This is a genomic window from Candidatus Persebacteraceae bacterium Df01, from assembly GCA_030386295.1.
Classification (GTDB): Bacteria; Pseudomonadota; Gammaproteobacteria; order Tethybacterales; family Persebacteraceae; genus Doriopsillibacter; species Doriopsillibacter californiensis.
Genome location: JANQAO010000001.1, coordinates 173,015 through 230,685, shown reverse-complemented (window position 1 = coordinate 230,685; position 57,671 = coordinate 173,015). Strand labels below are relative to the sequence as shown.

Genomic DNA, 57,671 nt, shown 5'->3' with positions numbered 1-57,671 from the left:
CAAGTGTGAGTGAATGTCGCTTTCTTTATTTTTCCATAGCCCATTTTACCGTTATGGATAGTTCTAATATTTATTACAAAAAAATTAATTTTTGTCGCTTTCTACTAAGTTAATTCCATCGTTCACCAGTATCTACCAACAGCAAATTCCCACCGATTTCCACAAAATCTTGTCATGCACATAGAAGTTAACAATACAATAAAGTGTCACCCTGATCTTTTCACTAAATATGCGCGCAATACATAGCGACTGATAAAACGATAGAATCACAACATGAACAAGAGTTTCACTGTAGGCGCCATCAGTATGGCCGTGGTGCTGACGGTTTCCAACTATTTGGTGCTTTTTCCGTTGGGTGATTGGCTTACTTATGCCGCATTCACATATCCTTTGACTTTTCTCATTACCGACTGTGTTAATCGCGTCGCTGGCGCAGCGTGCGCGCGACGAGTGGTAATGACGGGTTTCTGCATTGGTATGCCGCTATCCTTTATAACAAGCGCTGGCGCTGGTGAGGCATGGACAACGGCATTACGCGTTGCCGCTGCTTCGGGTGGCGCTTTCATCTTAGCGCAATTACTGGACGTAGTTGTATTTGACCGCCTGCGCCGCGCTGTCTGGTGGATGCCGCCACTTATCTCATCGGCACCAGCCGCATTCACCGACACAGTTTTATTTTTTTCATTGGCCTTTGCCGGCACCGGATTGCCGTGGGAAACATGGGCAGCAGGTGATTTCGCTGTCAAAATCATGATGGTAATCTTCTTGCTATTGCCCTATCGTCTAGTTACTATACGCTTGCAGAGGGCACCATGAACGCCAACGATAAACTATGCAAACGTCTAGCGCAATTGCTTACTGACACACCAGTTGCAGAATGGCAAAAAAATAGTCGAGCCGTTGCTGCCAACCTGCTTTCTCGTTTGGATGTGGTAGGACGAGAAGAATTTGATGCCCATTGTGAAATGCTGTCACAAGCGGTCACACAGGTGGCAAAACTAGAAGAAAAAATTCGCCAACTAGAAAAGATGAACGAAGATAAAATCAAGCATTAATCTTAGACCAACTTCAAATCAGGCACAAAAAATCCGCTTTTACAAGCGGATTTTTTGTGAGAATAAAGATACTAATTTTTCATTTTTTCCATGTTGACATTAATGGTGTCCGGCAAATGTAGATGGGAGCTAGATACCAAATCTACGAAAATTCCAAGACCACCTGTAGCGACATTACCAAAAATGTCATTACTTTTGGTTGCTTCCACAACAACACTAGAAACTTCGTAACCATCTTTGTAGCACACTACTTCTAACGAATCCACGCTACGAGGAATGTACACTGCTCCTGGTGTAGCGACTGACTTGAGATAGCCTTCGGAACCACGATACAGCTTGCAAAGTGCTTTTTCAGGAGTAGTAACAATTTCTACTTTTTCGTGCGTACCACGTAACACCGAGGAACAACCGGAAATAGCGACAACCACTCCGACCAGACCAACGCCCAATAATCGTTTGCTCCCTTGTTTCATGTTTGTTCTCTTTCTTTTTATGACACTCAAAAAACGATAGCGATTATAACACGAACTATTTTTATCATTGCCTTTTGTCAGTGCACCTGACCTGATAACAGATAAGAAAAATTCCGATTTTGACTTGTTTTTGTCTTTTTATAAAAGAATCTACGTAAGGTGGCAAAAAAATACCGTAATTGCCCATATGTCACTTTTGCAAATTAGGTGATAATGCTTATAATTGAAAATATAAATAGTTAAACTAACTCAAAGGACTTTGATATATGATGTATTCTATTCCCGCAACTTCTATGCCGGCCGCCAAGGCCAATCGAGTGTTACGCAATTCCTACATGTTGCTGGCCATCACATTGTTGCCAAGCATTGCTGGCGCCTATTTGGGGGCATTGTTTCCACTTATGGCACAACTCGGCGGAATCATGACCGTTGTGGTCTTTTTGGGTGCCATGTTTGGTATTCAATCAATGGTGATTAAAAACCGCCATAGCGTCGCTGGCATCGGGTGGCTTCTGCTTTTTACTTTTGTAATGGGCTATTTTACCGGTCCGTTGGTAGGTTTTGCTTTGGGCTCATTTTCTAACGGAGCAGAATTAGTTGCCATGGCTATTGGTGGCACGGCGGCACTTTTCTTCATTTTGGCAGGCTACGCCACAGTAACCAAACGCAACCTTGCCAGCCCATCCATTGGAAAAATGTTGATGATTGGAATGGTCATGCTTTTCGCTATCTCACTAATGAATATCTTTATTCAAGCACCGGCAGTCATGTTGGCGGTCTCCACGCTATTTATATTGATTGCCTCTGGCTTTATCGTGTTCACTATTAACAATGTAGTGCGCGGCGGTCAAGACAATTACATCATGGTGACAATGACGCTTTATATTATGTTGCTTAATTTGTTTCAAAGCTTATTGCATCTGTTGATGATGTTTTCTGGTAACCGCGAATAAAAGTCCTACTAATTACCTACCCCTGCAGGGCGACCAATAGGTCGCCCTGCTTTTTAATATGTGGGTAATTTTAGCTGAAGCTTTTCTTGTGCTCCTTCTTGTTAGCGTATTTGTATGGTGGGTAATGCGCCCGCCACGCAAATAAAAAATAAGGCGCAACCAAACGATTGCGCCTTTTCCCGTAAGTAGAGTGTCGCGGAGAGGAGAGAGGGATATGCGACACCCCTGAGAATTGTGATTACTTCTTGCGATTAGTCGCAACCGTTGCAGACTGTTTTTTCAAACCCGCTTGTGCAGCTTCGCAAGAGGCATTAATGCTCCTTTTGACCACCGAATTAGCAGCCTTAAAATTTTCGGCCATTTGCGGAGCAAAGTCAGCGGCTTCCTTAGGCAAAATAGCCTTTCCATTTTCAGCTGCTTTTGTAACTGCCCGCTCCATAATGTCGCGGCTTTTTTCAGTCACCTGAGCAAAATCACCGACCACGTCACTAGCCAATTCGCAGTATTCTTTCATTGATTTTTCAAAGTGGGCAGTGGCATTAACGTTAGGCAACTTGAAAAGGGCATCAGCTGAAAAATTTTTGCCCTGAAACAATGGGTTTTGGTTAGATAGCTTGCGTGCAAATTCCAACTGACGAGAAAACATTTTGTTAGAATATTCCATTGTGGCTTTAGTTGCCTCATTGAACAATTCAACAGCTTCCGTGTTTTGAAAATAAGTATTTGGGAAAGTCCAAGTTTGCATTTTTACTCCTTTTTGTGGTGCAACATTAGGTTATAGTTGATATTATATAGCGATGCCTCTAATTTTCAATATATTTTATTGCATTGCACAAAAATATATTGAAAATTTCTATATTTTCTTCCATTCATTCCAAATAAAAATTTTAAGTTATTGTTTATGCTGAAAATATTTATAATCTTGCGCAAGCACAAAAAAAACCACAAATCGTGAAAAATATTTCGTAATATCATCAATTAACATCATTTCTGACAAATTTTTATCACTGCGGTTGGACATTTTGACACAATGGAAACGTCTTTCATTTTTGCCATCAATCTCGTAAACACAGCTAAATTTACTATCACCACATTTATTTCACCGTTTATAATTATCTGTGCCAAAATTATTACTAGCAATAATTATCACACTTTTTTTGACGCCGGTGGTCCATGCCGGCGAGCAGCAGTATGAAGAATTGTCCGACAGCACCCGCGCCTCGTTGCAGGGGTTGTTTAGCGACAGGGCACCAACACGGCTGTTTTTTGACACCCCTGCGGAAGGCGAACGCTGGCTGGCAGAAATGAGCCGACGGCTGGCGAAAATTTTGCCTCGCCGTTCCATTTTACAGAATGAGCAAGCCCGCCGCGACTTTTTGGTTTCACTTCATTATGAAGCCACGCGCGCCGGCTTGCCACCACAATTAGTACTGTCGCTGGTGCATGTAGAGTCCGCCTTTCGCAAATATGCTATTTCTTCGGCGGGTGCTCGCGGTTACATGCAAGTCATGCCGTTTTGGACGGGATTAATCAGCGGAGAACAACCACACAATTTATTTAATCTGCGTACTAATCTACGCTATGGAACGATTATCTTGCGCCACTATCTTGACATTGAAAAAGGCAATCTTTTTCGTGCTTTAGGGCGCTACAACGGTTCTTTGGGACGAGCTCACTATCCTAACGCAGTGCAAGCCAAATGGAAAAAACACTGGGTTTGGCCTTAAGTTGCCACAACGTGTTTTACCCATTTTGAATTACAACTTAATCAATCAGCGCATAAGCCCCAGTAGTCAAAAAATCTGCCATATCAGGTGAGTTCACCAGCGAATCCAACATGTCGGCAGCGGCACTCAAATATGTTAATTCTCCATCGGCGTTAATAGCGTTGACTGCCGACTGCAAACGGTTGGCAAACAAAGCAGCATCAATTTCAACACCATCACTAAGCGTCGTCGCATATTGCATCCATTGCCACAATTGCGCGCGCGAGATTTCTGCTGTGGCAGCATCCTCCATCATATTAAATATTGGAACCGCTCCTGTACCGCCTAACCAAGCAGCGGTATAACGCAGTGCCACTTGAATGTTGCTATCAAAATCAGCAAGATTAATACCACCTTCGGGCAATTCTAGAAGTGCTGACGCGGAATGTGCAATACCAGATAATTTGTCTTTTTGATGCGCTTTCGGCATGTATTCGGAAAAAGCGTCCACAGCTAGGTCAATCAATCCCGGATGTGCTACCCAAGTGCCGTCATGACCGTTAGCGGCTTCTCGCTTTTTATCTTCACGAACTTTTTCCAGCGCCAGCGCATTAGCCTCTTCATCACCACGAATAGGTATAAATGCCGACATCCCACCCATAGCATGAGCACCACGGCGATGGCAAGTTTCCACCAACTCTTCGGAATAAGATTTAAGAAAAGCTTTGTCCATAGTAACCAACGCCCGCGCCGGCAAAATGCGTTGTTGGTGGCGTGCTAATGTTTTAATATAGGAAAAAATATAATCCCAACGACCACAATTAAGCCCTACCAAACGGGCACGCATGGCGTGCAAAATCTCATGCATTTGAAATACTGCTGGCAGCGTTTCAATCAGCAACGTCGCCTTAGTAGAATTAGCCGGCAATTCCAGTTCTTTTTCGGCAAAATCCATAATGTCATTCCACAATGCCGCTTCGCGCCAATGCTCAGTTTTGGGCAAATAGAAATAAGGGCCACGTTCATTTGTCGCCAACAATTTAGCGTTGTGAAAGAAAAAAAGCCCGAAATCGACAAAAGCACCAGCAACCGCTTTACCTTGCCGAAGCACATTTTTTTCAGGCAGATGCCAGCCTCGCGGACGCACGATAAGAACGCACTCGTGGTCAGGCTTGAGAGCATAATGCTTGCCTGTCACCGAATTAACAGTATCACAGGTGCCACGTACTGCATCATAAAGGGCTTGCTGACCAGTAGCGATATTTTTCCACGTTGGTGCTAATGAATCTTCAAAATCAGCCATGTACGCCTTAGCTGATGAGTTAAGTGCTTGAATAACTTTTTGCCGTTCGGCAGGAGCTGTGATTTCCACCCGGCGGTTTTGCAACGCCAGCGGCGCGTCAGCGACTTGCCAATTTTCCATCCGCAAGTCTTTGGTATCCGGCAAAAATCCAGGCAACTGCCCGCCGTCAAAACGTTCTTTGGCAGCACGCCGCGCATCCAGTAATGCATCGCGGCGAGCTGAAAACTTGTCGGCAATTTTTTCTACAAAAGCGAGTGCTTCGGGAGTGAAAATATTGGGGCTCCACGAATCCAACGATGTTTTGTTTTTTATCTCAAGCATGTTTTATCCATATTTTTATTAAACAGGGGCGGATTTTACGCTTTTACCTACCGCAGACAAACCGCACCTTACGCAGCGCACAATAAAAACTCAAATAACTTTTCTCATCTCCGCATTTCTCTTCAAAGGAAAAATTGCTTTTGAGAAAACAATGTCTACCAGCAATCGGTTTTTTTAACGATGTTTTTGTACTATTTCACTGTTTCCCCCAGTTGCTCCAAAATAGCCGGATTTTCCAGTGTGGATGTATCTTGTGTTATTTTTTCGCCTTTAGCGATAATACGCAACAGGCGACGCATAATTTTTCCGCTACGGGTTTTAGGCAAGTTATCACCAAACCGAATCTCCGCCGGCTTAGCAATAGCGCCAATTTCCTTGCCCACCCAGTTGCGCAATTCCACTACTAACGCACGAGCTTCTTCGCCGGCAGGACGCTCCCCCTGCAGCACCACAAATGCAACAACCGCTTCACCAGTAAGCGCATCGGGGCGACTAACCACGGCGGCTTCGGAAACTTTAGGATTAGCCACTAGGGCAGATTCTATTTCCATCGTCCCCAGCCGATGCCCAGAAACGTTCAACACATCATCAGTGCGCCCCATAATCCAAAAATAGCCATCATCATCACGATTAGCCGAATCACCAGCAACATAATACTTCCCATCAGCAATTTCTTTCGGGTAATAAGTGCTGCAATATCTGTCATGATCTCCCCAGATAGTGCGCAACTGTGATGGCCATGATTTCTTCACTACCAAAAAACCACCCTCATGAGCACCAGTTTCATTGCCCGCTTCATCCACTACGGCCGCAAAAACACCGGGTAACGGCAGTGTGCAAGAACCGGGTTTGGTAGTAATCGCACCGGGCAGCGGAGCTATCATGTTGCATCCAGTTTCAGTTTGCCACCAAGTATCTACTATCGGGCAACGACTACCTCCTACCACTTCACGATACCATATCCATGCTTCCGGATTAATCGGCTCTCCCACCGTGCCCAAAATACGCAATGATGACAAATCGTAATCTTTGGGCAATTCCATGCCCGCCTTAATAAGCGAACGAATCGCCGTTGGCGCAGTGTAAAAAGTTGTGACTTTATGATTTTGCACGATTTCCCAAAATCGCCCCGAATGCGGGAATGTCGGCACTCCTTCAAATATTAACTGTGTGCCGCCCACCGCCAGTGGTCCATAGGCTACGTAAGTATGTCCAGTAATCCAGCCAACATCCGCTGTACACCAGTAAATATCACCTGGCTGATAATCGAACACCCATTTCATGGACAAAATTGCGCCCAGCAAATAGCCGCCAGTGGTGTGAACAATACCCTTGGGTTTTCCGGTAGAACCCGAGGTGTACAAGATAAACAGTGGATCTTCGGCGTTCATCACTGCCGGCGGGCAGTCATCAGACACATCGGCTACGGCATCGTGCCACCACACATCGCGTCCACCTTGCATGTGAACACCGACTCCCGTTCGACGAAATACGATGACGGTTCCCACCGCATGATCACCACCAGCTAGTGCTTCATCTACGGTTTTTTTGAGTGGAATATTTTTACCTCCGCGCATGCTTTCGTCAGCGGTAATCACTACTTTGGCCGCCGCGTCTTTGATGCGATCTTCCAATGATTTGGCGGAAAATCCACCAAATACTACCGAGTGTACGGCACCGATACGCGCACAAGCCTGCATACAAACAATCGCTTCGGGACGCATGGGCATGTACACAATGACGCGATCTCCGCGTTTTACGCCCGCATTTTTGAGTGCGTTGGCAAAACGACAAACTTCACTATGCAGTTGCCGGTAAGTGCGCACATCGTTATTTTTGCCCTCATCGCTTTCAAAAATAACAGCCGGTTGTTCACCGCGCGCAGCCAAATGACGATCCAAACAATTAGCGGAAATGTTGAGATTTCCGTCGGCGAACCATTTGTGGGCGTGAGCATCACCGCACTCATACACGGTAGAAAACGGTTTGATCCAGTCAATTTCTGCTTCTGCATGGTGCCGCCAGAAACCTTCCCAGTCATCGGTAGCGTTTTTGATCATTGCATCATAAACAGCTCGACCGGCTACGGTGGCATTGGCAAAAGACGCTGGTGGTTCAAAGCGGCGCGTTTCGGTCAAAACAGATTCAATATTGGACATCTTTTTTCTCCTTATCAAAGATGTAAATAACGATTTTATTATGGCACAAAAAACGTTCGCTAAATAGAATTTAACCAGCTGGAAAAATTAAAAACGGCAACGAACTCGGCTGCTAACTTCGCAATCTGTCATAATTCATCGTTTCTCCCAACGGACACACGCAATGATTGACTTATATTATTGGACGACACCAAACGGTCATAAAATCACCATTTTTTTAGAAGAAACTAACCTTCCTTATAGTTTGCACAGTGTGCATATTGGGCGCGGAGAACAATTTGAACCTGCTTCCGGATTAATCGGCTCTCCCACCGTGCCCAAAATACGCAATGATGACAAATCGTAATCTTTGGGCAATTCCATGCCCGCCTTAATAAGCGAACGAATCGCCGTTGGCGCAGTGTAAAAAGTTGTGACTTTATGATTTTGCACGATTTCCCAAAATCGCCCCGAATGCGGGAATGTCGGCACTCCTTCAAATATTAACTGTGTGCCGCCCACCGCCAGTGGTCCATAGGCTACGTAAGTATGTCCAGTAATCCAGCCAACATCCGCTGTACACCAGTAAATATCACCTGGCTGATAATCGAACACCCATTTCATGGACAAAATTGCGCCCAGCAAATAGCCGCCAGTGGTGTGAACAATACCCTTGGGTTTTCCGGTAGAACCCGAGGTGTACAAGATAAACAGTGGATCTTCGGCGTTCATCACTGCCGGCGGGCAGTCATCAGACACATCGGCTACGGCATCGTGCCACCACACATCGCGTCCACCTTGCATGTGAACACCGACTCCCGTTCGACGAAATACGATGACGGTTCCCACCGCATGATCACCACCAGCTAGTGCTTCATCTACGGTTTTTTTGAGTGGAATATTTTTACCTCCGCGCATGCTTTCGTCAGCGGTAATCACTACTTTGGCCGCCGCGTCTTTGATGCGATCTTCCAATGATTTGGCGGAAAATCCACCAAATACTACCGAGTGTACGGCACCGATACGCGCACAAGCCTGCATACAAACAATCGCTTCGGGACGCATGGGCATGTACACAATGACGCGATCTCCGCGTTTTACGCCCGCATTTTTGAGTGCGTTGGCAAAACGACAAACTTCACTATGCAGTTGCCGGTAAGTGCGCACATCGTTATTTTTGCCCTCATCGCTTTCAAAAATAACAGCCGGTTGTTCACCGCGCGCAGCCAAATGACGATCCAAACAATTAGCGGAAATGTTGAGATTTCCGTCGGCGAACCATTTGTGGGCGTGAGCATCACCGCACTCATACACGGTAGAAAACGGTTTGATCCAGTCAATTTCTGCTTCTGCATGGTGCCGCCAGAAACCTTCCCAGTCATCGGTAGCGTTTTTGATCATTGCATCATAAACAGCTCGACCGGCTACGGTGGCATTGGCAAAAGACGCTGGTGGTTCAAAGCGGCGCGTTTCGGTCAAAACAGATTCAATATTGGACATCTTTTTTCTCCTTATCAAAGATGTAAATAACGATTTTATTATGGCACAAAAAACGTTCGCTAAATAGAATTTAACCAGCTGGAAAAATTAAAAACGGCAACGAACTCGGCTGCTAACTTCGCAATCTGTCATAATTCATCGTTTCTCCCAACGGACACACGCAATGATTGACTTATATTATTGGACGACACCAAACGGTCATAAAATCACCATTTTTTTAGAAGAAACTAACCTTCCTTATAGTTTGCACAGTGTGCATATTGGGCGCGGAGAACAATTTGAACCTGCTTTTCTAAAAATCGCACCCAATAATCGTATTCCTGCCATTGTGGACAACGAACCTACTGACGGCGGTGAGCCAGTACCGATTTTTGAATCCGGCGCCATTTTGCTTTATCTGGCCGAAAAAACCGGGCGATTTTTATCTCCCAATTTGCGAAAGCGCACCGACGTATTACAGTGGCTGATGTGGCAAATGGGCGGATTAGGGCCAATGTTGGGACAAAATCATCATTTTCGCGCCTATGCTCCCGAAAAAATACCATACGCCATTGAGCGCTATACCAAAGAAGCGCAACGGTTATATTCAGTGCTCAATCGCCAGTTAGAAAAATTTAACTTTATTTGCGGTGATTATTCCATTGCCGATATGGCTTGCTATCCGTGGACAACGTCACACGAACGACAAGGTATTGATTTGGCAGACTATCCGCATGTTCAGCGTTGGCACGAAAATATTAAAACGCGTCCCGCCGTGGCACGAGCCTATAAAAAAGCCGCCGATCTTAACACCGCTCCCACAGTAGATGAAAAAGCTAAAAAAATATTATTTGGGCAAACGACGACCAAAGCGTCGTCTTGATGGAACGTTAATTACGTAAAAAATAAGGGAAAAAGTAGTTTAGCTGCCGTTAATCGTCGCTAAATAACTGTTTAGCTTTTTCTAGCCACGATTTTTCTTTCGGTGCATGGCGACTTCGTTTATTTTTTAAGCTGTCGTCAAAATCACGTAACAATTGCTTTTGTGTTTCGCTCAAACTAACTGGCGTTTCAACCACAATGTGGCAGAGCATGTCACCGGCGACAGCATTGCGAGGGCTGGGAGCTCCGCGCCCACGCAAGCGCAAAATAGCACCAGTTTGTGTTTCGGGAGGCACCGCAATTTTAACTTTGCCACCGGTAGCGGTAGGCGTTTCTACCTGTCCTCCCAAAGCCGCAACAACAATGGACACCGGAATGGAAATATGCAAATTATCACCATCGCGCTCAAATAGTGGGTGCGGTGCAACTTGCGTGCGTAAATAATATTGGGCGTTTTGGGTGCCGTTAATATTTAAACGAATAGTTTCACCGTCTTGAATTCCTGCCGGAATTTTGACGGTCACCGTGCGTGAAGACTTTTGGTTACCACGTCCATTACAGCGCTTACAGGGAGATGTAATAATTTTGCCAGCGCCACCACAGTCATTACACGTTTGTTGTAAGGTGAAAAAGCCTCTATTAACGCGCATTTGTCCAGCACCGCGACAAGTGGGACATTCCTGTGGCTTACTTCCCGGCTCTATGCCATTACCACCGCAACCGTCACATGGCACCGGTTCATTAATTTTTAACTCTTTTTGGCAGCCTGTGATGGACTCGGAAAAACTTAACTGAATTGCCAAAACACGTTGTCGTGCCTGACTTTGTCCACGTGATCCAGCAGCACCGCCAAAAAAATCACTAAACAAATCATTAAACACGTTGGAAAAATCGGCACCACCACCCGCCGCCCCAGCTCCAGCTCCATCAAAAGCATTGTGGCCAAACCGATCGTAAGCTTCGCGTTTCTCTGAGTCAGACAGCATGTCATATGCTTCCTGAACTTGTTTGAACTTTTCTTCCGAAGTCTTATCGCCGGCATTACGGTCGGGATGATATTTCATCGCCAACCGCCGATAAGAACGCTTAATTGTGTTTTTATCCGCGCCGCGCTCCACGCCTAACGTCTGGTAATAGTCAGGTTTGCTCATACCAGGTCAGACACCACAACGCAAACTACTTTTTATCATCATCCACTTCTTGAAATTCCGCATCCACAACATCTTCTTCTTGAACGCTATCAGCGTCATCAGTCGAGTCGGCTTCGTTGGCGCCAGCCTGCTGCATTTTTTGCGCCAATGGTGCGGCAACAACAGCCAAGGCTTGACCTTTTTCTCGAATTTCCGACAAATCAGTCCCAGCTTTAGCTTCTTCCGCTTCCTTAAGCGCGGCTTCTATTTTTTCTTTTTCTGCCGCATCCAACCCGGCGCCATGCTCATCTAACCCACGACGCACCGAGTGGATAGCCATGTCACATTCGTTGCGCGCCTGCGCCAGTTCAGTGGCTTGGCGATCTTCTTCCGCATGCTCTTCGGCATCTTGCACCATACGCTGAATCTCATCCTCCGACAACCCGGAAGAGGATTTGATGGTGATATTATTTTCGCGACCAGTTTTTTTGTCGCGTGCCGACACATGCAAAATACCGTTGGCGTCAATATCAAAAGTTACTTCAATTTGCGGCGTGCCGCGCGGTGCCGGCGGAATATCTTCCAAATTAAATTGCCCCAGCGATTTGTTGCCAGCGGAAACTGTGCGCTCACCTTGCAATACATGAATAGTAACCGCTGGCTGGTTATTGCTGGCGGTGGAAAACACTTTGGACGTCTTCGTGGGGATAGTGGTGTTTTTTTCAATTAGACTGGTCATCACGCCACCTTCAGTCTCAATACCTAAAGATAAAGGCGTTACATCCAATAGCAACATATCTTTGACGTCGCCTTGTAGCACCGCACCTTGCACTGCTGCACCCATAGCCACTGCTTCATCGGGATTGACGTTACGCTTGGGCTCCACGCCAAATATTTTTCCTACTTTTTCATACACTGCGGGCATGCGCGTCATGCCGCCGACGAGAATTACTTCATCCACTTTGCCTTTTTCCAAACTGGCATCTTTGAGGGCAACCTTACACGGCTTCGCGGTACGCTCAATCAAGTCTGCCACTAACGCTTCCATTTTTGCGCGAGTAAGAGACAAGACCAAATGCTTGGGACCAGTCGCATCGGCGGTGATGTAGGGAAGATTAATTTCCGTTTGACTTGCCGAAGACAATTCTATTTTGGCTTTTTCTGCAGCTTCTTTAAGCCGTTGTAGCGCAAGAATATCTTTTTTCAGGTCGAACCCTTCTTTCTTTTTAAATTCCTCCACCAAATGGTGAATCAACGCTTGGTCAAAATCCTCGCCGCCCAAAAAAGTATCACCGTTGGTAGAAAGCACTTCAAATTGTTTTTCGCCGTCTACTTCGGCGATTTCAATAATGGAAATATCAAAAGTCCCGCCACCTAAGTCAAAAACCGCAATGGTTTTATTTTTGACCGATTTGTCCAAACCAAAAGCCAGCGCTGCCGCCGTAGGTTCGTTAATAATCCGCTTGATTTCCAGTCCAGCAATGCGCCCAGCATCTTTGGTGGCTTGTCGCTGCGAGTCGTTGAAGTAAGCCGGCACGGTTACCACTGCTTCGGTAACTGTCTCGCCAAGATATTCTTCGGCGGTTTTTTTCATTTTTTGTAATATTTTGGCGGAAATTTCCTGCGGCGAATATTTATTTCCCTTAGCTTCTACCCAAGCATCTCCATTTTTTGCTTTGATGATAGAAAAGGGGGCCAGTGAGCGCTCTTTTTTGACTTCGGCATCAGCATAACGCCGACCAATAAGACGCTTAATCGCATACAAGGTGTTTTTGGGATTAGTGACTGCCTGCCGCTTAGCAGCCGCGCCAACCAGCGTTTGACCATCATCACTAAATGCCACCATGGAAGGCGTAGTACGTGCGCCTTCTGAATTTTCAATTACATGCGGCTTGTTGTTTTCTAGTACGCAGACGCAAGAGTTTGTCGTACCCAAGTCAATGCCAATAGTTTTACCCATAATATATCTCCAAGTGTGTAAATTTATGATTTGTCGCCAGTATCTTCCGGCGGTTTATTTAACAAAATCGTAGCGGCGCGAACGACTCGCCCGTTGAGTGTGTAGCCAGTTTGCACTACGGTAGCCACCGTCTGCGGAGGCAAGTCACTGTTTTGAGAAAAACCAACAGATTGGTGCAAATTAGGGTCAAATGACGCACCTTCGTCAGGACGAATAGGACGAATACCGTTAGTGTCCATCGCCGCTGTCAGTTTACGCAAAGTCAGTTCAAGCCCTTCACGCATGCCATCTTCTTTAGCGGTTGATGCAGACTCTAGACAATCACAAACATCGCAAATGCTTGTCGCAAAAACGCTAATTGCGAATTTTCTGGCGTTAGCTATTTTTTCTTCAGCGCGTCGGCGTTGGTTTTCTGTTTCAGCAACAGAGCGCAAATAAAGATCGCGCAGTTCAGCTAATTCTTCAGCATCGCTTTTGGGCTTGTCCGGCTCACTGTTAGTTGCTGTCTGTCCGTCTTCAAGCGAAGCCGTATCGGCAGTATCAACATCTTCCGCCGGCACCGCGTCTTCTGCCGCTTCTAGGTTATCTTTTGTTTTATCCTTATTTTTAGGCATGCAAACTCCGTTAATTTCTTCTTACCATTCCTATATAGGATCACTTATTTTTTTTTCAATGCCTAAAATTTTTTATATCAAAAACACAACCTACTCGAGAATAATTAACCGCGTAATTATTCTGTTGAAGAAACATCCGTCTCCAATTTTGTAACGATACAAAGACGCATAAAACGACGTTTGCCTGCTTGCACCACTTTTTGCCCTGGCAACATGGCATAGTTTGGATCGGTCACCGCACAACCGTTAATTTTAACCCCGCCTTGCAAAATCAACCGTTTGGCAGCAGAAGAAGAGTCAATCAGTTGTGCCGCTTTGAGCACGTAAAACAACGGTGCGCCACTGGATGAAACTTCAAGAGTTGCTTCCGGCATGTCATCAGGCGCTTCGCTACGAACAAATTGCTGCTGAAATTGTGCCGCCGCCGCATCCGCCGCATTCGCACCTTGATAGCGTCCGGCTATCTCAAGCGCCAGCGCCTTCTTATAAACAACGGGGTTTTCACCGGCGGCTACCTTGTTACGCATTTGCAAAATATCTTCAGCGGTAGCAGCGGACAACAATTCATAATAGCGCCACATCAGCACGTCCGATATGGACATGACCTTGCCATAAATCTCACTCACCGGCTCATTAACGCCAATGTGGTTACCGTAACTTTTTGACATTTTACGTACGCCGTCCACGCCTTCCAGCAACGGCATAGTTAGTATGCATTGGCCTTCTTGTTTTTGCTGCCGCTGTAGATCGCGCCCCACTAATAGGTTAAATTTCTGGTCCGTTCCACCCAATTCCATATCGGCGTTGAGAGCAACCGAGTCGTATCCTTGCACCAGCGGATACAAAAATTCATGAATAGCGATGGACTGACGTTGGCGATACCGTTCAGAAAAATCATCACGCTCCATCATACGCGCCACCGTATGACAGGAAGCCAAACGAATCAAGTCAGCCGCATCCATAGGCGAAAACCATTCGGAATTGCGGCGAATTTCAGTTTTATCACGATCCAATATCTTAAAAGCCTGTTCGGTGTAGGTAGTAGCGTTTTTTTCAATTTCCTGGCGCGATAGCGATGGACGAGTAGTATTGCGCCCACTGGGATCTCCAATCATGGCGGTAAAATCGCCAATAAGAAAAATTACCGTATGGCCTAGTTCTTGAAAATGACGCATTTTTTGCATCAGCACGGTATGCCCCAAATGCAAATCGGGGCTGGTAGGATCAAATCCGACTTTTACGCGTAGTGAGCGTCCAGAAGCAAGCTTTTTTTGTAATTCTCCTTGAGGCAAGCACTCTTCAGCACCACGCAACAATTGTGCCAGCGCGCCAGATGATGAAGCGTCTGCCGTTGTCATTCCATGTTTCCGTGTAAAAAAGCGACAGGCAACGCCCTAACGCTCCAAATATTTAAGTTTGCCGTCAGTCTCTTTCCAATCGTCGGCGTCTACCGGCGGATCTTTGCGCTCTACAATTTCAGGCCACTGTGCGGCTAATTCTCGATTAAGCTCCAGCATATTTTCTTGTCCCGCTGGCACGTCATCTTCGGCAACAATCGCATTGACTGGGCACTCGGGCACACACAAAGAGCAATCAATACATTCTTCTGGGTCAATAGCCAACATATTTGGCCCTTCATGGAAGCAGTCTACCGGACAAACTTCCACACAATCAGTATATTTGCATTTGATGCATTTTTCCAACACAATGTAAGTCATAATAATATTCCTTGAAAAGCCGATTTTATCAGCCCTTTTCATCTTTATCAGATTGCGACTCTATCCATTGATTAACTTTCATATTAATATCGGTCACCGATAAATCCGCCGTGCTAAAAGCTGTCCCAATACGCACGGTAATAAGGCCAGAACGCTTGAAAAAAGAATGCTTGGGCCAACAGTAACCGCTGTTCACCGCCACTGGTACTACTTGGGTTCCTGTTTTTTTTGCTAACCACGCACCACCGGATTGATATTCACGCTGTGCACCAGGAGCCATGCGAGTACCTTCAGGAAAAATCACCACATAAAATCCCGCAGCTAATCGCTCTCGCCCCTGTTCTTCCACTTGCCGCAAAGCACGACGTCCACTCCCACGGTCAATAGCGATAGGACTCATACGAGCTAATCCCCAACCAAAAAATGGAATACGCAACAATTCTTTTTTTAATACCATCACCTGTGGCGGAAAAATAGCTTGGTAAGCAATAGTTTCCCATGTAGATTCGTGTCGTGACAATAACACACAAGGTTGCGGCGGTAGATTTTGCAACCCGATAACACGATAGCGGATGCCACAACACAACCGTGCCGCCTTTATTACCAAATATGACCATTGAGAAATAAGCGCATAACGGCGATGTGCTGGTAGAAAAGTAATAATGATCGCCAGCAAAGAAAAAAAAGGCGTAATCAGCGCAAGCCATAATGCAAGCAATATGGAACCTATGGGACGCATCAAACAGGAAATTGCGGCGGCCGAGCAAGCAATTTATTCATCGCCTCTGACGGTGACAAAACTCCCTGCAACAAATCATCAACAGCGTTAATAATCGGTGATTCTACACCGCAACGGCGAGCACAACGGCGGGCGGCTGCAGCGGCATTAACTCCTTCACAAGTGTTAGCGGGCAATTCTTTCTCAGCTCCCAGCGCTAATCCAAAACGGCGATTACGCGACAAATCAGAAGTGCAGGTGAGCAACAAATCTCCCACACCGGCAATACCGTGCAACGTATCACTATTTCCGCCTAATGCGGTGCCCAGCATCACCATTTCATGTAGCCCGCGGGTAATTAACGCGGCGCGGGCACTCGCTCCCAAACTCATTCCATCACAGACACCAGCGGCAATGGCGATAACGTTTTTTAATGCACCACCGGCACAAACTCCCGCTAAATCAGCAGTAGGATACAAGCGTAATTTTTTGCGGTGTAACATTTTTTGTACTGGCTCCAACATATTCGTTTTGTTTACGGCCAAAGCCAATGCGGCGGGGCGCCCTTTGGCAACATCCGCGGCAAAAGAAGGGCCGCTAATAGCTCCGAAACATGCACCAGCATTCAGTTGTTCGGCGGCAGCATCATGTAGCAGGCGGTCACCATTGGGCAGAAACCCTTTGGTTAGCCACATAACCGGACACGAAGAGGGAGCGTGGCAATTGATTTGTGTAAGTATGTTGCCAAAGCCCGCTGTGCTAACGGCAATAATAATGAGATCTGCATTTTTGAGTGCATCCGCAATATCGGATGTGTATTGCGCCTCAAACCGCTCTGCTGCCTTGTTGGCAGCGGCATCGCTACGGGCCCAAAAGCAAATGACGTTGTCTTGCCGAATGGCGTACCCCAACGCACTTCCCCATGCACCAGCCCCTAAAATGGCAATTCGGCAAGACACTCCGCCGGACAATAATTTTAAGAGGAGCTGTCCTCGTCAATCGACATAGACAGCACTTGCTTGGCATTACGTAAAGAAATATCAATCCAATCATCCGCTTCGCTGAGATAATTTTGCTGAATTTCTGATTGCATATTAAAGTCGTACACCTTTCCTACATGTTTTTTTGCTTCGGGGGAAATATCTTTATCGCGCGGAAAATAACGGCGGACTACCGTTCCTTTCTCTATCTCGCTCAACCGTCGATCTTGTATACGAAATTGGTCCGACGTAATGTCTTTTTCTTGCCGCCGATGGCGAAGAATAACAGATTCTAGAATTCTCTTGGTAATTTCATGAAGGCTTTCTTCGCTCAAAATTTCTTTATGCTCCAACAAGTCAGGGCGAAACATCTGCATTATGCGCTGGCATTCTTCTTGTCCAAGATGGCTTTGTGACAAGGAAACCAGCGTGTTAATGTCAAGCAAATCTTCAAAATTGCCATATGTTTTAATGTCATCAGAGAGTCCTTCTGATTGATTGGGCATGGAAGAATCGTCATTGGCAAAATTTTCTTCCTCCGTGTTATCAGCTACTACGTCACTATTAGGAGCTGAAACCGTTTCGGCTCCCTGTGCTGATGAAGGCAATTTAATCCGAGTGTCTTTCTTTGACAATTCAGAAAGAATTGATTTTTTCTCACGATTAGCAATATTGGAAAGAAGAACACTGATAAAAATAAGTACCCCGCCAATACCACCAAACAATGGTAACAACCCATATTGCGAAAATAAAAACGAGTCTTTTGTCGCGGCAGGCAGGTTTCTGGCTATATTGACCAGTGGCTGTGACATTGGCACGGCAAACTCACGGTGACTAGCTTCTTCCGCCCGATAGGAATAACCGATAACACTCAGCCAAGCACCTACCACAATCAATATTGTGGCAATAAACTTAATAAAAAATTTCATTGTTATTGTCCTGTTTTTTCATAACCCTATCATTAGAATTATCTCACTTTTATCAACTTTTTGAGGCTAAGTGAATCCGCGCTTCTATCACGCTATCTGGATTGAGCGAAATGGCGGAAATACCTTCTTCCATCAACCACTTAGCAAAATCGGGATAATCGGACGGCGCTTGGCCACAAATACCCACATATTTATTTTGTTCCCGACAAGCTTGAATAGCACGAGAAATCATCATTTTAACCGCTAAATTTCGTTCATCAAAAATACCAGATACCAGTTCAGAATCTCGATCCAACGCCAATGTAAGCTGAGTCAGGTCGTTAGAACCAATGGAAAACCCATCAAAATGATCTAAAAATTGTTCGGCCAATAATGCATTGGCAGGCACTTCACACATCATAATGATTTTCCAATCATCACGGCTAATACCCAAAGTCCGCATTTTTTGTACCACCGCTTCGGCTTCGTTGACGGTGCGCACAAAAGGCACCATCAACCATATGTTGTCAATACCCATATCTTCGCGCACTCGTTGCATGGCCTCACATTCCAACGCAAAACAATCGGCAAAAGAAGCATCCACATAACGGGCGGCGCCACGGAAACCGATCATAGGGTTTTCCTCTATTGGCTCAAATCGTCGTCCACCAACCAACCCAGCATATTCGTTAGATTTAAAATCGGATAACCGCACTACTACCGGACGCGGATGAAATGCGGCAGCAATCGTGGCAACACCTTCGGCAATTTTACCTACATAGCAATCGCGTGGACTATCATAACCGACAGCCAGCTTTCGCACTTCCTGACGCAAATCAGCGGGAAGCTCGGTATATTCCAATGCGCAACGGGGATGAAAACCAATAGTACGGGCGATGATAAATTCCAATCGCGCCAACCCCACGCCGTCGGTAGGCAAGCGTGAAAATTCAAAAGCCAAGTCAGGGTTAGCAACATTAATTTGTAATTTAATGGGCAACTGCGCGCCACTGTCAGAAGCAAATTCATCAATCACAAACTTCGTTTCACCCTCGTATACGTGACCAGTGTCACCTTCGGCACAAGACACGCTCACAGCACCTCCGTCGGCAATGCCGGCGAGTGTGTCACCGCAACCGACAATCGCTGGAACTCCTAACTCACGGGCAATAATAGCCGCATGACAGGTGCGCCCTCCACGCCGCGTGACAATCCCCGCCGCACGTTTCATGACCGGCTCCCAGTCCGGGTCGGTCATGTCAGCTATCAACACGTCTCCTGCTTCAACGCGATGCATGTCAGCAGTACCGGCAACAATGCGCGCGGTACCAACACCAATTTTTTGACCAATCGCCCGACCCTCGGCAAGCGCCGCGCCTTTGGTGAGAATGCGGTAACGACTAATTGTTGTTACTGTTGCCCGCGATTTCACGGTTTCAGGGCGTGCTTGGACAATAAAAATGTCGCCGCTGACGCCGTCCTTGGCCCACTCAATATCCATATGACGACCATAATGCGCTTCAATGGCCATAGCATAACGCGCCAAGGTGTTCACATCATCATCGGTGATACAAAAACGACGACGGGCAGCTTCTTCCACACGCACGTTTTTTACTGACCCACCAACACAAGTACTATCACCAAACAACAGTTTGTCGGCTTTGTCACCCAACTGACGGCGAATAATGGCATTTTTTCCAGTACGCAAAGAAGGCTTGTACACATAAAACTCATCTGGATTAACGCTCCCTTGCACTACGTTTTCTCCTAACCCATAAGCACCGGTAATAAACACTACCTCTTCAAAACCGGACTCAGTATCCAACGTAAACATTACCCCGCTGGCAGCCAAGTCACTACGTACCATACGCTGCACGGCAACCGACAAAGCGACATCCTGTTTGTCATACCCTTGGTGATGGCGATAAGAAACAGCGCGGTCGGTGAATAGCGAAGCAAACACCAGACGAACGGCGTCAATCACTGCGTCTTCACCACAAATATTTAAAAAAGTTTCCTGCTGACCAGCAAAAGAAGCGTCCGGCATGTCTTCCGCCGTAGCCGATGAGCGCACGGCAACGGCAGCGGTACCGTTTTCCATTTGCCGGTAAGCAGCGCGGATATCGCTTTCCAAATCCGATGGCAGAGGGGCTTGCGCAACCCACTCACGGATTTCTCCGGCGGTTTGCGACAACGCCCGAGTATCATTCACGTCCAGTGCCGTAATAGCGTTTTGTATTTTTTCATCCAGCCCCCCCTGACGCAAAAAACGCCGATAGGCAGAGGAGGTTGTGGCAAAACCGTCCGGCACTCGCACACCCGCAGAAGACAGCGCGCCAATCAATTCGCCCAGTGAAGCATTTTTTCCACCCACATGCGGCACGTCTTTCATGCTAAGCGCAGACAGAGGCACGGTGTTGTCGTTTGTGAAAGTCATTATTAAAATTTCTAATTCTATCCTATGCGGAGCCTTTATATTGCTGTCGTTTGGCACAAAAACTCTTTTGGATTAGAATTTTCGCAATGCAACACAATGCTTTTTCTAAATTTCTCAAATTAAAAAGCGCCGGCGAAAAAATAGCCGTGCTGACGGCATACGATGCCACATTTGCCCACCTGCTGACGGAAGCCGGTGCAGATGCTTTGTTGGTAGGTGATTCGTTAGGCATGGTATTGCAGGGCGCGCCAGATACGCTGGCAGTACGGCTTTCCGACGTGGCTTATCACGTACGTTGTGTACGCTCCGGTGCGCCAGATGCAGTCATTATCGGTGACATGCCGTTTGGCACTTTTCAAATTTCACCAGAACGTGCTTTTGCCAATGCTGTTAAATTAATGGCAGCAGGCGCATCCATTATCAAGATAGAAGGCGGCTTAACAATGGCACCCACAGTGCGTTTTTTGACCGAACGAGGTATTCCAGTGTGCGCCCATGTGGGATTGCTGCCGCAGTGGGTACGAGCCCAAGGAGGCTACAAAGTTCAGGGACGCGGCGACACGGCAACGGCAGTGCGAGAAGATGCGCTCAGTATGGAACAAGCCGGCGCGGTAACGATGGTGTTGGAAATGATTCCTGCAGTACTAGCGGCAGAATTGAGCACACATTTGCAACCACCCACTATCGGCATAGGCAGCGGCCGCGATTGTGACGGACAAGTACTGGTATTACACGATATGCTGGGATTATCTGCCGGCGCCCGCAAACGGTTTGTTAAAAATTTTATGGCGGATGCAGAGAGCGTGCAAGATGCGCTCATCGCATATGTGCAGGCAGTCAAAAACGGTGATTTCCCCGCCGCCGAAAACGCTTTTTAACTGTCTTTAACTGTTATGTTGCCCGTTATCGTGCACAGTGTAAACGAATTACGCGCGATGCTGCCAGAAAACAAACACGTGGCACTTACACCCACCATGGGCGCGTTGCATGAAGGGCATTTGTCGTTGGTGCGCCACGGCCGTCAACTAGCCGATATCAATGTAGTCAGTGTTTATGTTAATCCGCTGCAATTTGGTCCACACGAAGATTTTTCCACTTATCCGCGTGAGTTAGAAGCCGACTGCGCACGACTAGAAAACATTGCCGATATTGTGTTCGCGCCCAATGACGCTGAATTGTATCCGCTACCGCAAACAGTCACAATAACCCTGCCGCCGCTAGCAGATGAATTATGCGGTCGCTCACGCCCCGGTTTTTTTCAGGGAGTAGCAACGGTGGTTTGTAAATTGTTGAATTGTGTGCGCCCACAAACAGCCATTTTTGGCAAAAAAGATTTTCAACAATTATTCCTTGTTCAATTGATGGTGGCGCAATTAAATTTTCCTACAAAAATTGCTGCCATGCCCATCTTGCGCGAAGCCGATGGGCTAGCGATGAGTTCGCGCAATGCCTATCTCACCTCCGACGAACGACAACGAGCAGTTTTGCTGCCGAATGCACTACGCACGGCGGCTGCCGCTATTACCGCTGGCGAAAAACCGACAACAGCGGCAGCTACGGTACGGCAACAGTTACAAGCAGACGGCTTTGTTGTAGATTATGTGGAATGTCGCAATGCGACAACACTGACATCGACGGCAAGTGGGGATATAGTGTTGCTAGTGGCAGCAACATTGGGGCAAACACGATTAATTGATAATATTGAGATACGCTGTCCCAATGCGGCGAAAAGGGAGCTTGCATGATTTATGATAACAGCAACGTGTTTGCCAAAATCTTGCGCAACGAACTACCGTGCAACAAAATATATGAAAGTGAATATTCATTGGCTTTTTATGACATCAGTCCACAAGCTACCATCCATGCGCTAGTAATTACCAAATGCGCTTATGTGTCTTTTGCCGATTTCAGTGCCCGCGCTTCCGAAGCTGAGATTGTTGGCTATATACGCGACATCGGTGAAGTAGCGCGCCTGCTCGGAGTAGAAGCGGACGGCTACCGACTCATCGCCAATCACGGCGCCAACGCAAACCAAGAAGTACCGCACTTGCATGTACACATTTTCGCTGGACAAAAATTAGGCTCTCTGCTATCGCCCAGCCAATGAGTGCTCGCCGCCCGCTTGTTGCTGTTGGTTTTCGCATCGGCATTTTTCTAGGAGACGCAGTGCTCCTCACACAACTAATTGGTATTTGTGCCCTAACGATATGGTGGTTGGATGCGCAGAAAGATTGGGCGGGATTTGGAGTCATTGGAGGCGCAGCAGCCGGATTGGCAGCCTATTTTTTGTTCGTCTTATTTGGCCTGCTCTCTTTGTGGCGGCAACCGTTTGTTTTTTGGCAAACGCTGCATCCGCTTAATTTAACCTTGGCAATGCTGGCAACTACACTCAACAGCACCTTCTTTAAAAAACAACCATCCGTTATCGCGTTATTTGCGTTATTTATAGCTGGCTGGTTTATCGGCACACTATTGAAGCAACGACTGCCACATCACCCGCGTTTGTGGATTATCCTCTGTTTTATATTACTGGCGTCGCGTAAGGCAATACCATGGGAATATGCGGAAATTTGGTCGAGTGGCCTTGCCGGCTTCATTTTTTATATATGGTGGTGGCGGTTTTTTCGCGGTTCGCGATGGAATTTTTTCACAAAAACCGTTAGGCAGGCGCAGAGTTAAGGTCGCCGTTTTAAATTCAGATAGAATCGCCTTTTTACGGGGTATAGCGCAGCCTGGTAGCGTGCCTGCTTCGGGAGCAGGAGGTCGTGAGTTCGAATCTCGCTACCCCGACCACTTTTTCAATATTGGCTATTGACCAAATGGAAGCATTGTTGCCTTATTGCACCTTATTGCAAACGTTGGAAACAGGCGACCAACCCTGTCTTTCGGACGTTTTAGATTAACTGACTACCGATCAAATTCTAACGCCATGCCACGCACGCGTTCTTGAATCTCCTCTTCGTTCCACACTAAATGACCATTCACATAGGTACTATGCACAGAATGACGAAACCGATAGTCCGCAAATGGAGTCCATCCGCATTTACTGAGTACCGCTTTGCGAGCTGGCGTACCCGCTGGCGTTTTTTCCACTAATACAAGATCAGCGTAATATCCCTCGCGAATATAACCACGCTCGCGAATCGAAAAAATATCCGCCACTGCACCAGCAGCTTTGGTCGCCACTTGCGCATATGTCAGCACACCATCTGCCACTAGCTCCAAATACGCCGGCAGGGCGTATTCCACCAACGGCATGCCGGCTGCAGCTTGGATGTAAGGTTGGTCTTTTTCTGCCGGTAAGTGCGGCGCGTGATCGGTCGCCAGCACGTCAATACGTCCTTCGGCTAACGCTAAGTGCAACGCCTCACGGTCGGCGCGGCTTTTAACCGCTGGATTGGTTTTAAGACGCATCCCTAACGCTACATAATCACTCTCATCAAACAGCAAATGATGCGCACACGCTTCGGCAGTGATGTGCTTATTATCCAGTGGCCCAGGAGCAAATAGTTCCATTTCCTGCGCAGTTGTTAAATGCAAAATGTGCAGCCGCGCACCTGTTTCCCGCGCCAACGATACCGCCAAAGACGAAGAGTCATAGCAGACAGCAGCATTTCGAATGATAGGATGCATTGCCGCCGGAATATTGGCTCCGTACAAATTTTGTGCTTTTTGCAAATTATTACGAATACGCGGCGAGGATTCGCAATGCGTGGCAATGAGCGTTGGCGCTACTTCAAAGATTCGCCGCAAAACAACTTCATCATCCACCAGCATATCACCAGTTGACGCGCCCATAAATATTTTAATTCCAGCGATGCGACGCGGGTCGGCGGCAGCGATAGCGGCTAAATTGTCATTGGACGCTCCCAAATAAAAAGCGTAATTAACACATGAATGAACGGCGGCGATGGCGCGTTTTTCTTCCAGTCGTTGCATATCCAAAGTCGGCGGCTGAACATTTGGCATTTCCATAAACGAAGTAACACCGCCAGCGGCAGCGGCACGACTTTCGGAAGCAATGTCGGCTTTGTGTGTAAGTCCGGGCTCGCGAAAATGCACTTGGTCATCAATTGCCCCAGGAAACAGCAATCGTCCACCGCCTTCCACCACTCGTTCGCCAGCGGCAGCGTTCAAACTGCTTCCGATTTGCGCAATGCGTCCGTCTCGTACCCGCACATCGGAAGCGGTAACACCGCCATCGCCGACAATTTCACACTCGCGCAATAAAAAATTCATGCTGATATTGTACGCCGCTTCTAAACGCAGCGTGCGCCAAAATTAATTGCTCGTTGACAAACCGTGAACCTTGTCACCCACCCGAACCTCATTTGCCTCCAACCAGCCGGCGTTGACTTCCAACGCATACAAAACCGGCTGCGGGGCACAGTGCAGCGTATCGGTATGTGGCATCATGTGTACAGTGCCGACAATCACGCCGTCCGCATCAACAAATGCCGCGTCTAATGCGAACCGCACTTCCGGCATCCACAGACAAACCTTACGAGAAGTCTCAAAAACCAGCAACATACCGGCATTGGCAGCTAATGCGTCACGGTACGACAATCCTTCCTCCCGCGCCGCTTTGCTTGCCGCCACTTCAGCGTGTATGACAGTATTATTAATTTTAAGCCACACGTTATTTATATTGTCCGCCAATACAGCAAAGGCAATTGAAATGGCTGATGATATAAAAAAAAGCAAACGCATGGCACAATCCGATTAGCGATACCCAAAGAGGCATTGTAACGAAAAGAAAGGACTGTCATGGCAGATTTACCTCAACACGCTCGTGTCGTCATCATTGGTGGTGGCGTAGTTGGTTGTAGTATTTTGTACCACTTGGCAAAAAAAGGCTGGCGCGACATTATCTTGTTGGAACGGCGCGAATTGTCATGCGGCTCCTCTTGGCACGCGGCAGGACAATTTCATATTATTAATTCAAATGCTAATTTGTCTGCGCTACAACTACATACGCTCAAATTTTACCCACAATTAGAAGAAGAATCCGGTCAATCTATCGGACTGCATCGCACTGGTGGTATTTATCTAGCTTCCACCGAAGAACGACTCAATTATCTTATTCAAGAGCAGGCAAAAAATCGTGAGCACAATCCAGACATGCGGTTTATCAGTCTTGAAGAGGCTCACGAGAAGCACCCGCTAATTGACAAAAGTCATTTTTTGGGGGCACTGTACGACCCGCTGGACGGCCACGTTGATCCTGCCAGCGTCGTCCAAGCTTATGCCAAAGCTGCGCAACAAGCAGGGGCTACCGTGTTACAACACACCCGCGTGACCGCTTTGCAAGCTCGCAACGACAGCGGTTGGAATGTCACAACTGAAACTGGAACCGTACAAGCCGAAATTGTCGTAAACGCTGGCGGCTTGTGGGCACGCGAAGTTGGGCGTATGGCGGGCATAGAGTTGCCGCTACAAGCGATGGAGCACCATTATCTGATTACCGAACCGCTAGCAGAAATTGAAGCCCTCAGACGTGAGCTGCCAGCGATGGTAGACTTTGACGGCAACGCTTATGGTCGGCAGGAAGGCATGGGCATGTTGCTCGGCACCTACGAAGAAGGCGGCAAACCATGGGCAGTAGACGGCACGTCGTGGGACTTTGGTCACGAGCTACTGCCCGACAATTTACCGCGCATTGCAACACGGCTAGAAACGGCATTTGCGCATTTTCCGGCACTAGAAACGGCGGGCATTAAAAAAGTAGTGAACGGACCTTTTACCTTTGCCCCCGATGGCAACGCTTTGGTAGGACCAGTTCCGGGGCTACGCAATTACTGGTCAGCATGTGCCGTAATGGCCGGTTATTGCCAAGGAGCAGGCCTCGGCAAAGTGTTTGCTGACTGGATGACAGAAGGCGAGCCGGGCATGGATGTGTTTGCCATGGATGTTGCGAGATATGGTGATTTTGCCACCCGTCATTACACAGTTAACAAAGTAATTGAAAATTTTGGTCGCCGTTTTATGGTGGCTTATCCTAATGAAGAACTCCCCGTCATGCGACCTTGGCACACTACTGCATTGTATGAGCGATTCAAAGCAACGGGCGCAGTATTTGGCGCGAGTTTTGGCTTGGAACACGTTTTGTGGTTTGCACCGACCACTAAATCAGCGGTGGAAACACCAACGTTTCGCCGTTCTAATGCGTTTGCCCATGTTGCCGATGAAGTGTGTCATGTCAGGGAACACTCGGGATTAATCGAAATCGCCAATTTCTCCAAATACGAAATTACCGGCACCGGTGCAGCGGCGTATTTGGATTCACTATTCGCCGGCCATTTGCCGCCACCAGGACGATTACGACTGTCGCCACTACTCACACCACGGGGGCGGCTGCTGGGGGATTTATCAATAGCACGACTGGATGAAGAAACGTTTTATGTATTTGGTTCCGGCGCGGCGCAAATGGCACACATGCGCGTATTTTTATCGCACTTGCCAGATACGGGGGTAACAGTGTGTAACCGCTCATCACAATGGCACGGCATCGCCATCGCCGGACCACAAGCACGTGAAGTTTTAGCACGCCTTACGCGTGAAGACGTTACAAACGCCGCTTTTCCTTTCATGTCGGTACGGCGGATGGAAGCCGGCGGAGTACCATCCATTGTGGCACGGGTATCGTTCACCGGCGAGCTGGGGTACGAAATATATTGCGCAGCGGAATACCAATTAGCCTTGTACGAAGCGCTTATGACCGCTGGCACTAACGCAAAAATACGCCCTTTTGGTTCTCGGGCGCTCATGTCCATGCGGCTGGAAAAAAATTATGGCGCTTGGGCGATGGATTTTCGTGAAGATTTCACGCCAACAGAAGCAGGGTTGGACGTTTTCGTTGCTCACGACAAAACCGCCGATTTTGTCGGCAAAGCGGCAGTTCAATCCGAGAGAATACACGGTTCAACGCGACGGCGAGTTAACTTAGTGATAGACGCCGATGATGCCGATGCCAATGGCGATGAACCTATTTATAAAGACGACAAATATGCAGGCTTTGTTACTTCCGGCGGTTATGGCCACTTTGTCAAAAAAAGTTTTGCCGTAGGCTATTTGGATACCGCACTAGCACAAGAGCAAAGCGAATTTACGGTTGAAATACTGGGCAGCCGGCGCACGGCGGTTATTCAACATCAACCGGCACACGACCCCGACAACATTAGAATGCGAAGTTAATTTTATGGATACACAACTGGAACAAAAAGTAGCAGCGGCACGCGAAGCATTACGTTTTATTAATAAAGAAACGAGGCTGGGCATAGGTTCCGGTTCTACGGTAGACTGTTTTATTAATTTGTTAGCCGAATCTGCTGGCAGCCGTGGAACAGTTACAGCTGCCAGCGAGCGTACCGCCCGGCAACTAGAAACTGCCGGCTTTAAATGTTTGGAAACCGCGCAAGAATTAGACGTGTACGTAGACGGTGCCGATGAAATTGACGACAACCGGCAAATGCTCAAAGGAGGTGGTGGCGCTCACACACGCGAAAAAGTGCTAGCCTGTTGCGCTCGACATTTTGTCTGCATTGTAGACGATAAAAAATCGGTGCGGCGCTTGGGGCGCTTTCCACTAGCGGTGGAAGTATTGCCCGTGGCACGTTCTTATGCGGCACGTAAACTCACGGCGTTGGGTGGCAACCCGCGCTGGCGGGAGGGTTTCGTGACTGACAATGGAAATTGGATTTTAGATGTATCTGGTTTAGACCTTACCGATGCGACAACAATGGAAAAAAACATTAACACCATCGCCGGTGTGGTGGAAAATGGCATTTTTTCCCTTCGCCGCGCCGATGTGGTTATTGTTGCCGGTAGCGGCGGCTTGCAGGTAATAGATAAACGATGAACGATTTTACTCATCCTAAAATTAAAATTCGGCCGGTCTGCCGCATTTTACAAAAGAAATTATGTGATGAAGGTCTACCGCCTATAACAGCAAGATTACTGGCAGGACGAGGGATTGATGGACGAAAAGAAATCATTCCCTCGTTGCAAACTTTGCCCACACCCGATTTTTTGCCCAACATTGAACGTTTTTGTGACTTGATGAGTACCGCAGTGAAAAATAAGCAGCCAATCTGCGTAGTAGGCGATTATGACGCCGACGGTATGAGTGCTACAGCACTAGCAGTAAAGTGTTTGCAGCGCATGAATGCGACGGTGTCGTGGACAATCCCCGAACGCCAAACACACGGCTACGGACTGCATCCAGCCATTGTGGAATCGGAAGCCGCCAACGGCTCACAAATATTGTTGACGGTGGACAATGGCATTAACGCTAATCGGGCAATTGCGAGGGCAAAAGAACTTGGTTTGACGGTATGTGTCACCGACCACCATCTGCCGGGAGACGAACTACCACCGGCGGATTGTCTGGTTAATCCGCGACTCGGCGAAAATCATGCCGGACAAAACTTGGCAGGTGTGGGTGTGGCTTTTTATGCCATGGCCGCACTACGGCGGCATTTGGGTTTTGATTTTGATATGAGCTCTTATCTGGATTTAGTGGCGTTGGGCACCGTCGCCGATTGCGTAAAGTTAGACGCCATCAATCGCGCTTTGGTCGGCGGTGGTCTGGCACGGTTGCGTACTGGTCAAGTCAGTCCACCGCTGGCGGCGTTGTCTGTTTATACACGTAGTCCGCGACACGACATTAACTGCCGCGACATTAGCTTTCGTCTGGCACCACGACTTAATGCTGCCGGACGCTTTGATAAAGCCGCACTGGGCGTGCGTTTTTTACTCGCAAACGATATGACACAAGCCCGCCGACTGGCGGCACAGCTGGATACGCTGAACAACCGCCGCATAGCTCTTATGAGCAACACGATGGCCGAAGCCAGCGCTTTGCTGGATGAACACCTACCGGCAGGCATTGTCGTCGCCCGAGATAATTGGTTGCCCGGCGTTCTCGGTTTGATAGCGGGACAACTGTGTGAAAAACATCACCGACCAGCACTAGCGTTTTCACCACACGAAGGCTACTGGCGCGGCTCAGGGCGGGCGCCTAAAGGTTGGCAGTTACACAACCTTATTAAAAAAATTGCCACTGAAGGCGGAGTGATCCCAGGACGTTTTGGTGGTCACGCCGAAGCGGTTGGTGTAACGGTAGAGAACATTGAAAAATTCGCCGACGTTTTTACTCGTGCCTGCGAAGAGGAAGAGATGAATAGCCGAGCATCAGCGTGGGATGTGGACGCTGTGCCACCACCAGAGGAAGTAACAATGCAGGCAGTCAGCGATCTGCAAAAATTAGTTTGGGGCGAAGGATTCCCGCCACCACGGTTTGCCGGTGAATTTGATATTTCCCAACAACGGCCACTCAAAGGAGGGCATTTGCAACTGCAGCTACAACAAGGCAACTGGCGATTACCCGCAATTTGCTTCAATCGTACACAATTGGTGGGCAACAAAATAGCAATGGTTTTTTCTCTGGTTAATGATCGTTATACGAGCCAAGTATCTGGAATCATTGAGATTATTTTGTAGGCGCGTATAATTTTATTTAATGGCTGGCAATACATTTGGAAAACTATTTTGCGTATCCTCTTTTGGTGAAAGCCACGGCCCGGCGATTGGCTGCATTGTAGACGGTTGTCCGCCCGGCATTCCGCTAAGCGAAGAGAATATTCAGCACGATTTGGCACGCCGTCGTCCCGGCTCCTCACGCCACGTCACTCAGCGACGCGAACCAGATACGGTGGAAATTTTATCTGGCGTTTTTGACGGGCACACCACCGGTGTTCCCATCGGTTTGCTGATTCGCAATGTAGACGCCAAGTCACATGACTATGATGATTTACGCGATTTATTCCGTCCCGGCCATGCTGATTACACATATTTTAAAAAATATGGTCGGCGCGATCATCGAGGCAGTGGCCGCGCTTCGGCTCGCGAAACCGCAACGCGGGTGGCGGCAGGCGCAATAGCACGGCTAGTGCTAAAAAATTTTGGCGTTACCGTGCACGGCAGGTTGATGCGATTGGGAAATATTGAGGTGCCATTTGAGTCATGGGAAAAAACAGCGCACAATCCGTTTTTTGCTGCTAACGACAGCGCAGTACCAGCGATGGAAGAGAAAATCACACAGTTACGACGCGACGGCGACTCTTGCGGTGCCGTAGTAGAAGTAGTATCAACTGGCATGGCGGCAGGCTGGGGAGAACCTGTGTTTGATCGATTGGATGCTGATATTGCCAAAGCGTTAATGAGCATTAACGCCGTTAAAGGCGTAGAAATTGGTGACGGCTTTGCCGCCGCCGCACAAACCGGCAGCGTTCACGGCGACGAAATGACAGCAGCCGGCTTTGCTTCCAATCACGCCGGCGGCGTGTTGGGTGGCATTTCTACCGGACAGGATATTGTTGCGCGATTGGCAATCAAACCAACCTCCAGCATTCGCCTGCCACGCCGCACGTTAAACAAAAAAGATGAAGAAACCACAGTCTCCACATTAGGTCGTCACGACCCTTGTGTCGGTATCCGCGCCGTACCAGTAGCTGAAGCAATGCTGGCTCTGACATTAGTCGACCACGCTTTGCGTCACCGCGGTCAATGCGGAAATTTATTAATCACCTCGAGGTACAACTCATGAAATTACTTATGACCCCCACCAGCCCTTATGCCCGCAAAGCACACGTTATTATTTTGGAAAAAGGCATTAATTGCGAAATAACGCCCGCTTCACCGTGGGAAAATGACGAGCAATTGCTCGCCACTAATCCATTGCGCAAAGTACCGGTACTCATTGCCGACGATGGCGAAATCATTATAGATTCACGCACGATTTGTGAATATTTAGACAGCTTAAATAGCACGCCACCTTTTTTGCCCACGGAACCAAAAGCACGAGCCGCGGTAAAAAACCGAACCGCACTGGTAGAAGGCGCTCTGGATTCAATGTTGAGTATTATTATGGCCAAACGTGTAGCGCCAGAAATGGACTCGGCTGCGTGGCGTGACTGGCTTATGTCTAAGGTTGGCAGTGTTTTAGCGTATTTAAATAAAGACATAGCCACACGCAACGATAGTTTTGATCTGAGCGATGTCGGTTGTTTTTGCCTACTGGACATGCTCTCTTTTCGAATACCAGACTATGACTGGCGCACCACTAATCCTGCATTGACGGCATGGTTTGAAAATATCGCTCCACGAAGTTCATTAACACAAACTGATCCAAGGCGATAAACCAATCTTCTAGCTTCTAGTAAAAAAATCACCAACCGATTTTTGTGCGCAACAATATTCTTTGAGAATAAAAAAATGTTGACTCGCAATATTATTTGCGATTTTTTGTGGCGTATACCCGGCGCATACCGTCAACACGCTTCCACCATATGTCATCAAACTTCCCTCAGATGGACTAATGCTTGTAGCGCCAAAATATAACTTTTGATACCAAAACCACCGATGACACCAACGCAAGCGGAAGCGATAACAGACTGGTGGCGGCATTCTTCACTGGCATGAACATTGGAAACAAAAACCTCAACACAGGGCACAGCCAACGCCTCAATGGCGTTACGAAGTGCATAACCATTGCGCGCCAAAATACCTGCGTTAATAATAATTCCCCTAAACGCATCAGTGGCTTTTTGTAAACAGTCTATTGTTTCTTTTTCTTGATCAAATTGAACGCAAACGACTTCAACATTAAATTCACTACCAATCGAATTTAATGTGCTATGAATTTCTTTTAAAAAAATTTGCTCATCAATGGAAGTTTCATCCGCTCCCAAAAAGCTTATATTAGGTCCTGATATGACTAGGATTTTTTTCAATTTTTCACTGTTTTTCATATCAATTAAATATCAAATTTTTCAGCCAACACTTTAAGCGCCAAGATATATCCTTGCGAACCAAAACCACAAATTTGCCCGGCGCACACAGGCGCAATCACTGACACATGGCGAAAACTTTCCCGCTTGTAAACGTTGGATATATGCACTTCAATAACTGGAATCTGCGCCGCCGAAATGGCATCGCGCAAAGCGATTGAATAATGCGTGTACGCTCCAGCGTTGAGCACGGCGCCTTTAGCTCTTTCTCGGCATTGCTGCATGTGCGTTACCAACTCACCTTCTGAATTGGATTGAAAAAAATCAACTGCAACGTCAATCCGATCCGCTTCGCGATTAATTTCAGCATTAATATCGTCCATCGTTTCCTTCCCATAAATGCCGATTTCTCTCTTGCCAAGCATGTTTAGATTGGGTCCGTGAATGATTGAAAATAAATTAGACATAAGATACCGCCACGCCACGCCGCAATTTCTTCGTGGTTAGAATCTTCATCCGTTTTTGCGGAAAAAGTTGTACCATAAATTGAGTCATTATTCGTTTTTTACAATTTAGCAATAATATCAAAAATCTTATTATTCATGACTCACCACACAATACCCAAATTCTTTCCAACGGCGTACGCCGAGCAACCTAATCGGCATTACTGGTTTTTCCCCACCCGCCACCGCCCGGCGTTTTCATGACAAAAACATCCCCCGCCTCCATTTGGCATTCATCATTACCACGCAAGTAAACCATCGTACCGTCCGCTTTGCACACACTATTTTCTCCTGTCATACCATTACCGCCACCAACCATACCCAAGGGCGGCGTACGGCGGTGTGATGTCAATACGGTTACTGTCATTGGTCGCAAAAAACGCAACCGCCGCACTGTGCCGCAACCACCTTTATATTTTCCACACCCGCCAGAACCGGTGCGAATAGACATTTCTTCCAATCGCACCGGAAAACGCCTTTCCAATACTTCTGGGTCAGTCATGCGAGTATTAGTCATATGTGATTGCACCGCACTGGCACCGTCAAAGTCCGGGCCAGCACCAGTGCCACCACCGATGGTTTCGTAATTTTGCAATGTTTCATCTCCCCACGCAAAATTATTCATTGTTCCCTGCGAATTAGCTTGTGCTCCCACCGCCGCCAACAGACAGTTGGCAATCGCCTGACTAACTTCGGTATTGCCGGCGATAACCGCCGCTGGATAGTCTGGATTAAGCATACTACCTGCCGGCGTGATGATGCTAACAGGATTAAGACAGCCTTCGTTGAGCGGGATGTCGGCACCAGCAAGTGTACGCAATACATACAATACTGCCGCACGGCACACCGCCGACGGCACGTTGTAGTTACCGGAATTCTGCAATGAAGTACCAGAAAAATCTATGCACGCCGTGCGTGCTGCACGGTCTATGTCAACACGTACCAAAATTTTCGCGCCACTATCCAGCGGATAAACATAAGTTCCTCCATTTAGGTTTTTGATAACACGGCGCACGGATTCTTCAGCGTTGTCCTGCACATGTGTCATGTATGCGCGCACTACCTCCCACCCAAATTGTGCAAGCATTTTTTGAGTTTCGCGGATGCCAGTTTCGTTGGCCGCCAGTTGCGCCTGCAAGTCAGCAATATTTTGTGCAATATTACGGCAAGGGTAGGGTCCGACAGCTAATAAAGCACGAATGGCTTTTTCACGCAATTTCCCACCACTCACCATTTTGAAACATCTAATAAGCACTCCTTCTTCTTGAATGTGACGGCTGTCGGGCGGAGCTGAGCCGGGAGTTCGTCCGCCGATGTCAGCATGGTGACCACGCGATCCGACAAAAAAGCGAATATGCACACCAGTATCATCAAAAATCGGCGAGACAACGGTAATGTCGGGAAGATGAGTGCCACCATCAAAGGGCGAGTTGAGCATAAACGAATCACCCGGCTGCATAGTGTCACCACATTGGCGAATGACGGTACGCACCGACTCGCCCATAGAACCCAAATGTACCGGCACATGCGGAGCATTGGCAACTAGTCCACCGCCAGCGTCAAATAATGCACACGAAAAATCCAACCGCTCTTTAATGTTGACCGAATACGCGGTATCGGCTAATGTCCAGCCCATCTGTTCGGCAATAGACATAAATAAATTATTAAACACTTCCAACATAACTGGGTCAGGACACCCACCAGCAATATTTTCTTTGGCACGCATCCGAATGCGCTGAAGAATCAAATGTCCGTAGGAATTAACATGCGCCTGCCAGCCGTCTTCTACCACGGTGGTAGCCGTCTCTTCGCTAATAATGGCAAGCCCCTCTAATGATTGTCCAGACAGCAAATCACCTCGGCGATACAGGGGCGTCTGCCGCCATTCGCCATCAATATAAGCGCGCACTGTATCGGTCGGAATTGGCAATGTTGTTACCGACTCACAGACATTTTCAGGCGGCAGTGTGTTGCGACCAATTACCTCCACTTCTAGCGCTTCCATAACAAGCGCCCGTTCGTCAGCAACAAATCCATATCGAACTTTATGAGTTGCTGAAAAATCTACCCGCATTTTTTCTGCAGTGCCAAAGGGAACAGTCAACGTCTGGTGTGACCCCTCGTAACGCAGGCGAACACGCTTGACGATATCAATACCAGCTTCGGCGACGCCTTGACCAATGACTTCCGCCACCGCCCCCTCTACCATATCCGCCAGCGCTGCATCCGCTTCAACAACAGCATCTACCAAGCACTCAAATTGTCGTTCCCGTAGCGCGCGAATATCGGCAAGCCCCATTCCATAAGCCGATAAAACACCAGCGAAAGGGTGTGTAAAAACTGTTTTCATTCCCAACGCATCGGCAACCTGGCAAGCGTGTTGGCCTCCGGCTCCGCCAAAACTGTTAAGTACATACGACGTAATATCATAACCGCGCTGCACTGAAATTTTTTTAATGGCATTGGCCATGTTTTCTATGGCAATGCGAAGAAATCCAACCGCCGTTTCTTCAGGTGACAAGGGAGAGTTGCCAGACTCTTCGGCAACGGTCTGTGCCAAGGCAATAAATTGTTTTTTAACTACTGCCGCATCTAATAATTTATCTCCGTTCTTACCAAAAACACGAGGAAAATGTGTCGGCTGAATACGTCCCAACATGACATTGCAATCAGTTACTGTCAGCGGCCCACCGCGGCGATAGCAGGCAGGACCAGGATTAGCACCAGCGCTTTGCGGTCCTACTTGGCAGCGTCCGTCTTCATAACGCAATATGGAACCTCCACCGGCTGCCACTGTATGAATACGCATCATAGGCGTGCGTAACCGCAAACCACTAATTTCACTGTCACTGCTGCGCTCAAATTCTCCAGCATAGTGGCAAACATCAGTGGACGTGCCGCCCATATCAAACCCGATAACATTGTCATACCCTCCCGCAACGGCAGTGCGTGCCATACCCACCACACCGCCGGCAGGCCCCGAAAGAATCGCATCTCGCCCCTGAAACAAATTAGCGGCGACAAGCCCACCGTTAGATCGCATAAACAACAACCGACCACCGCAAGACGCACCCAGCATTCGTCCTACACCATCTACATAGTGACGCAAGAGCGGTGTCAGATAAGCGTCCAGTGCAGCCGTATCAGCACGAGGGACAATTTTAATAAGCTGGCTGGTCTCGTGACCGATTGATATTTGCGTGTAACCAATTTCTTTTGCAATCGTCGCTGCCCTCTTCTCGTGTACCGGATTGAGATAGCTGTGCATAAAAGCAATTGCCACGCTGCGAATACCATTATCAAATGCTGCCTGCAATACCGTCTGCACTGCCGATTCATCCAGCGGAGTGATAATACCTCCTTCCGCGTCCAATCGCCCAGAAATGCCAACTACTCGCTCAGGCAAAATGTTGGGACGGCAAATATGCAAATCAAACAACCGTGGGCGATTTTGTTCACCAATATACGGCAAGTCTGCAAGACCTGCGGTAATCAATAAAACAGTGCGAGCTCCCACGCGCTCTAAAAGAGCATTAGTAGCAACCGTAGTACCCATTTTGATGACATTGACCGCATTGGCTGGCAACGACGCATTGGCTGCCAATCCTAATAAATCACGCACTCCGGCTACGGCGGCATCTTCGTACTGTTCCGGATTGTCGGACAACAACTTGCGTGTTTCCAAACCGCCGTCGGGGCGTCGCGCAACAATATCGGTAAAAGTACCGCCTCTGTCAATCCAAAAATCCCACACAATACAGACTTATAACACTAAATTACTACATGTGCACAAACTCGCACTCATCTTTCTATACTTACCAAACTGAATGAGGTCGTGTACATTGTTCACTCCCAGTGTGCTTATCAATACCACCCATCTACTGAAATAAAAGCTCGTTTAATTTAGCAATAAATTCGCCACTACCGGCGCATGGTCAGATGGCCGTTCCCAGCTACGTGGCGTGATGTCGGGGGCACAAAACACACATTTTTTGCTCAAGTCTGCCGATAACAGCAGTAAATCTATACGCACTCCTATGTTGCGGCGAAATGCGGCAGCTCGATAATCCCACCACGAGAAGCTTTTTTCCGGTTGTTCAAATAAACGGTGTGCGTCCGCATAACCAACGTCCAAAATCCGTTTCAATGCCGCACGCTCCGGCGGTGAAGCCAGCACTTCTTCTCCCCACGCTTCGGCATCATAAATATCCGAGGCTTCCGGTGCGATGTTGTAATCACCACCGGCGACCACCCGCGTATAACGGGCACGAGCATCTGACAGATAATCGCAAAAATCGGCCAACCACTCTAATTTGTAGAGATATTTGTCCGAGCCCACACTTTGTCCGTTGGGCACATATGCACATACTAATCGTACCGGCTTATCCGCTGGCTTTATCGTAGCAGCCAGTACCCGTGCCTGCGGGTCATCGGCACGGGTTGGCATCCCTTGGATAATTTCTGTTAATGGTAAGCGACTGATAATAGCGACGCCGTTATAGGCCGGCTGACCATAGTGCGCCACCTCGTACCCCGCCGCTTCAATGTCTACATATGGAAATTTATCGTCCATACTTTTAGTTTCCTGTAACAGTAAAACATCGGGCTTTACTTCTTGCAACCACAACAGCACATGCGGCAGGCGAGCGCGAACAGAATTCACATTCCACGTGGCGACTTTTATTGCTTCGGCGGTCACAACAGTTATGAACGATTGGGAATGACTTCGGCTCCCGTCGTCTCTGGCTCATTATCAATCATCTGTGCCGGAAAACCCGGCGCACGGACACTGGTATTACAGGCATCTTCTAGACGGCGAATAATGTTGGATGACCATTCCCGTTTACCATAACGAGCAGCGCCATCTTTAAAAATAGAAACCAGTAACGGCGACAACTCCAATGGTGCCCCTATCCTGTCAGCAAGAGTTTGAAATAGAGAAACATCTTTGAGCACCAAGTCCATCGTAAAATCAATATTGCGACTACCGTTCAAAATCACTTGACTCTCCGTTTCGTGGACAAAAGAATTGCCGGATGAAATACGAATAGCCTCATAAGCCACATTTAAATCCATATCCGCCAATTTGGCAACAACCAACGCTTCACACAATGACACAAGGTTTGCCGACGCCAAATAATTTGTCAGCACTTTCAGCACCGACGCTGAACCCAACCCACCCGTATGCAAAATGTCCCGCCCCATCGCTTTGAGTACCGGCAGCACGCGCTCAAACGTGTGCCGCTCACCACCCACAAAAATAGAAATATTTCCGGTGGCGGCACGATGACAGCCACCCGATACTGGACAATCCAGCGCTTGTCCACCGGCAGCTAATACTTTAACGCCTAAACGACGCACTTCCGATTCGTCCGTAGTGCTCATTTCCCCCCACACAACGTTTGCCTTGAGTCCCGACAACACCCCATCGTCAGCGTTTTCCATCACAGCAGCGCTAGCAGCAGGCGAGGGCAGACAAGTAATTATCATATCGGCATCCACTGCCGCTTGACGCGGTGTTTGCGCCCACTTGGCGCCGTTATCTAGCAAGGGTTTAGCCGCGGCAGGCTGCAAATCGTGCACAGTCAAATCAAATTCTTTACGCAATAAACTACCCGCCAACTTACCACCCGCATTGCCCAATCCGATAAATCCGATTTTCATATATTTGCCTTTCTGTTGGTGCGGACGATATCAATAATACCATTTTTAATTGGACTCTTTGTGCGAGTCCACCAAGCACGAAAATTAATTTTAAAGACAGATAAAACTAAATTTAACGTGCTGTTTATCAACATATTATTTTTGATGAAATTAGGTGTGCTGGCAAATTCGCGCGTGCGCCATTTTTTTGCCTATTAACGTAAATAACGGTCCCATGACCGGTCCGTCAGTGCGCCCAGTCAGCGCTGCCCGCAATGGCAAAAACAACTCACGGCCTTTTTTTCCAGTTACGCTGCCCACGCGGACACAAAACGACTTCCACTCCATATCATCTTGTAATTCTGCCAACGCCGCATGATAAAAATTCGCATCCGCCAATGCCTGCTGTGCTGCTTCGGTAAATTGTAGGTTTTCAGCATCCACTACTGCCGCCCACTCTTTGGCCTCTTTGAACAAAACAATGTTTTCGCGTGCTCCTTCATAAAAAACCGGATTGTCCACCAACGTCGCCGGCAATACTGAACACAACCAACTCCGCCATTCCGCCGCATCCAGTATCAATGTCGCTTCTTTTTGGCGGTGTGCTAACTGTGCACCATCATATTTAGACGGCGCTTTACTCAGTGCCTCTGTGTTAAAAATTGATGCCAATTCTGCCAACGTCAACAACTGGTTATCGGCAATGGTGTGCCCCAACCGCGCCAAATAATTCACAATTGCCTTTGGTATATAGCCTTTCTTTCGCAAATCTCGCAACGAAGACATACCGTCACGGTCATTGCGTTTGGACAGAGGTCTACCGTCAACATCATTTATTAATGGTACGTGACCATATGTCGGAAATTTCAGCATCAATGCCGATAGCAGTGCTACCTGCCGTGGCGTGTTAGCCAAGTGATCAGCACCACGCAAAACGTGAGTAACACCGCACAATGCGTCATCCACCGCATTAACAAAGAAAAATGAAAACGTACCGTCCGCTCGCCGCAACACAAAATCGCCAATGTCACCGCCGTCAAAATTCATGCTCCCGTAAACAATGTCATTAAATTCAATTTCTGTCGCTGGCATGCGAAAGCGCACCACAGCCGGCTCCCCGTTATTCAATCGCCGTTGCGCTTCTTGTACCGACCCGCGCGCGCACACACCCGAATAACGTGGTGGTTGCCCAGCCTGAAGCTGCCGAGCACGTTCTGCTTTCAGTGCTTCTGGCGAACAAAAACAATGATAGGCTTTTTCATTATTCAGCAGTGTTTGCAACGCTTGGTTATATTCCGTTGTTCGCTGCGATTGTTGAATAGGAGTTCCTGCCCAATCCAATCCAAGCCAGCTGAGATCGTCTTCAATCGCTGCCGCATAATTATCGCCGCTACGATTGGCATCGGTATCTTCAATGCGCAACAACATAGTGCCACCCAATGATTTGGCGAGCAACCAATTAAATAATGCTGCACGAATATTTCCCAAATGCAAAAAACCAGAAGGGCTGGGTGCAAAACGGGTGCGAATCGGTGTTTTGGAGATAGACAAGAGAATTAGATAGAATTATGTCGTTGAAAAAAGAGATTTTGCCATGAAAAAAGCCTTCGTATCACTTATTGCCTTTATCCTAGCGCCTTTCGGGGTCGCCCAAGCACAGGAAAATGGCACTTCCGCTGCTAATGACACCACAACTGCTTGGGTTGAAATGACTACAAACAAAGGGGTAATGTTAATAGAAATAGACAAAAAAAACGCCCCTCTCACCGCCGCTAATTTTATTTCTTACGTTGAAAACGGCTTTTTTGATGGACTTATTTTTCACCGCGTAATTCCGGGATTCGTCATCCAAGGCGGCGGGTTCAGTCCTGAAATGAAACAAAAAGAAACTGCTGCACCAATTCAAAATGAAGCCGGCAACGGACTTAAAAATTTACGCTATAGCCTATCTATGGCACGCACCAATGATCCACATTCGGCAACCAGTCAGTTTTTTATCAATCTAAACGACAATGGTAACTTAGATCGTTCGCCGTCTAATCCCGGTTATGCAGTATTTGGTAAAGTAGTTGAGGGACAGGAAGTAGTTGACGCCATTGCTGCCGCACCCACAAAAAATGTCGGACCTTTTGCCGATGTCCCTGCAACTTCGGTCATCATTGAAAAAGCAATAATTGTAGAAAAGAAATCGGCACAATGAGCAATCCCCTCGTCCGCATTCTTACCAACTACGGCGTGATAGTTGCCGAGCTGTATCCCGAACAAGCACCGGCAACAGTAGCTAATTTTTTGCGTTATGCTAAAAGTGGTTTTTATACCAACACGCTATTTCACCGCGCCATTCCCAATTTTATGATTCAAGGTGGTGGTTTGGAACGTGGCATGTATCTTAAAGCGACCGAAGAGCCCATTCTTAACGAAGCAGCCAACGGACTCAAAAACAAAAAATTCACTCTTTCCATGGCACGCTTGCCGGCACCGCATTCGGCATCCAGTCAGTTTTTTATCAATGTCTGCGACAACGACTTTTTGGATTACACAGCGCCTACCGACGAAGGTTTTGGTTACTGTGTATTTGGCAAGGTAATAAACGGTACCGATGTAAGCATAACCATCAGCGAAGCTGCCACTGGCGAGCGCTCCGGTCACTCCGACGTCCCCGAACAAGACGTAGTTATTGAATCGGTAGACCTCGTTGAAGAAGACAGCACTTGAGTTTACTCCCCCGCCGACTGGCGGTTGCTGATGTACATTTAAGCGCAGTTGAATCGGCGCGCACAACACTTTTTTATGAATTTTTACGCCATACTGCATCACAGGCGGACGAGCTATATCTACTGGGCGATATTTTTGACGTTTGGCTGGGCGATAACGACAACAGCCCACTTGCCATTAATACGGTAGATGAACTTGCCGCATTAAGTGCCTCCGGGGTGCGGATATGCATTCAACACGGCAATCGAGACTTTTTATTGGGCGCGCGCTTTTGCAAGGCTGCTGGTGCACAATTACTGCCCGATGAATATGCGATAGCAGGAATGTTATTAATGCACGGTGACACGCTATGTGCTAATGCTGCTTACTTGCGTTATCGTCAGCTGGTTCATAGCACAGTTTTTGTCGCCATTAGTAACGCTTTACCACTAACTTGGCGACAATGGCTCGCACAGGCAATACGGCGACAAAGCCAAAAACGCCGGCAGCCAGCGACAATTGATCATTCTCAGGCAACGGCGGCGATGCAACGACACAATTGCACAACGTTGGTACACGGACACACTCACACACCAGAATTAGAGAAATGGACAGAGAGTGAGCGCTCGTTCACTCGTTGTTGCCTGCCAGACTGGGAGACCGCACCCGGTTATGCGGACTTACGTTCCGATGATATTGAAATCATCCACATTAACTCAATAAATTAACCAATGCCGGCAGCATTGAGTGTGCGCAAAAAATCAGCAGCAGATTGATAACCCGTTACGCGGACATTTTTAATTAGCTGACCGTCTCCATCAAAAAACATAATTGCCGGCGGCCCAAACAAACCAAAATGCTTGAGCAAGATTTGGTGAGCTTCGCTATTGGCAGTAACGTCGGCTTTGAGCAACACCATCTGTTGCAGTTTTTTCTGTACTTGTTCATTGGAAAATGTAAACCGCTCCATTTCCTTACACGACACACACCAATCGGCGTACACCTCCAGCATAACCAAACGCCCACCAGCAGCGTTAATTGCTTTTTGCAATTCATTTTCTGATTGCACCGGCAAAAAATCTAATGCCGTCACCGATACAATCGCACCATCACTACGCCAGTGTGACAACGGCGCTAGCGAATCGCGGCTGCCACTTGCCGCACCTATAACCATAGCGCTACCCCACAGTAGGGAGAGAACACCCAGTGCTTTGACAATACGCGCCACACTCCCGGCAGCAGCTGGCAACGGCTCTAATACACGCATAAAAATACCGATGAGAATCAGCACGGCACCGTATAGAAATACCACCACTGTGGCAAACAGCAGCGAAGACGCCACCCACACTGCCGCCCCAAGCATCAACGCACCCAATATCCGCTTGATGTCATTCATCCACTCGCCGGCCTTAGGTAGCGCAGCGCCCGCAGTAGCACCGGCAATTATCAGTGGCACACTCATTCCCAAAGACAGCGCAAATAATGATACGCCACCGCCAAAAGCATCACCGGTATTGCCAATATAAATAAGCGCACCAACCAGCGGTGCCGCCACACAAGGGCTAACTACCACTGCCGAAAAAGCTCCCATCGCCACCGCACCACCGATGCTACCGGTACCGCTTTTAGCTAACCGGTTACGCAAAAATGCTGGCGCTTGTAAGTCGTACCAACCAAACAGCGATAACGCCAGCGCAACAAAAATTAGCGCTGATACCGCCAAAACCGGCGGCTGTTGCAAGGTAGCAGATAACAGTTGTCCAGATAATCCAGCAATAACGCCTAATACGGTAAAAGTCACACAAACGCCAATAATATAGGCAATCGTAAGCGCCATCACGCGACGGCGTTCGCGAGCACCACCGCTGATAACTCCCAAAAGCACCGGGATCATTGGCAGTACACAAGGAGTAAACGCCAGTAACAACCCAAAGCCAAAAAACACAATAATCGCCCGCCATAGGTTATCACCAACAACGGCGGCGGCGGCGGCGGCCTCATCAGCAGGTGCAGCATCATTGGCAGTCGGTGTAGAAGACGGGAGCGACAATTGACCATCTGCTACTCGCAACAATGCTGTATCTTCCCGTGGCGGATAACAAATACCCAGTTGTTCATCACAACCTTGGGAAATGACAACAAGATTAAATTCCCCCTCTCCGGCTATTTGCGCCCGTAATGTTACGAGACCGTAATACACTTCCATTTTTCCGAAATAGAGATCGTCATGCCAGATTCCCGGTGGATAATCCACCTGTTTTACCGAAAACCCAGGAGTTGCCGTAGTCAGCGAAAAACGCGTACGATACAAATATAAATCTTCTGGCATGGCGTACACCACTTGTACACCATCGCTGGTAGCCGTTGCCGAAAATACAAAAGCTTCTTCCGGCGGCAACGGATCCAGTCGTTCAGCGAAAACCGTGCCAAAAATCAGCAGTGCAAACAGTGCGAAAATTAACCGCATTGTTCACTCACCCAGCGCAAATAGTCATCGCCACCGCCAACAATCGGCAGTACGATAATTTCCGGCATTTCATAAGGATGCAGTTGGCGAATAGTGGTTTCCACATCACTTATCCGTTCGGCGGTGGTTTTAATTAACAGTGGGATTTCATTTTCTTCCTTTAATTTTCCTTCCCATTGGTAAATGGAGCGACAGGCAGGTAAAATATTAACGCAGGCTGTAATTTTGTCATTGACCAGCCGCCGCGCGATGTTTTGCGCGCAAAAATCATCCGGCGCGTTGCAAAACACAACGACGCGCGCACCTTGCGAGAAAGTCCATGCCGTTTTCATTATTATTTTTTATTGTACTACTGCTGCCCGTGTTAGAAATTTACCTACTCATCAGTTGGGTAGTGGAATCACCGCTGGTGGCACTGCTATATTTGTTTATCACCATGGGGCTGGGCGCGTTACTAATCAAAGTTGCCAAAATCGGATTTGGTGAAATCATTCGCATTATGCGCGAACAAAGCGGTGCTGGATTGGGAGCCCTTATCGGATTTGGCAAATTGTGGGCAGTTGGCATATTGTTATTTTTTCCCGGCTATTTAAGCGATGTATTAGCACTCGCCATTGCACTTTTTCCGGTGAAAGCTCAGCCGACACCAAACCGACCCACCGATGACGGCATAGTAGAAGCAGAAGCACAAATTATTAATGACACTCAAGAGGATGAGCGTCGCAACTGACAAAGCGCAGGTACGTCGAGCCTTTTCTCGAGCGATAGCAGATGATGCGACAGCTGTTATCGGAGAACGGCTAGCCGAACGACTGGTTTGCATTGACATTAATCCGCAATGGGCCGCAGATATTGGCGGTGACGGAAAAGCATTACAAAAACACTATCCAACAGCGCAAGTAATTGCACTGGACTTTGCTCTGCCGGTATTGCATCACGCTTCGGGCTATCGTGTGCTGGCCGATGCTGAATTTTTGCCACTACAGTCAGCTTCTTTGGATATGCTGTGGTCCAACTTGTGTTTTGAATGGGCGGACATAAAACAAACATTAAAAGAAGCTGCGCGCACACTTAAGCCCGAAACAGGGCTGCTAATATTCAGTACACTAGGACCAGACACTCTGCGAGAAGCGCGCGCTGCTTTTGCCAAAACAGAACCAGATGCACCACTGCGGATGCACACGTTTATGGACATGCACGACATTGGCGACTTGCTAGTACAAACCGGTTTTAGCGAGCCGATGTTAGAAATGGAACAATTAACATTAACCTATGCCGCCGCCGAAGATGCGTTGCGCGAAGTACATAATTGGGGAGCAGGCTGCGCACTACAAACGCGGCGGCGAGGACTTACTGGACGACGACAATGGCAAGCAGCAATGACGGAGTATGAAAAATTGTTTGCCGATGAAGCAGGGCGAGTCCCTGCAACTTATGAAATAGTGTACGCCATCGCATGGCGCACAGCACCAAAAGAAACCGTTATTAACTTTGCATAAGCAACAACGGCAGCACTATAGAAAATCACGCTTTGTTTTACCGATTGTTTCAGAGCATATTATTTATTGATTAATTAGGCAATAAACGTAGATTAACCGTATTAAAAATAATTTTCCTAATATTGCATATTTATCTTTATTAAGTGCGTTCGGATAATTTAAAAAAATGGGGGGGAGCAAGAATTAAATAATTGGCTTAAAACATTAATTGAACTGTCTCTTTTTGTTCAAAGTACGTTTGGCTATCGGCTTTGATAAGTTTAGCTAAACGTTCCAACTTATCTTCTTCTGTATCAGGAGGTAAAAAGCCCTGTAGCTCTTACTTGTGGTTTTGCTTGCTAGCGGTTAATGCTGTAAGTTTATCCATGCTTACACTCTAAAGTGGAGCATCAGTTTTTCAAGTCGAGATATACTCCGAAAATATACCTCAGTCATAGAGATACATCTTATTCTATCTTAGTGGAAAGCATTGGACAATAAAAAAGCCAGAAAGGCTTAACCTAATTGGCTTTTATGGATTTCAGTGTATGTTACTGGAAAATTTATTGGTGGAGGCGGGGGGATTCGAACCCCCGTCCGCAAGGGCTACACAACCGGCGCTACATGCTTAGTTTAGCGTTCGTTGTCGCATTGTGCAGGCCCGCTAAACGTAGCGAACACAACGCCAGCCATCAAAAGTTTAACTATTTATTAGACAGCACAATAAATAGCGAGTTCGCAAGATGACTCCACTGACCAGAGTGCGAACCCTCTGGGGTGAAGGCTTAGCCGGATTAAGCGGCTAAAGCGAAACGCTGGTCATTCGCGTTTATGTTTTTTTTTAAAACGGTTTTACAAGGCGTCTTAGCTTGGCATGCTCCGTCTGCTTTGCAACTCACGTCAAAGCCCAAAATGCGCCCCCGTTTAAGTTGTCTAGCTATTATAACGCCAACCGCATCTGCATCATTGCCGTCGGTAACAGCTGATTATCAGCACTCACGCGCAGTGCTGCTTTTATTTTAAACCGACGCAACAAAACCGCTGCTTCTTCATCATTAGCGATTAACAATGCCGTAGCCGCAGCATCGCTAATAGCGCCGGCGTGTTGCTGGTGTGCGCTGATAACCGTAGCGACACGGTTACGTTTCGCTGGCATGCCACTGCGCGGGTCAATCACATGATGATAGCGGCGTCCGTCGTGAATAAAAAAGCGCTCTCCACCACCCGATGTGGCAATGGCTTCACCATCGGCAAGATTGATTGTGCCAACCGCACCTGCATCAGTCGCCGGCTGGATGCGTACTCGCCACGGCCGACCATTGTTGGCACCCATAGCGAGAATATTACCGCCAATATTAATTAACGCATCGCGAACACCGTGATGGTGCAACATGTCGCGTGCCGCATCCAACGCCACCCCTTTTGCCAACGCGCCAAAATCAAACTGCGTTAGCGGGTGCGCTATCCGTAACTGCTGTGCTTGAATATTAACAGCCGCCATACTGGGCGCATTGGCCAGATATTGTTTCACAGAGGAAGGCGGTGGTGGCGCAGTGGGTGGTTTATCAGAATGAAATCCCCACAAAGCAAACAGTCTGCCGGCAGCGGGATTAAACAAACCACTACTGCGTTCGGAATAATCTGCCGCCTGCACCAGCATGACCGCCATCGGCTCGCTGAGTGTAAACGGCAAGTTTTGGGTAGCAATTGCTCGGTTAACCGCCAGCAACTCACCCTCACGCCAAGCATGAAAACGTCGGTGTATGCTTCCAAAATACGTAAAAACTTCGGCAATCACTGCCGCCGCCCGTGCTTCTGGCAAACCGTTAACAGTTATCTTTACACGAGTACCAAAAATTTCAGTTTCGCGTACGACAGATGGCGGGCCAGCACACCCCGCCAACAACAAAACAATGACGAGGCTAAGCCGGCACCAACACCGCACGGACTGTATCCAGCACATCTTCGGCCAGGTCATCTCCCGTTTGATCGCGCACCTCTCGCAAGCCAGTAGGGCAAGTGATATTAATTTCTGTTAAGTGCTCGCCAAGCACGTCCAAGCCGGCAAAAATAATACCCGCTGCCAACAACGTGGGAGCGATATCTTCGGCAATGCGCCGTGCCGCAACACTAAGCGGTCGCGCCTCTGCCAGCCCACCCGCAGCCATGTTGCCACGATGGTCGTTTTCTCGCGGCAACCGCGCCAACATCCATGGTGCCGGTTTGCCACCAATAACAAATACGCGATTATCACCCTCACGCGCCGCCGGTAGATAAGTCTGCGCCATAATCAAATCACGTCCGTCACTGCTGAGCAAATCTACAATAGCAGGAAAATTTTTGTCTTGTGGTGGCGATACGTACACTCCTCGTCCTCCCATACCATCCAACGGTTTAATAACTGCACCATCATGCGCGGCATGAAAATCCGCAAGTGCCTTGGCGTCGGCACTCACCATAGTGGGAGCAATATGGTGCGGAAAACGAAAAATAGAAAGTTTTTCGTTATATTCACGCAACGCTCGCGGTGCATTGACGACCGGCGTTCCCATTGCTATCGCCGCATCCAACAATAACGTATTCATCATAAATGCTGCATCTGCCGGCGGTTCTTTGCGCATTAATACGAGATTAAAAAAGTCTGCTGCATAATCGCCAGATTCTTCTACCGTATACCAAGAAGCGTGCTCTTCAACGACTCGCAACTTTTGAGCGCTTACCTGCACACCGCAGTCATGCAGACTCCAATCGGCAAGTTCGCAAGCATAAATCTCATCGCCGGCACGAGCCGCAGCCCGCATCAGTGCGACAGTGGAGTCTTTTTGAGGCTTCAACCGCGACAGCGAGTCGGTGATAAAGAGAAAACGCACAGAAAAAATCGTCCGCTCAAGCAACCCAAATATTGCTTGTTTCTATATCAGTAATTAACGCCGGTCTCAGTGCGGTCTTCAACAATATCAAAATTTACACTCACATCAACAAACTCACCCGGACGATAAGGTAAATAACCGTTGGAGCTTCTACCGCTGTATTCGTAGGTTACATCATAACCGGTAATAATTTTTTTGGGACGCTCTTCGTGTACACACACTCGCCGTTTTTTGTTCGGTTTTCTGACAGTATGTACAGTATCTTCAGTAGTTGCGCCGTTTTGCAACTGATTGCCAACAATAGAACCAATGAGTACACCTACGCCGGTTGCTGCAGTTTTACCACTGCCTCCACCCACTTGGTTACCAATAATACCACCGGCAATGCCGCCGATAATCTCTCCTTCTGTAATACCTCCATCATCAGCAGCAATTTCACTACCCAACAACACACCCACACCGGCAGCCGCATCACGCCCACTACCACCACCAATAGCACTACCAGCTGCACCACCAATTATTCCGCCAATGATTTTGTCTTGCGTTGAAGAAGAGGAAGAAGTTGTTTGTTTTGCTCGGCGATTTTCATAATGGCAGACTTCCACCGATTCATAGACAGTTTCAACGATGGGAGAGTATTCTATAACTCGCGCTCGCGCAATAAAGCTTTCAGATTGAGCGCTGCTACACAAGGCAAGAGCAGTAAAAAAAATAGCTTGCTTTTTCATAATGATGTCCTTATTTAGAATGTTAATTTGATAAAAATATTTACACCTTTTCTAATTTTACTCTCGTTCGCTCATAGTCTTCTTGAAAAGCGACTATTTCCCAACAAACCGTTGTATTTTGTTACGCTTTCGTGCGCAAGGCGGCAGCCTCCGCATGCGCAAATAATCCTTCGGCGCGAGCCAGTGTGACGGCATCAGCGGCAGGGATACGTGCCCCCGCCGCTGTAGCTTGAAAAATACCCGTGCGTTTGATGAAGTGGTGAACTCCCAGCGGTGACGCAAACCGCGCCGTTTGTGCCGTCGGTAACACATGGTTAGGACCGGCACCGTAATCTCCTAACGGTACACACGAGTATGCGCCAATAAATAAGCCACCAGCGTTGTGAATATTTGCCGCCACTGCCGGCGCATCGGCACACATAACCTGTACATGTTCGGCAGCAATATCATTAGCCAATTGGCAGCATTCACCAATATTCGCCGCCGTGATAAGCGCACCTCGCGACACCAGTGAGTGACGTGCAATCGCCGCTCGTGGTGCCGTTTCCAACTGCCTTACAAGAGCCGCCGCTACTTGGTTTAGCAGTGCAGCGTCGGGACTGACGGTAATACATTGCGCTCGTTCGTCATGTTCGGCTTGAGCGAGCATATCCGCAGCCACCCATTCAGGATTAGCGGTGTCATCACAAACAATTAATACTTCGGAAGGACCTGCCAAAGAGTCAATGCCTACGATACCGCACAATTGTCGCTTGGCTTCGGCTACATAAGCATTGCCGGGGCCGACGATAACATCAGCACGCGGGACTGTGTCCGTACCCAACGCAGCGGCAGCCACTGCCTGAGCGCCACCCAAAGTAAATACTTTGTCCGCACCAGCAATTTTAGCCGCAGCTAACGTAATTGGCGGTACCGCACCATCTGCCACTGGCGTTAATAATGTAATCTCACGCACACCAGCAATTTTTGCGGGAATGACGCCCATCAGCACCGAAGATGGATATGCCGCCCGCCCGCCCGGCGCGTACACCGCTGCCCGCGCTACCGGCGTAATACGTTCTCCACACGTATTACCATTGAAATCGGTGTACTGCCATGACTGAGGCAACTGCCGCCGGTGGTATTCTTCAATTCGCTCCGCCGCCGCACGCAATGCCGCTTGCAGTTCTGGCGCCAACGACTCATGTGCTTGAGATAATGTTTCCGCAGGCACTACCAATTTTTTTGCCGACTCTAGCGGCGCACGGTCGTACTGTACAGTCAGTTCCAGCAATGCCTTATCGCCGTCGGCACGCACTCGTTCAATAATATTAGCAACGACAGCACTGACATCTTCGTCATTCAACTGCCGCCGCAGTACCGCAAAAGAATTAGCGAAATCAGGTGCGCTTGTGCGCAATTGAGGAATCATGATTTTTCTAGTAGTGCCGCCATATCACGCTGCAATGCAGCCACAGCAGGAAGACGTCGCGTCGCCGTACGATTGACAATAAGCATGGCAGAAATATCCATAATTTTTTCTTTTTCTATCAAGCCATTTTCGCGCAACGTCCGACCACTGTCAGCTACATCTACCAACATATCAGCCAATCCCACCAGTGGCGCCAATTCCATAGCACCGTGCAATTTGACAATATTTACCTGCCGACCACGAGCGGCAAAGTGCGCTTTTGTTAAATTAGGATACTTTGTTGCCACCATCGCCGGACGATTGCCTGCAGTATTTTCATCAAAACCAAGTGGCGTGGCAATAACTAACCGACAGGTGGCAATGCGCAAGTCCAGTGGCGAAACAATTTCTGACATAGGTTTTTCAGCCAACACATCACCGCCAGCAATACCAGCCTGTGCTGCACCACGGGCGACAAACACTGGCGCATCCTGTGCCCGAACCTGCACCAAACGAACATTGTCCGATGCGGTAGGAATAATTAGCTGCCGCGAACGCAATGCCTCCTCATTCGGCGAAAAGCCGAGTGCCTGCAACAACGACAGTGCTTCCTGCCAAATGCGCCCGCGCGAAATCGCCAAAGTTAGCATAAGGATAAATTATAGCCGTTTGCTTGCTCTGCTACGGGTGAACATAAAAGGCCTCTTTTTCGCTATTCGTAATCTAGCTAAAAAATTGAGCATTTACCTCATAATGACATTTATCTGATTCATCGTTATCAATATTTTTAATCCATTGTAAATATGCTCTTTTTTGCTTTTGACGTGTACGGCACTCTTGTAGATACTTCCGGTATTAGCAAGGCTTTAGCCACGCACGTAGGCGATGACGCTACCGCCTTTGCTTCTCGCTGGCGTGACAAACAACTGGAATATTCCTTCCGACGAGGATTAATGCGTCGTTATCAACCTTTTGAGCAGTGTACCCGCGAGGCGTTAAATTATGTTTGTTTAGAACGAGCCTCAAATTTAACGCCTACCATTCGGAATACACTGATGGACGCTTATGCAAAATTGCCGCTGTTTGCCGACGTAAAAAATACATTGACCGCGTTAGCCGCCGCAAATTGTAAATTATTTGCCTTTTCCAATGGTGCTCAGACAGCGGTACAGGACTTGCTTACAGTGAATGACATTGCAGAATTATTTATCGATGTAATAAGCGTAGAAGACGTGTGCTTGTTTAAACCGGCACCCGAAGTGTATGCACATTTTTTGCGACGCGCCCATGCCAATGCCAATGAAACATGGTTAGTGTCAGGTAATAATTTTGATGTGCTCGGAGCAAGTGCCGCTGGCTGGCGCACAGCGTGGGTGCGCCGGGACGGAGAAACACCCGACCGGTGGTCAGATTATGCACCTACCACTGTTATTACTGACTTACACGAATTACCCGCTGCAGCCGGTATTGACAACAAAGATTGTTTATAAATCCCCCTTATAATCGTCGCCATGACTTTATATTGGGATGAGCCGTACCGCCGCGACATTTGCACCGTTATTACTCAAGTAGAAACGGCTACAGATGGAATTAAAATTACCTGCAACCAAACTGTTTTTTATCCACACGGCGGCGGTCAACCCGGAGATACTGGACAACTCATCATCAACGGACACACTTTTAAAATTATTAACACCACCCGCGAGCGCGAACACAACATCATCTGGCATCATTTACAAGGCGATGTAGCTCCAGCTGTTGGCGATATGGCTTCTCTTATTTTGGACTGGCAACGACGACATCAACTCATGCGTACGCACACCGCTATGCACCTGTTGTGCGCCGCCGTTAATGCGCCGGTTACCGGCAGTAATATTTCGGGACCGTTGCGCGGTCGCATTGATTTTGACAACGACGGCACCACCGACAAAATGGCTTTAGAAGAAAAAATAAATAACTGGGTGCATGCCGACGTGCCAGTCACTACCCGCTGGGTAGATGAAAAAGAACTGGACGATAATCCGTCGCTGGTGAGAACGCTGTCGGTATCGCCACCACGCGGTTCCGGTACCATTCGACTGGTGGAAATTGCCGGTATTGATTTGCAAGCCTGCGGCGGCACACATGTTGCCCGAACCGAAGAAATTGGCACGGCACGAGTAATTAAAATTGAAAATAAAGGTCGTATCAACCACCGCGTGATTGTTGAGCTTACCGATTAGCATGACATCTAGTCGCCGAGTGCTGTGGGGAATGGCGCTGATGACGTTGGCTATGCAAATCGTTCCCATCACAGACGCCATTGCCAAATTACTCACTGCTAACAGTGGCTTGGGTGTTGCGCAAGTCGCGTGGGCGCGGTTGGCAGTGGGCACGCTATTTTTACTACCACTGGGCGCTTCTTCTCTACCGTTGCGTAGCGGCAAACGCGCCGTTTGGCATGCACTGCGTCCGCATTGGCTACGTGGCACTTGCTGGGCGGGAGCGTCTTTATTTTTCTTTGCCGCAATCAAAGATAACCCGCTACCCAATGCGTTAGCACTAATATTTATCGCGCCGCTATTTGTCACTATTACTGCACCACTACTACTGGGTGAAGCTTTTTCATTTCGTTGCGTGGCGGCAAGTGCAGTCGGGTTTATCGGTGTACTTATTGTGCTGCGCCCAGCTGCCGATGATTTTTCGCCGGCACTATCTTTGGCGTTAGTAGCAGGTCTTTGCTATGGCGGTTATATTATAGCTACACGATATGCTCAAAGCCGTAGTGCCGGCGGCGACGGACACACAGCATTTATGGCGATGCTCACCGCCGCCATCATCAGCACCCCGCTAGCCTTTTTAGACTGGCAAGCACCTACCGCTGGCGACTGGCTGTTAATAATCACCATGGGCGGACTATCGGCACTGGGGCATTTCACCATTGCTAAATCGTGCAAATATGCCGGTGCTTCACAAGTCGCACCTTTTCATTACACCGAAATTATCGGCGCCTCCACCCTAAGTTGGTGGCTGTTTAATGAATTGCCAACCGCTAACACCACCGTTGGCATTATGCTAATTATTGCCGCCGGCATTTATGTGTCACTGATTCAACAACAGGAAAATCTTTCACACTAATCACCGCCCGACTCAATAGCGCAAAGTTGTCCGTACAGCGTCATCACATTTACTTATGTTTTTTATGTATTAGTAACCGCCATGCCTATTGCTGGATAGAGTAAAATGTTCGCATGCGCATTATTTTCATCCTTTTGTTGTGTTTTATTTTTATTAATTTGTTTATCGGCTTATTTCATATGTTGCGTGATCGCAGCGGCAGCAACAAAACCGTGCGGGCGCTCACTATTCGCGTAGGATTGTCGGTTTTGCTATTCGTGTTTATTATTGTTTCCTCTCAGTTTGGGCTTTTTCCCAAATAACATACCGCCAGCTTCCTATTTATCGCGGCAAATTATCTTTTTTATTTAACCATTCTCGCAAGCGTTGTAATCGGAATATCTTTTTCTAAAAAACAATTCCTTCTGCTGCCAGAAATTTTTTAAAATCATTGGTAATACGCTGCAACGCTTCATCATTGTTACCTTCAAAGCGCAACACCAAAGAAGCGGTCGTGTTGGAAGCCCGCACCAAGCCAAAGCCATCAGCATATTCCACCCGCAACCCGTCAATATCTACTATTTTTTTCATGTCGGGAAAGTGCACTTTGTTTCGCAAATCACGCACAAAAGCGTGGCCGTCTCGTGCACCAATGGACACCACAATTTCTGGTGAGGCCGCGCTTGAGGGAATGTCCCTCATCACATGGGGATTGTTGCCAATAATGGCAACCAACCGAGCACCGGCAAGTAACGCATCATCAAAACCAAACCATTGTTCGGCAAAATAAAAATGCCCGCTCATTTCACCGCCCAACAGTGCACCAGTCTCTCTCATACGCGATTTGATAAAGGCGTGCCCCGTCGGCTGCATGTCGGCAATGCCGCCATGCTGTTCAATCCACGGCGCTAAATTAGCACTACATTTGACATCAAATACCACCCGTCCGCCATGGTGGCGACTCAACATATCTTGTGCCAGCAACATCAATAGCCTATCGGGAAAAACCCAGTCTTCCCGCCCGGGTAGTAACACGCCCAAACGATCGCCATCGCCGTCAAATACTATCGCTATATCAGCGTCGGTTTCATTCAATTTTTTGCGGGCGGCAATAAGATTTTCTGGCTGCGCAGGGTCGGGGTGGTGATTAGGAAAATTCCCGTCCACATCACAATATAACGACGTCACCTGATGCCCTAGTTTTTTATACAGCATCGGTGCATAGGCACCTGCCACGCCGTTACCGGCATCCACTACTAAATGCAGCGCCCGTGCAGTGGGCACAGCACAGCACACAGCGGCAATATAGTTTTCCAATACATCAACGTTTTGTCCCTCTGCTGTTGGCGCGCTACCATAATCTCCTGTTTCAATACGTCGCCTCAATTCCTGAACGCCATCACCTTTTAATGTACGCCCAGCAATAAGCATTTTCATGCCATTGTGAGCGGGCGGATTATGACTGCCGGTAACCATCACGCCACTCCCACTACACAGTGTTTGCGCGGCAAAATACAATACCGGCGTCGGCGCCATACCAATATCAACAACCGATACCCCGCCGGCACACAGTCCTTCCGTTAGTGCCACGGTCAGCGGCTGGCTAGACAATCGTCCATCGCGCGCCAATGCCATACTGGTGGCACCGGCATCCAAGGCCTCGGCGGCGAGAGCACGACCAATGGAGCGCGCCGCATCATCAGTAAGCGTATCATTATAAATACCGCGAATATCGTTTGCTTTAAAAATATTAGCCGCAATTGTCATTGTTTTATTCTAGTATTTGAAATTTAAAATTGATTAAGAATTCATATATTGGTTGAAAAAATCGCCCATCGTAGCGGCCAGCCAATTAGCCGGCTTACCAAAAAAAGCGCCGTGTCCACCGTGCCGAGGACGACAAAAACTAACCGCTGATGACGCCTTAACTGGTAGCGAGGCTACTGGTACCATTGGATCATTTTGCGCGTTTATACACAACAACGGCGTTTTCATTCGCAACAGGGCAGTATAGGCTGATGCTCGCCGCCAGTATGCTTGGGCACTGGAAAAACCATGTACTGGTGCAGTGTATAGTTCATCAAAATCGCCAATAGTGCGGGCACGGCGCAGCTTTTTTAAATCACATATTGACGGGTAGCGTGCCGCCTTAACCAGCACTTTAGCACGTAGTAGTTTTAAAAAATGCCGCCCATATAGCAGGTGCGGAAAACCACTATTGAGATGATAAGCAGCGGCAGTTAAGTCCAGCGGCGCACTCACGGTTGCCGCTGCACAACACGACTCTGTTTCATCAGTAGAGTCCAAACAACGAATCAGCGCATTGCCACCTAATGACACACCAGCGGCAAAGGTGTACGGCCGAACAAAAGCAGCACGACACCAATTTAACATCCAGCGCACCTCGGCACCGTCGGCGGCGTGATAGGCGCGCGGCAATCGATTCATGTGGCCACAAGAACGAAAATGTGGCACCGCCACTGTCCACCCTTGAGCGATAAAATAAGATGCCAGTAGGCGTATGGTGTGACTTTGCGCACATCCTTCTAATCCATGAAACAAAGTTAGCAAGGGCATTTTTTCATCGCCCATTACATAACTAAGTAAAATTTCATCGCCTTCCGGTGTTGGAATAACACGATTTTCAAATGACTCTTGATTGCGTTCATAAAGTGATGCAATGGTTTCCATATGACCGGAAAACAGCCACCATGGGCGGCGAAACGAATCCGTCTGCATACCAGCGACATTGGATCCAGAAGGCACTTGCGTCATCATCGTGTATTTTACCCGTGCCCGATACAAAAGGCTAAAAAGCGGCTCCTCGCACTGACGAACAACACAGAACGGTTGTTTTTTCATGTGACACAACTTGTCTTGCTTTAAAAAACACCGCCCTCAAATGTTGTGCATTTTTAGCAACCGTTGTGCGAACAGGCACTCACGTTAGATTAAACGATTAAATCTACCACGGTCAAGATAATAGCGATAAATAATGCTGCCATAAAAATTCCGGCAATAATGACATGATGCGGCTTAAGTGTATTCCAATCAGTTGCTGCAGCATTTTTGCGGCGAACCCCAAAAAAAGCGAAAATAACAGTTTTAGCAGCAAGCAAAAAGGCTTTCACTGAGCGCCTTCTACCTCAAAAAAAGTATATGACAACGCCACCGTGTTGATATCCTCAGGCATGGCAGCATCAATAATAAACACCACCGGTGCCTCCCGCACTTCATCGGGCTCCATTGTTAGCTGATCAAAACAAAAACATTGAATTTTTTTGAACCACGCTCCGGCACGCGCCGGAGCATAAGATGGAATAGCCTGACCAACCAAGCGACGATTGCTAAGATTTTTAAGCGTATAGATAACACTGTATGTTTGTCCCGACTCCACACTGTCCATTAGCCGCACACTGGGACTCATTGACACCAATCCGCGGGCGTTGGTGTCCAATTCCACCCGCAAGCGGCGATTGGGATCAACGGCAATATCATCCGTGTCGGCAGGATTAAGTAAATTTTTAATGCCCGTTACTTGACAGATTTTGTAATACAGCGGCACCATCGCATAACCAAAACCAAACATCATCACCGCCATCAATGTTAATTTAGCAGCGGCAAGTGCGTTAAATTTGGAAAGCGTAATATTCATAATAAATTCTTGTTAATTTTAAAAGCCAAACATATGATCTAGCGCAAAACCGCTGTTCTGCCGGACACCGTGATAACCAAACAGACGGCAGGTACTATCACGCACCAAAATATAGCCATTGTCGCCAGCCTGCTGCAAATCAGTAGCATTGAACATTTCATCAGCAAAAAACAACCGCGAGCCGTTGGCAGGAATAGAAAAAGCAGTACGGGATACATCTTCTCCAGCTGCATTTTTGAGCTCCAGTATAGTGCTGGAATACGCATGCCATTGTGAACAAACCGCGTAAGTTAGATGGCAAAAAACGCGTGCCGGCGCTGGCATCAAGCGCAAAAATAGACGGGTGCTGAGTCCCGGTGGCGGACCTTTGTAAGACTGCGGTTCACTGCGAAAAGTCATGATGTGATTGAATAAGTGTGCGCCAAAACTAGTGTCAGCGCCGTGACCAGAACGTTTGTCCGTGTAACGAAACAATGCATGCAGCCAACCATCCATCACTCCATTCGCATCTAAATCGTACTGCAATTCCACATGACCACCACCAGCGGGGATGTTAGCGGCGAGCGCTGTTAAATCTACTTGC

General features: G+C 47.9%; 57 protein-coding genes, 1 tRNA gene, 1 other RNA gene and 2 pseudogenes (1 of these 61 cut by a window edge). 26 read left to right on the top strand and 35 right to left on the bottom strand.

Annotation, left to right across the window (positions count from 1 at the left end; translation table 11 throughout):
* Positions 1–273: 273 nt before the first annotated feature.
* A complete protein-coding gene (locus tag NQX30_01145; GenBank protein ID MDM5146992.1) occupies positions 274–816 on the top strand; it encodes a queuosine precursor transporter in 543 nt (180 codons plus the stop codon).
* Positions 813–1,055 (top strand): accessory factor UbiK family protein, encoded by a 243-nt coding sequence (locus NQX30_01140; GenBank protein MDM5146991.1) that lies wholly within the window; start codon positions 813–815, stop codon positions 1,053–1,055. Before NQX30_01145 ends, NQX30_01140 begins: the two co-directional genes overlap by 4 nt.
* Before the next feature lie 71 nt (positions 1,056–1,126).
* On the opposite strand, the gene NQX30_01135 is transcribed toward NQX30_01140, so the two are convergent.
* The gene (locus tag NQX30_01135; protein ID MDM5146990.1) at positions 1,127–1,528 is read right to left on the bottom strand and encodes a hypothetical protein; all 402 of its coding nucleotides are present in this window, start codon (positions 1,526–1,528) and stop codon (positions 1,127–1,129) included.
* A 266-nt stretch (positions 1,529–1,794) separates the two neighbouring features.
* Here NQX30_01135 and NQX30_01130 point away from each other — a divergent pair, with 266 nt between their 5' ends.
* Entirely contained in the window at positions 1,795–2,481 is a 687-nt protein-coding gene (locus tag NQX30_01130; GenBank protein ID MDM5146989.1) for a Bax inhibitor-1 family protein, read from the top strand.
* Positions 2,482–2,719: 238 nt separating this feature from the next.
* On the opposite strand, the gene NQX30_01125 is transcribed toward NQX30_01130, so the two are convergent.
* Complete coding sequence (locus tag NQX30_01125; protein ID MDM5146988.1) at positions 2,720–3,226, bottom strand: hypothetical protein; 507 nt, start codon at positions 3,224–3,226, stop codon at positions 2,720–2,722.
* A gap of 394 nt (positions 3,227–3,620) precedes the next feature.
* On the opposite strand from NQX30_01125, the gene NQX30_01120 reads away from it, so the two are divergent.
* On the top strand, positions 3,621–4,208 hold the full coding sequence (locus NQX30_01120; protein ID MDM5146987.1) for a lytic transglycosylase domain-containing protein: 588 nt from the start codon (positions 3,621–3,623) through the stop codon (positions 4,206–4,208).
* Positions 4,209–4,245: 37 nt separating this feature from the next.
* On the opposite strand, the gene aceB is transcribed toward NQX30_01120, so the two are convergent.
* Together aceB and acs are read right to left on the bottom strand one after the other, a co-directional pair.
* Positions 4,246–5,811: a malate synthase A gene (gene aceB, locus NQX30_01115; GenBank protein ID MDM5146986.1), complete on the bottom strand. Its 1,566-nt coding sequence runs from the start codon at positions 5,809–5,811 to the stop codon at positions 4,246–4,248.
* 191 nt (positions 5,812–6,002) lie between these two features.
* Positions 6,003–7,970, bottom strand: a complete 1,968-nt coding sequence (acs, locus tag NQX30_01110; protein MDM5146985.1) for an acetate--CoA ligase — start codon at positions 7,968–7,970, stop codon at positions 6,003–6,005.
* A gap of 163 nt (positions 7,971–8,133) precedes the next feature.
* Here acs and NQX30_01105 point away from each other — a divergent pair.
* Positions 8,134–8,256, top strand: a pseudogene (locus NQX30_01105) (thiol:disulfide oxidoreductase).
* Here the strand turns inward: NQX30_01105 and NQX30_01100 are convergent.
* Positions 8,256–9,449 (bottom strand): annotated as a pseudogene (locus NQX30_01100) (AMP-binding protein). The pseudogenes NQX30_01105 and NQX30_01100 overlap by 1 nt on opposite strands.
* A 163-nt stretch (positions 9,450–9,612) precedes the next feature.
* Between NQX30_01100 and NQX30_01095 the strand changes: the two are divergent.
* Complete coding sequence (locus tag NQX30_01095; GenBank protein ID MDM5146984.1) at positions 9,613–10,311, top strand: glutathione S-transferase N-terminal domain-containing protein; 699 nt, start codon at positions 9,613–9,615, stop codon at positions 10,309–10,311.
* Positions 10,312–10,360: 49 nt separating this feature from the next.
* Here NQX30_01095 and NQX30_01090 read toward each other — a convergent pair whose 3' ends face one another.
* From NQX30_01090 to ppsA, 9 genes are all read right to left on the bottom strand, one after another.
* Positions 10,361–11,461 carry a molecular chaperone DnaJ gene (locus NQX30_01090; GenBank protein MDM5146983.1) on the bottom strand — a complete coding sequence of 367 codons (1,101 nt, stop codon included), beginning with the start codon at positions 11,459–11,461 and terminating at the stop codon, positions 10,361–10,363.
* Between the two features lie 25 nt (positions 11,462–11,486).
* On the bottom strand, positions 11,487–13,400 hold the full coding sequence (gene dnaK, locus NQX30_01085) for a molecular chaperone DnaK (protein ID MDM5146982.1): 1,914 nt from the start codon (positions 13,398–13,400) through the stop codon (positions 11,487–11,489).
* Positions 13,401–13,423: 23 nt separating this feature from the next.
* A complete protein-coding gene (locus tag NQX30_01080; GenBank protein MDM5146981.1) occupies positions 13,424–14,014 on the bottom strand; it encodes a nucleotide exchange factor GrpE in 591 nt (196 codons plus the stop codon).
* A gap of 116 nt (positions 14,015–14,130) precedes the next feature.
* Positions 14,131–15,372 carry a tyrosine--tRNA ligase gene (gene tyrS, locus NQX30_01075; GenBank protein ID MDM5146980.1) on the bottom strand — a complete coding sequence of 414 codons (1,242 nt, stop codon included), beginning with the start codon at positions 15,370–15,372 and terminating at the stop codon, positions 14,131–14,133.
* A 36-nt stretch (positions 15,373–15,408) separates the two neighbouring features.
* Entirely contained in the window at positions 15,409–15,732 is a 324-nt protein-coding gene (locus NQX30_01070; GenBank protein ID MDM5146979.1) for a ferredoxin family protein, read from the bottom strand.
* Positions 15,733–15,760: 28 nt separating this feature from the next.
* Positions 15,761–16,471 carry a 1-acyl-sn-glycerol-3-phosphate acyltransferase gene (locus NQX30_01065; protein ID MDM5146978.1) on the bottom strand — a complete coding sequence of 237 codons (711 nt, stop codon included), beginning with the start codon at positions 16,469–16,471 and terminating at the stop codon, positions 15,761–15,763.
* A complete protein-coding gene (locus NQX30_01060; protein MDM5146977.1) occupies positions 16,471–17,409 on the bottom strand; it encodes an NAD(P)-dependent glycerol-3-phosphate dehydrogenase in 939 nt (312 codons plus the stop codon). Before NQX30_01060 ends, NQX30_01065 begins: the two co-directional genes overlap by 1 nt.
* 17 nt (positions 17,410–17,426) lie before the next feature.
* A complete protein-coding gene (locus NQX30_01055) occupies positions 17,427–18,359 on the bottom strand; it encodes a hypothetical protein (GenBank protein MDM5146976.1) in 933 nt (310 codons plus the stop codon).
* A gap of 52 nt (positions 18,360–18,411) precedes the next feature.
* Complete coding sequence (gene ppsA, locus NQX30_01050) at positions 18,412–20,775, bottom strand: phosphoenolpyruvate synthase (protein ID MDM5146975.1); 2,364 nt, start codon at positions 20,773–20,775, stop codon at positions 18,412–18,414.
* Positions 20,776–20,861: 86 nt separating this feature from the next.
* Here ppsA and panB point away from each other — a divergent pair, with 86 nt between their 5' ends.
* From panB to NQX30_01020, 6 genes are all read left to right on the top strand, one after another.
* Complete coding sequence (gene panB / locus NQX30_01045) at positions 20,862–21,653, top strand: 3-methyl-2-oxobutanoate hydroxymethyltransferase (GenBank protein ID MDM5146974.1); 792 nt, start codon at positions 20,862–20,864, stop codon at positions 21,651–21,653.
* Between the two features lie 15 nt (positions 21,654–21,668).
* On the top strand, positions 21,669–22,520 hold the full coding sequence (gene panC / locus NQX30_01040) for a pantoate--beta-alanine ligase (protein MDM5146973.1): 852 nt from the start codon (positions 21,669–21,671) through the stop codon (positions 22,518–22,520).
* Positions 22,517–22,882, top strand: coding sequence for an HIT domain-containing protein (locus NQX30_01035; protein MDM5146972.1), 366 nt, complete (start codon positions 22,517–22,519; stop codon positions 22,880–22,882). The genes panC and NQX30_01035 overlap by 4 nt, the downstream gene beginning before the upstream one ends.
* Positions 22,879–23,454 carry a hypothetical protein gene (locus NQX30_01030; protein MDM5146971.1) on the top strand — a complete coding sequence of 192 codons (576 nt, stop codon included), beginning with the start codon at positions 22,879–22,881 and terminating at the stop codon, positions 23,452–23,454. Before NQX30_01035 ends, NQX30_01030 begins: the two co-directional genes overlap by 4 nt.
* A gap of 37 nt (positions 23,455–23,491) precedes the next feature.
* Positions 23,492–23,568, top strand: a tRNA-Pro gene (locus tag NQX30_01025).
* A complete protein-coding gene (locus tag NQX30_01020) occupies positions 23,541–23,678 on the top strand; it encodes a hypothetical protein (protein MDM5146970.1) in 138 nt (45 codons plus the stop codon). The genes NQX30_01025 and NQX30_01020 overlap by 28 nt, the downstream gene beginning before the upstream one ends.
* 4 nt (positions 23,679–23,682) lie before the next feature.
* Here NQX30_01020 and NQX30_01015 read toward each other — a convergent pair whose 3' ends face one another.
* Both NQX30_01015 and NQX30_01010 read right to left on the bottom strand, forming a co-directional pair.
* Positions 23,683–25,014: a dihydroorotase gene (locus NQX30_01015; GenBank protein MDM5146969.1), complete on the bottom strand. Its 1,332-nt coding sequence runs from the start codon at positions 25,012–25,014 to the stop codon at positions 23,683–23,685.
* A 42-nt stretch (positions 25,015–25,056) separates the two neighbouring features.
* A complete protein-coding gene (locus NQX30_01010; protein MDM5146968.1) occupies positions 25,057–25,485 on the bottom strand; it encodes a DUF192 domain-containing protein in 429 nt (142 codons plus the stop codon).
* A 57-nt stretch (positions 25,486–25,542) separates the two neighbouring features.
* Between NQX30_01010 and NQX30_01005 the strand changes: the two genes are divergently transcribed.
* Genes NQX30_01005 through NQX30_00985 form a run of 5 tightly spaced genes read left to right on the top strand, consistent with a single transcriptional unit; the run spans position 25,543 to position 31,974 of the window.
* Positions 25,543–27,969, top strand: coding sequence for an FAD-dependent oxidoreductase (locus NQX30_01005; protein MDM5146967.1), 2,427 nt, complete (start codon positions 25,543–25,545; stop codon positions 27,967–27,969).
* Positions 27,970–27,973: 4 nt separating this feature from the next.
* Positions 27,974–28,633 (top strand): ribose-5-phosphate isomerase RpiA, encoded by a 660-nt coding sequence (rpiA, locus tag NQX30_01000; GenBank protein MDM5146966.1) that lies wholly within the window; start codon positions 27,974–27,976, stop codon positions 28,631–28,633.
* Positions 28,630–30,276 carry a single-stranded-DNA-specific exonuclease RecJ gene (recJ, locus tag NQX30_00995; protein ID MDM5146965.1) on the top strand — a complete coding sequence of 549 codons (1,647 nt, stop codon included), beginning with the start codon at positions 28,630–28,632 and terminating at the stop codon, positions 30,274–30,276. Before rpiA ends, recJ begins: the two co-directional genes overlap by 4 nt.
* A gap of 19 nt (positions 30,277–30,295) precedes the next feature.
* Positions 30,296–31,381: a chorismate synthase gene (gene aroC / locus NQX30_00990; GenBank protein ID MDM5146964.1), complete on the top strand. Its 1,086-nt coding sequence runs from the start codon at positions 30,296–30,298 to the stop codon at positions 31,379–31,381.
* The gene (locus tag NQX30_00985) at positions 31,378–31,974 is read left to right on the top strand and encodes a glutathione S-transferase N-terminal domain-containing protein (protein ID MDM5146963.1); all 597 of its coding nucleotides are present in this window, start codon (positions 31,378–31,380) and stop codon (positions 31,972–31,974) included. The genes aroC and NQX30_00985 overlap by 4 nt, the downstream gene beginning before the upstream one ends.
* Before the next feature lie 155 nt (positions 31,975–32,129).
* Here the strand turns inward: NQX30_00985 and NQX30_00980 are convergent, their stop codons facing one another.
* The 6 genes from NQX30_00980 to gltX all read right to left on the bottom strand — a co-directional run bounded on the left by NQX30_00980 (position 32,130) and on the right by gltX (position 40,261).
* Positions 32,130–32,585 (bottom strand): type II 3-dehydroquinate dehydratase, encoded by a 456-nt coding sequence (locus NQX30_00980; GenBank protein ID MDM5146962.1) that lies wholly within the window; start codon positions 32,583–32,585, stop codon positions 32,130–32,132.
* Positions 32,586–32,590: 5 nt separating this feature from the next.
* On the bottom strand, positions 32,591–33,031 hold the full coding sequence (gene aroQ, locus NQX30_00975; protein ID MDM5146961.1) for a type II 3-dehydroquinate dehydratase: 441 nt from the start codon (positions 33,029–33,031) through the stop codon (positions 32,591–32,593).
* Positions 33,032–33,218: 187 nt separating this feature from the next.
* Positions 33,219–36,821, bottom strand: a complete 3,603-nt coding sequence (locus tag NQX30_00970) for a hydantoinase B/oxoprolinase family protein (GenBank protein ID MDM5146960.1) — start codon at positions 36,819–36,821, stop codon at positions 33,219–33,221.
* A 144-nt stretch (positions 36,822–36,965) separates the two neighbouring features.
* Positions 36,966–37,751, bottom strand: coding sequence for an exodeoxyribonuclease III (gene xth / locus NQX30_00965; protein MDM5146959.1), 786 nt, complete (start codon positions 37,749–37,751; stop codon positions 36,966–36,968).
* Between the two features lie 20 nt (positions 37,752–37,771).
* Positions 37,772–38,731: an NAD(P)-dependent oxidoreductase gene (locus tag NQX30_00960; GenBank protein MDM5146958.1), complete on the bottom strand. Its 960-nt coding sequence runs from the start codon at positions 38,729–38,731 to the stop codon at positions 37,772–37,774.
* A gap of 150 nt (positions 38,732–38,881) precedes the next feature.
* The gene (gene gltX, locus NQX30_00955) at positions 38,882–40,261 is read right to left on the bottom strand and encodes a glutamate--tRNA ligase (protein ID MDM5146957.1); all 1,380 of its coding nucleotides are present in this window, start codon (positions 40,259–40,261) and stop codon (positions 38,882–38,884) included.
* Between the two features lie 43 nt (positions 40,262–40,304).
* On the opposite strand from gltX, the gene NQX30_00950 reads away from it, so the two are divergent.
* Genes NQX30_00950 through NQX30_00940 form a run of 3 tightly spaced genes read left to right on the top strand, consistent with a single transcriptional unit; the run spans position 40,305 to position 42,132 of the window.
* Entirely contained in the window at positions 40,305–40,910 is a 606-nt protein-coding gene (locus NQX30_00950; protein ID MDM5146956.1) for a peptidylprolyl isomerase, read from the top strand.
* Positions 40,907–41,425 carry a peptidylprolyl isomerase gene (locus tag NQX30_00945; GenBank protein ID MDM5146955.1) on the top strand — a complete coding sequence of 173 codons (519 nt, stop codon included), beginning with the start codon at positions 40,907–40,909 and terminating at the stop codon, positions 41,423–41,425. Before NQX30_00950 ends, NQX30_00945 begins: the two co-directional genes overlap by 4 nt.
* Positions 41,422–42,132: a UDP-2,3-diacylglucosamine diphosphatase gene (locus NQX30_00940; GenBank protein MDM5146954.1), complete on the top strand. Its 711-nt coding sequence runs from the start codon at positions 41,422–41,424 to the stop codon at positions 42,130–42,132. Before NQX30_00945 ends, NQX30_00940 begins: the two co-directional genes overlap by 4 nt.
* Here the strand turns inward: NQX30_00940 and dsbD are convergent.
* Positions 42,129–43,871, bottom strand: coding sequence for a protein-disulfide reductase DsbD (gene dsbD / locus NQX30_00935; GenBank protein MDM5146953.1), 1,743 nt, complete (start codon positions 43,869–43,871; stop codon positions 42,129–42,131). The genes NQX30_00940 and dsbD overlap by 4 nt on opposite strands.
* Complete coding sequence (locus NQX30_00930; protein MDM5146952.1) at positions 43,862–44,203, bottom strand: divalent-cation tolerance protein CutA; 342 nt, start codon at positions 44,201–44,203, stop codon at positions 43,862–43,864. The genes dsbD and NQX30_00930 overlap by 10 nt, the downstream gene beginning before the upstream one ends.
* On the opposite strand from NQX30_00930, the gene NQX30_00925 reads away from it, so the two are divergent.
* Both NQX30_00925 and NQX30_00920 read left to right on the top strand, forming a co-directional pair.
* Positions 44,191–44,601, top strand: coding sequence for an FxsA family protein (locus NQX30_00925; GenBank protein ID MDM5146951.1), 411 nt, complete (start codon positions 44,191–44,193; stop codon positions 44,599–44,601). The genes NQX30_00930 and NQX30_00925 overlap by 13 nt on opposite strands.
* Complete coding sequence (locus NQX30_00920) at positions 44,585–45,370, top strand: methyltransferase domain-containing protein (protein MDM5146950.1); 786 nt, start codon at positions 44,585–44,587, stop codon at positions 45,368–45,370. The genes NQX30_00925 and NQX30_00920 overlap by 17 nt, the downstream gene beginning before the upstream one ends.
* 546 nt (positions 45,371–45,916) lie before the next feature.
* Here the strand turns inward: NQX30_00920 and ssrA are convergent.
* The 6 genes from ssrA to hisG form a co-directional block, all read right to left on the bottom strand.
* Positions 45,917–46,271: a transfer-messenger RNA gene (gene ssrA, locus NQX30_00915) on the bottom strand.
* A gap of 18 nt (positions 46,272–46,289) precedes the next feature.
* Entirely contained in the window at positions 46,290–47,294 is a 1,005-nt protein-coding gene (locus NQX30_00910) for an FAD:protein FMN transferase (protein MDM5146949.1), read from the bottom strand.
* Positions 47,272–48,243, bottom strand: a complete 972-nt coding sequence (gene gshB / locus NQX30_00905) for a glutathione synthase (protein ID MDM5146948.1) — start codon at positions 48,241–48,243, stop codon at positions 47,272–47,274. The genes NQX30_00910 and gshB overlap by 23 nt, the downstream gene beginning before the upstream one ends.
* Before the next feature lie 23 nt (positions 48,244–48,266).
* Positions 48,267–48,947, bottom strand: coding sequence for a glycine zipper 2TM domain-containing protein (locus tag NQX30_00900; GenBank protein MDM5146947.1), 681 nt, complete (start codon positions 48,945–48,947; stop codon positions 48,267–48,269).
* Positions 48,948–49,068: 121 nt separating this feature from the next.
* Positions 49,069–50,358, bottom strand: a complete 1,290-nt coding sequence (gene hisD / locus NQX30_00895; GenBank protein MDM5146946.1) for a histidinol dehydrogenase — start codon at positions 50,356–50,358, stop codon at positions 49,069–49,071.
* Positions 50,355–50,987, bottom strand: coding sequence for an ATP phosphoribosyltransferase (hisG, locus tag NQX30_00890; protein ID MDM5146945.1), 633 nt, complete (start codon positions 50,985–50,987; stop codon positions 50,355–50,357). The genes hisD and hisG overlap by 4 nt, the downstream gene beginning before the upstream one ends.
* Before the next feature lie 153 nt (positions 50,988–51,140).
* On the opposite strand from hisG, the gene NQX30_00885 reads away from it, so the two are divergent.
* The 4 genes from NQX30_00885 to NQX30_00870 all read left to right on the top strand — a co-directional run bounded on the left by NQX30_00885 (position 51,141) and on the right by NQX30_00870 (position 53,756).
* Positions 51,141–51,827, top strand: a complete 687-nt coding sequence (locus NQX30_00885) for a haloacid dehalogenase type II (protein ID MDM5146944.1) — start codon at positions 51,141–51,143, stop codon at positions 51,825–51,827.
* A gap of 21 nt (positions 51,828–51,848) precedes the next feature.
* A complete protein-coding gene (locus NQX30_00880) occupies positions 51,849–52,559 on the top strand; it encodes an alanyl-tRNA editing protein (GenBank protein MDM5146943.1) in 711 nt (236 codons plus the stop codon).
* Position 52,560: 1 nt separating this feature from the next.
* Positions 52,561–53,454 (top strand): DMT family transporter, encoded by an 894-nt coding sequence (locus NQX30_00875; protein MDM5146942.1) that lies wholly within the window; start codon positions 52,561–52,563, stop codon positions 53,452–53,454.
* 113 nt (positions 53,455–53,567) lie between these two features.
* Positions 53,568–53,756: a twin transmembrane helix small protein gene (locus tag NQX30_00870; GenBank protein MDM5146941.1), complete on the top strand. Its 189-nt coding sequence runs from the start codon at positions 53,568–53,570 to the stop codon at positions 53,754–53,756.
* Positions 53,757–53,841: 85 nt separating this feature from the next.
* Here the strand turns inward: NQX30_00870 and NQX30_00865 are convergent, their stop codons facing one another.
* The 5 genes from NQX30_00865 to NQX30_00845 form a co-directional block, all read right to left on the bottom strand.
* Positions 53,842–55,200: a phosphomannomutase/phosphoglucomutase gene (locus NQX30_00865; GenBank protein ID MDM5146940.1), complete on the bottom strand. Its 1,359-nt coding sequence runs from the start codon at positions 55,198–55,200 to the stop codon at positions 53,842–53,844.
* 33 nt (positions 55,201–55,233) lie between these two features.
* Entirely contained in the window at positions 55,234–56,295 is a 1,062-nt protein-coding gene (locus NQX30_00860; GenBank protein MDM5146939.1) for an alpha/beta hydrolase, read from the bottom strand.
* Positions 56,296–56,384: 89 nt separating this feature from the next.
* Positions 56,385–56,564 (bottom strand): DUF2970 domain-containing protein, encoded by a 180-nt coding sequence (locus NQX30_00855; protein MDM5146938.1) that lies wholly within the window; start codon positions 56,562–56,564, stop codon positions 56,385–56,387.
* Positions 56,561–57,088 carry a cytochrome c oxidase assembly protein gene (locus NQX30_00850; GenBank protein ID MDM5146937.1) on the bottom strand — a complete coding sequence of 176 codons (528 nt, stop codon included), beginning with the start codon at positions 57,086–57,088 and terminating at the stop codon, positions 56,561–56,563. The genes NQX30_00855 and NQX30_00850 overlap by 4 nt, the downstream gene beginning before the upstream one ends.
* Positions 57,089–57,106: 18 nt before the next feature.
* Positions 57,107–57,671: the 3' end of a hypothetical protein gene (locus NQX30_00845; protein ID MDM5146936.1), read on the bottom strand. It continues 1,328 nt past the right edge of the window; only the last 565 of its 1,893 coding nucleotides appear in the window; the start codon falls outside the window, past its right edge — the gene reads right to left on this strand; it ends in the stop codon at positions 57,107–57,109.

Bases quoted from the DNA above. Each gene is read 5' to 3' on its own strand.
- NQX30_01145 (MDM5146992.1), top strand. From the start codon at position 274: ATGAACAAGAGTTTCACTGTAGGCGCCATCAGTATGGCCGTGGTGCTG.
- NQX30_01140 (MDM5146991.1), top strand. From the start codon at position 813: ATGAACGCCAACGATAAACTATGCAAACGTCTAGCGCAATTGCTTACT.
- NQX30_01135 (MDM5146990.1), bottom strand. From the start codon at position 1,528: ATGAAACAAGGGAGCAAACGATTATTGGGCGTTGGTCTGGTCGGAGTG.
- NQX30_01130 (MDM5146989.1), top strand. From the start codon at position 1,795: ATGATGTATTCTATTCCCGCAACTTCTATGCCGGCCGCCAAGGCCAAT.
- NQX30_01125 (MDM5146988.1), bottom strand. From the start codon at position 3,226: ATGCAAACTTGGACTTTCCCAAATACTTATTTTCAAAACACGGAAGCT.
- aceB (MDM5146986.1), bottom strand. From the start codon at position 5,811: ATGCTTGAGATAAAAAACAAAACATCGTTGGATTCGTGGAGCCCCAAT.
- acs (MDM5146985.1), bottom strand. From the start codon at position 7,970: ATGTCCAATATTGAATCTGTTTTGACCGAAACGCGCCGCTTTGAACCA.
- NQX30_01095 (MDM5146984.1), top strand. From the start codon at position 9,613: ATGATTGACTTATATTATTGGACGACACCAAACGGTCATAAAATCACC.
- NQX30_01090 (MDM5146983.1), bottom strand. From the start codon at position 11,461: ATGAGCAAACCTGACTATTACCAGACGTTAGGCGTGGAGCGCGGCGCG.
- dnaK (MDM5146982.1), bottom strand. From the start codon at position 13,400: ATGGGTAAAACTATTGGCATTGACTTGGGTACGACAAACTCTTGCGTC.
- NQX30_01080 (MDM5146981.1), bottom strand. From the start codon at position 14,014: ATGCCTAAAAATAAGGATAAAACAAAAGATAACCTAGAAGCGGCAGAA.
- tyrS (MDM5146980.1), bottom strand. From the start codon at position 15,372: ATGACAACGGCAGACGCTTCATCATCTGGCGCGCTGGCACAATTGTTG.
- NQX30_01070 (MDM5146979.1), bottom strand. From the start codon at position 15,732: ATGACTTACATTGTGTTGGAAAAATGCATCAAATGCAAATATACTGAT.
- NQX30_01065 (MDM5146978.1), bottom strand. From the start codon at position 16,471: ATGCGTCCCATAGGTTCCATATTGCTTGCATTATGGCTTGCGCTGATT.
- NQX30_01055 (MDM5146976.1), bottom strand. From the start codon at position 18,359: ATGAAATTTTTTATTAAGTTTATTGCCACAATATTGATTGTGGTAGGT.
- ppsA (MDM5146975.1), bottom strand. From the start codon at position 20,775: ATGACTTTCACAAACGACAACACCGTGCCTCTGTCTGCGCTTAGCATG.
- panB (MDM5146974.1), top strand. From the start codon at position 20,862: ATGCAACACAATGCTTTTTCTAAATTTCTCAAATTAAAAAGCGCCGGC.
- panC (MDM5146973.1), top strand. From the start codon at position 21,669: ATGTTGCCCGTTATCGTGCACAGTGTAAACGAATTACGCGCGATGCTG.
- NQX30_01035 (MDM5146972.1), top strand. From the start codon at position 22,517: ATGATTTATGATAACAGCAACGTGTTTGCCAAAATCTTGCGCAACGAA.
- NQX30_01030 (MDM5146971.1), top strand. From the start codon at position 22,879: ATGAGTGCTCGCCGCCCGCTTGTTGCTGTTGGTTTTCGCATCGGCATT.
- NQX30_01015 (MDM5146969.1), bottom strand. From the start codon at position 25,014: ATGAATTTTTTATTGCGCGAGTGTGAAATTGTCGGCGATGGCGGTGTT.
- NQX30_01010 (MDM5146968.1), bottom strand. From the start codon at position 25,485: ATGCGTTTGCTTTTTTTTATATCATCAGCCATTTCAATTGCCTTTGCT.
- NQX30_01005 (MDM5146967.1), top strand. From the start codon at position 25,543: ATGGCAGATTTACCTCAACACGCTCGTGTCGTCATCATTGGTGGTGGC.
- rpiA (MDM5146966.1), top strand. From the start codon at position 27,974: ATGGATACACAACTGGAACAAAAAGTAGCAGCGGCACGCGAAGCATTA.
- recJ (MDM5146965.1), top strand. From the start codon at position 28,630: ATGAACGATTTTACTCATCCTAAAATTAAAATTCGGCCGGTCTGCCGC.
- aroC (MDM5146964.1), top strand. From the start codon at position 30,296: ATGGCTGGCAATACATTTGGAAAACTATTTTGCGTATCCTCTTTTGGT.
- NQX30_00985 (MDM5146963.1), top strand. From the start codon at position 31,378: ATGAAATTACTTATGACCCCCACCAGCCCTTATGCCCGCAAAGCACAC.
- NQX30_00980 (MDM5146962.1), bottom strand. From the start codon at position 32,585: ATGAAAAACAGTGAAAAATTGAAAAAAATCCTAGTCATATCAGGACCT.
- aroQ (MDM5146961.1), bottom strand. From the start codon at position 33,031: ATGTCTAATTTATTTTCAATCATTCACGGACCCAATCTAAACATGCTT.
- NQX30_00960 (MDM5146958.1), bottom strand. From the start codon at position 38,731: ATGAAAATCGGATTTATCGGATTGGGCAATGCGGGTGGTAAGTTGGCG.
- NQX30_00950 (MDM5146956.1), top strand. From the start codon at position 40,305: ATGAAAAAAGCCTTCGTATCACTTATTGCCTTTATCCTAGCGCCTTTC.
- NQX30_00945 (MDM5146955.1), top strand. From the start codon at position 40,907: ATGAGCAATCCCCTCGTCCGCATTCTTACCAACTACGGCGTGATAGTT.
- dsbD (MDM5146953.1), bottom strand. From the start codon at position 43,871: ATGCGGTTAATTTTCGCACTGTTTGCACTGCTGATTTTTGGCACGGTT.
- NQX30_00925 (MDM5146951.1), top strand. From the start codon at position 44,191: ATGCCGTTTTCATTATTATTTTTTATTGTACTACTGCTGCCCGTGTTA.
- NQX30_00930 (MDM5146952.1), bottom strand. From the start codon at position 44,203: ATGAAAACGGCATGGACTTTCTCGCAAGGTGCGCGCGTCGTTGTGTTT.
- NQX30_00920 (MDM5146950.1), top strand. From the start codon at position 44,585: ATGAGCGTCGCAACTGACAAAGCGCAGGTACGTCGAGCCTTTTCTCGA.
- NQX30_00900 (MDM5146947.1), bottom strand. From the start codon at position 48,947: ATGAAAAAGCAAGCTATTTTTTTTACTGCTCTTGCCTTGTGTAGCAGC.
- hisD (MDM5146946.1), bottom strand. From the start codon at position 50,358: ATGATTCCTCAATTGCGCACAAGCGCACCTGATTTCGCTAATTCTTTT.
- hisG (MDM5146945.1), bottom strand. From the start codon at position 50,987: ATGCTAACTTTGGCGATTTCGCGCGGGCGCATTTGGCAGGAAGCACTG.
- NQX30_00885 (MDM5146944.1), top strand. From the start codon at position 51,141: ATGCTCTTTTTTGCTTTTGACGTGTACGGCACTCTTGTAGATACTTCC.
- NQX30_00880 (MDM5146943.1), top strand. From the start codon at position 51,849: ATGACTTTATATTGGGATGAGCCGTACCGCCGCGACATTTGCACCGTT.
- NQX30_00875 (MDM5146942.1), top strand. From the start codon at position 52,561: ATGACATCTAGTCGCCGAGTGCTGTGGGGAATGGCGCTGATGACGTTG.
- NQX30_00870 (MDM5146941.1), top strand. From the start codon at position 53,568: ATGCGCATTATTTTCATCCTTTTGTTGTGTTTTATTTTTATTAATTTG.
- NQX30_00865 (MDM5146940.1), bottom strand. From the start codon at position 55,200: ATGACAATTGCGGCTAATATTTTTAAAGCAAACGATATTCGCGGTATT.
- NQX30_00860 (MDM5146939.1), bottom strand. From the start codon at position 56,295: ATGAAAAAACAACCGTTCTGTGTTGTTCGTCAGTGCGAGGAGCCGCTT.
- NQX30_00850 (MDM5146937.1), bottom strand. From the start codon at position 57,088: ATGAATATTACGCTTTCCAAATTTAACGCACTTGCCGCTGCTAAATTA.